Origin of the sequence: Brevundimonas sp. 357 (assembly GCF_003938605.1) — a bacterium.
GTDB lineage: Bacteria > Pseudomonadota > Alphaproteobacteria > Caulobacterales > Caulobacteraceae > Brevundimonas.
The window spans coordinates 1-54,438 of sequence record NZ_RHWX01000008.1; the positions used below are offsets into that span (position 1 = coordinate 1).

Sequence of the window (54,438 nt, forward strand, 5' to 3'; positions counted from 1 at the left end):
GCTTTTTTTTTTTTTTTATCTTTCCGTGGTGGTGTTGTGGTGTGGGGTTTCATATTGCTTTTTGCCCCCCCCCCCCCCCCCGGGGGGGGGGGGGGGGCCCCCCCCCCCGCCGCTCCTTCATCCGAAAATCCCTCTCGAGGAGGCCGCCATGACGCGCCCCGCCGATCCCGCACGCCCGGACATCCATAGCCGGATCACCCAACAGATCATCGCCCAGCTCGAAGCCGGCGTTCGCCCCTGGACCCAGCCGTGGAAAGCCAAGAGCTCCGTCAGCCGCCCGCTGCGCCATGACGGCACGCCATACAACGGCATCAATGTCGTCCTGCTCTGGGGCGAGGCCGCGAGCCGTGGCTTCAGCCGATCGACCTGGATGACCTTCCGCCAGGCGCTGGCCCTCGGCGCCCACGTCCGCAAGGGCGAACGCGGCGCGACGGTCGTCTACGCCAACCAGATCGTCCGGGAGGACACAGACGACACCGGAGCCGACGTCCAGCAGCGCATCCCGTTCCTGAAGGCCTACACCGTCTTCAACGTCGATCAGATCGAGGGCCTGCCAGATCGCTACGGCGAGCCGGAGACGATCGAGATCAATCCGGACGAGCGGATCGCGCGCATCGACGCCTTCTTCAGGCACTGCGGCGCGGACATTCGTCACGGCGGTGGAAGCGCCTATTACGCCCCGGGTCCGGATCATGTGCAGATGCCGCCGTTCGAATGTTTCGAGACGGCGGATGCCTATTACAGCACGCTCTGCCACGAGATGACCCACTGGACGCGTCATCCCAGCCGCCTGGACCGGGACTTCGGCCGGCAGCGTTTCGGCGATCCGGGCTACGCTCGCGAGGAACTTGTCGCCGAACTGGGGGCCGCCTTCCTCTGCGCGGACCTCGGGCTCGCCCTGGAACCGCGCGAGGACCATGCCGCCTATATCGCCAACTCGCTGCAGGTCCTGAAGGACGATGTACGGTTTGTCGTCTCGGCCGCCTCTCATGCGCAGAAGGCCGTGGATCACCTAAAGGCGCTTCAGCCTCCGCCCTGAGGCTGATTAACCGCCCGATTGCGGACCCAGAAGTTGCCAGAACCGCAATGGACTACGCCGCGGACCCACCGGGTTGGGCCGCGATGGCCTCAGTCAGCGCCGATACCGCGATCACGACGTTTTCCAGAAGAGTACGCCCCTGGATCACTGCCGGGGCCTTCGGATCGACGCGAAGTCGGTCGAGCGCCGAAGCGACGTCCGATCCGAGATGAGCATCGGCCAGACGCAGATCATAGAGGCCGAACAGCGGCGCCATGAGCGCCTTCGCCGCCATCTCGCCGACACCGGTGGACGCGAGGGCTTCAAGCGCCTTGAGCGCCTTGACGCCCCCAATGACATGGCCACGCGCAACGGCGGCGTTGCGAACGGCGTCGACATCTACTCGCTCGATGAACAAGCGCGTGACGTCTTTCGCGAGGGATAGCAAACCGTCGGGTTCCGCTGCACGAAACCGGTGCGATCGCTTCAGCAGATCATTGACTGACTGATGTGGGCGCAGAATCTCGCTTCCGAACACGTCTCGGAATGTCGCCTCGAACGCACCCAGCACTTCTGGCAATACATGCTCCGGGGCAGTTGTATCCGCCGGGTTCACCATCATCTGAACCTGGAAGAGCTCGGCGGAAACGCCGCCGTCTTCAGCCACGCTGTGAGCAGCCCAGATGCGCTGTTCCCACGCCTGAAGGCGACCGACATCCTTGGCGAATACATTGATGAGGCCTCGCTCATTCAAACCGAAATGCAGCGGCGCCTCAGCTGCCCCGACGGCGCCGGTTTCTGCGCTGGCCCACTGCAGCCGGCTGCCGCGGTGTCGCAAAAGATGCCCGACCAGAGTTGGTTCGAAGAAAAGCCAGTCGATGCCTCTCTGCAACGCATCGGCGGTGACACGCTCACCGCGAGGTCCTGACGCAAATGCAATCGGGTTGGGATCGCGATCGCCGCGGACGCGCGGACTGAAATCGCCTGGCTCGAACCACTCCGTTCGCCATAAGACGCCGGCGATCCGGAACCCGTCGCCGCCCAATCCCAACTTCCGTCTGGGGGCGATCCGGCCCTCATGCGTGTCGCGATTGTTCTCGAGGCTGTACCCCTCTTCGGGCCAAGAGAAGCTGGGCGCCTCATCCGCCTCGACAACTCGCTCGTGGTAGCTGGACAGGTAGAGTTTCATCGAACGAGCAGCGAGATAGTCGGCAAGAAACTCGGCGCGGATCTCCAATCGAACCGGGCGATCTTCATCGCGGATGAGGCGTACGACCTCCGCCCAGCCTTCGTCAGGCCGAAACCAGGTGTCGCCATCGCGGCTCAGACGGAGGGCCAGGACCAGATCAGGGTGAAGGTGCCAGACGCCGTCCGCCGCGCCTTCGAGGTCCTGATCTATGACGAGGTTGATCCCCAGCGGCCCGTCGAAGCGATTGTCCAAGTAGACGTCGGCGGGATGGTACTCTCCGTTCCAGACGAAGGCGCGATGAGGCTGGAGGCTCAGGTCGCCCCAGTTCAGACGTGCCGCGCTTTCCTCTTTCCCGGCGTAAACCGCCAGTGTGGCGACACCCGCAAAGCGCTTCGCCGATCTCAGGTCCTCGGGCGCCTCCAGATCAACATCGTGGTTGGCTCTAAGGGGGATCCAAGATTGGCCCGCGACGGCTGGAACGTCGCCCATTTCGAAGTAGGCCTGGTTCAACATCAGACGGCTTTCGCTTCTGGAGCGTTCTTTGCCTCGAACTTGGTGATGGCTTCCACCTGCTCCCCGACCAGCGCTTGGAAGGCGTCGAAGGCGACGTAGCATTGGTCGCACTCGAGCTGCAGCAAATCTGCGACCTTGTTCAAATCGAGAGGAGGCGTTCCGCCGACTCCGTAGCTCACGACGCCCGTCGCCCCATCGACGTAGCGGGTCACCGTATTGCTCAGCCCCAGAAGGAGCCGGGGTGAGAAGCGGTGGTTGTAGGCGTTCCGGAAGTCGTGGGTTTGGGCTTTGAAGCCGCTGCCGGCGATGGGTTCGACCTTGAGCTTGAAGCGAAGAAACTTCCCCCAGGTGCGACCAAAGGGCTCGACGTCGTTCAAGTAGAGGTTCTTGTCGGGAAACTCGTCTCTCCAGTTCTCGAGGTCTTTAGCCATGTTCGCCTGGTGGGACAGGTGGGCCGCCGCGACCGCGAAGCGCGATTTGATCGCGTACGGCGCGCTGAGCGCGGCGACGCCGAGGATGCCGATAAACTCGTGCGCGACTTCCATCTTCGCGTCATCATCCATCGGCTCGACGATGATCGCCCACGCTCGCAGACGCGCGACGTGGTGAGTGAGGTCGTTGATCACATTGGCGAGGTCGGTGGCGTAGTCCTCAAGCATGCTGCTGTACACAAGCCAGAGGCCGCTGATGGGGTTCGGGAGGGTCCACCAGCGATACGGCATGAAGCGTTTCGCGACCCCCGACGCATCGAGCGCGGCTCTGTAGTCGGCATAGGCCGCGTTGAGACGGGCTGACCGTTTCAGGCTGAAATCGTCGGGCATATAGTCTCGCCACTCCGTCGATACGACGCCGGATCCTGCAAACCTGCGCGTGCAGAACAACGCGCGTCACAAGCCTAGGCGCGATCCCCTGTTCTCCACAAACGCGACGTCTCCCGGCGTCGCGCCGCCTCGGTTGGGGCGCCCTTCAGGGCGGCGGGCGAGCGGCCGTGAAGCGGACGCCGAGGGGAGGGCGGGCAGCACCGGAGGCCTACGGGGCGAGGGTGGTGACGGTCTAGGGCAGGATAGGCTTTGCGCCGGCAATGTCTGACAGACCAACCTCCCGATGAACCGCCTCACCCTTCGCGTCTCGCCCGATCTGATCCGCCGGTTCGACGCCGCGGCGGCGGGTCAGGGCGGGCGCTCCCGCTTGCTTCGTCGGCTCATGGAGGGGGCTGCGCAGGCACCCGTCCCGACGTCGCTGGAGGCGGTCTGCGCGCCCAGATCCGGCAAGCTGACACTGCGCCTCAGCGAGGCTGACCTGCGTCTCCTGGAGGCCGAGGCCGCCGCTGTCGGGCTATCGCGAACCCAATGGAGTGTCTCGCTCATCCGGCGGCGGTTGCGGGATCGTCCGCAGTTCAGCCGTCCCGAGGCCCTGGCGCTGATCGAGGTGCGGCGCGAGCTGCGGCGCATCGGCGTGAACATCAACCAGATCGCCCGCGCCCTGAACACGGCGGTGATGGAGGGGCAGGTGCTCGATCTTGAGCTGGCCCAGCTCGGCGCCTTCCAGGCCGAGATCGCGGCCTGGGTGGAAGCGCTCGGCGAGGCCTTCGACGGCAACCTGTCCTATTGGGCCGCGCGGCCGTGAGCGATTTCCGCTCGCCGCGTGGGTTCGAGGAGGCGTTGCGGCCGCCGGTCGATCCTCGCCGCGCGCGGATCACGCCCACGGTGCTTCGGCCGTCCCGAAACAGGGATCAGGATCCGGTCGCTCGTTTCGTCCGCGTCGCGCGCCGGGCGCCGGAGGTGATGGTCAAGGTGACCGGCCGAACCCGGGACGGCGACCACCTGAAGGCGCATCTCGACTACATCAGCCGCAACGGCGCCGTGGCTCTGGAAGGGCCGGACGGGGAGCGGTTGGACGGCCGCGCCGAGGTGCGTGCGCTCGCCCGCGATTGGGCCGAGGAATTCGCGATGGAGCCGGGACGCAGGCGCGACGCCTCGATCTCCCTGTCGATCGTGCTCAGCATGCCGGCGGGGGCTGATGCGGTGCGTCTGCATGACGCCGCCCGGGCGTTCGCGGCCGAGACCTTCGGCGAGCGCTTCGCCTATGTCTTCGCCCTGCATGACGAGGGACGGCACCCGCACGTGCATCTGACGGTGCGCCGGCTGGGACGCGACGGCGAACGGCTCAATCCGCGAAAGGCCGACCTGCAGATCTGGCGCGAGGGGTTCGCCCGGGCGCTGCGCAACCGGTCCATCGAGGCGGAGGCCACCCCGCGGCGCGCGCGTGGCGTGACCCGCAAGGCCGAACGGATGCCGATCCGCAAGATGCGAGAGCGGTTCTTGGCCGGGAAGGGGGAGTTGCCCGACGCGCTCGCCGCCGCCTATCGCGATGCGCTTCGGGAGGGCGGCGGTCGAGGTCCGTGGTTGGACGCGATCGAGGCGCGCGAGCTGGCGATGCGGCGCGCCCTGGTCGCTGAAGCGGTTCGCTTGGGTCGGTCCGATCGGCCGGCGGATCGCGCCCTGGCCCTGGTGGTGGAGCGGTTCGTGCGGGAGCGGCCCGGGCCGAAAACCCGCGACCAGGCCTTGAGGGACGCGGCCGTCGATCGCTCGACCGGGCGGGAGCGAAGCCGATGAAGCAGTGCGTTTCCATGGGCTCGGTTGCGGAGTGTCAGAAACAGAACTATATTTCTGACAAGGAGACGATCATGCAGGTGCTCGCTGAACAGATCATGGAGCGCGCCCAGGCCTTGCCGGAGGGCGCGCCGGTCGCCGCCAAGGGGCTGCTCCATCTGGGCAGCCGCGCGGCGGTGGATCAGGCCCTGTCGCGCCTCGTGCGACGGGGGCGGCTCGTGCGCGCCGGGCGCGGCGTCTACATGCGTCCGCTGGAAAGCCGCTTCGGATCGCGGACGCCTTCGGTGGAAACGGTCGTGCGCGCGGTGAGCGAGCAGCGTGGCGAGGTCGTCGCCTCCAATGGGGCGGCGGCCGCCAACGCCCTGGGCCTGACCACCCAGGTGCCGATCCGCATGGTCTATCTGACCAACGGCAAGAGCCGGCTCCTAAACGTCGGCAAGCAGACGGTGGAGTTTCAGCACGCGCCCGCATGGCAGCTGCTCCTGGCCGATCGTCCAGCCGGCGAAGCGGTTCGCGCCCTGGCCTGGCTGGGGCCGGAGAAGGCCGCTACGGCGCTGGAGGCCCTGAAACGAAAACTGGGGCCTGCCGCCTTCGGCGAACTGGTGTCCGTCGGACCGCGTCTGCCGACCTGGCTGGCGCGGTCGGTCAGCCAGGCGGCCCATGTCTGAGACCTTCCTGCAGCTTTCAGCCGAGGACCGGGCCGAAGCCCTCGCGGCGGCGGCGTCGGAGTCCGGCCGGCCCGCTCATCTCCTTGAGAAGGATGTCTGGGTTGTCTGGGCCCTGAGCGCGTTGTTCGAGGCGCCCGTGGGTGAAGGCCTGGTTTTCAAGGGCGGGACGTCCCTGTCCAAGGCTTATGACGTCATCCAGCGGTTCTCGGAAGACATCGATCTGACCTGGGACATCCGTCGCCTGCTTCCCGATCTGGCCAATGCGCCCGAAGACCCGGTGCCGGAGACTCGCGCCGAGGAGCGGCGCTGGTCCCGGGATGTCCAGCGGCTGTTGCCGCTCTGGGTCGATGGCGAGGTGCGGCCGCTTCTGGAAGCCCGGATCGCCGCCGAGGGCGTCGGCGCCACGGTGCGGATCGAGGGCGCCAAAGCCTTTGTCGACTATGCGCCGACCAGCACCGGCACCGGCTACGTCTCGCCCAGCGTGATGCTCGAGTTCGGCGCGCGGGCGACCGGCGAGCCCAGCGCGCCGCGACCGGTGGTCTGCGATGCGGCGGCTCATCTGCAAGGAATCGTCTTCCCGACCGCCACGCCGCGGGTGATGGCGGCCGAACGGACGTTCTGGGAGAAGGCCACCGCCGCCCATGTCTATTGCGCGCAGGGACGACTGCGGGGCGATCGCTTCTCTCGCCACTGGCACGATCTGTCGCGGCTGGACGCGGCCGGCTTCGCCGACACCGCGATCGCGGATCGGGCGGTCGCCGAGGCGGTCGCGCGACACAAGGCGATGTTCTTCCGCGAGACCGCCGACGGCGCGGAGATCGACTATGGACAGGCGGTCACGGGCGGGCTGCGTCTGAAGCCTGAAGGCGCCTCGCTTGAGGCCCTCAGGGACGACTACCGCCGGATGGTCGAGGACGGCCTGCTGGAGGCGGACGCCGAGCCCTTCGAGACGCTGATGGACACCTGTGAGGCGCTCGCGGACCGCGCCAACGCCCCGACGGCCCGGTGATCCTGCGCTACGCGCCGATCGAGCAGGAAGCGATCCTGCTGAAGGCGGTCTGGGACATGATCGACGACATGGTCAATCTGGAGATCTTCGACTACCCGATGACCTCCCGCCCGACCAATCTGGTGTTCAAGTCGGGAACCCATAAACGAGTCTTCGCCATCCTGCTGGCGGATTTCCTGGCCCAGCCCCGGCCGTCTGCGCTGCCCTTCGCCTTCGCCCCTTCGACGGCAGACGCGCGCGAGACCGATCGAACCTATCTGTTCTATCTGGACGCCATCGGCCGTCAGCCGACCCTGGGCGCCGACGCCTCCGGTCTGGCGGCTTCCGCCTCGGCCTTCGCGGACTGGCTGAACGCGGAGTGCTTCTGTCCCAAGGTCTGGCTTCCCGAACTCGACCTGTCGGTGGACCTGCGCGTCTCCCGCATCTGGCTGCTCAAGATCGTGGGCGACGCCAACAAGCACAACTTCTCCCGGCTCGATGCACGGGTGAAGCAGATCAGGGCGATGCTCGCGCGGCACGGCCATGAGATCGATGAGGGGATGGTCTATCGGTCCCTGCCGGACTTCCAGCAGTGGTTCTACACCGACGTCTTCTCCTATCATGCCAGCACCATCGGCGAGTTCCTGGACCAGATCCGCCGGGCCCTGTTCGCCTACCTCTCGCCGGAGTTCGCCCGGGCCTAGCGACGTGGCGCCCGGTTCGAGGGCGATTACAGCTTCGATGTTCCGGCGGACATCCGCGATCCGCTGGCGCTGGGCATGTATTGGGACCTGATCAACCGGATGAGGGACGGCGTCGGATTCCCGGCCTTCACCGTGTCGCCGTATCTGAAGAACAATTTCTAGGCGCGACCGCTAGCGCCGCCGCTCGCGGTCGCGCGTCGTGTCCCGTTCCGTCGGACGCGCGCGGCCGGCGCGTGCCCAGGCGGCCTCCAGCAGCCTGGTCTGGATGGCGGGATCGGGGATGAGACGGGCCACCACCACGGCCGCGCGGGCGAGCCGCTCGGCGAGCGGATCCTGGAGGGGCTTCTGGGAGGAGGCCCGGTCGATCCCGGCCGCCTGGCGATCGCGGTCCCTGGGCCGATGGCCGTGGACCTCCAGACCCAGGCTCTGGGCCTGGATCCAGACCTCGCGCCGGAAGGCGGGGTCGCCCGAGACCTGTATCCGCTCCCAGCCGCGGTGCCGTGCGATCTTGAGCATGTCGATGACGGCGTCGGGATAGGCCTGGGTCGAGGTGAGCGATCCACCCCGGTCGCGGAACATCGGCGCGGGGGCACGATGATCCCGGAAGAACCGCTCCGCCCGGCCCCTGAGATCGCGCTCGACCAGATAGCGGTCGAGCACCGCGTCGGGCACGTCGCCCTTGGCGGTCGAGCGGGCGGCTGCGCCGGGCGCGGGCCGCAGGCGGTTGGCCGCCGGCGCGGACACTGGCGGGGTCATGGCTCGCGCTCCGGCGGGGTGGCGTCGACGACGCGGTCGAGCCAGGCCGCGACATCGGTTTCATCCGCGTCGGGCGGGGGCGGAGGAAGGCCTTCGGCGGCGAAGGCGCGGGCGATGACGTCGAAATCCATGGGGTCCTCCTCGAGAGCGGACGGGACGACCGGCGCATCGACCGTCGGCGCGGGCGTGGGAGGGGGACGCAGACGGCGCCGGAAGATCCGCTCCCGCCAGTAGGCGATCTTGATGCCGCGAACGGGCGGCAGGCCGGCCTTGAGAACGATCAGGGCGGTCTGCGGAAGCTGCATGAGCTCCTGGGGCAGCATCAGCGCCCGGCGCTGATCGGACACGGTCGTACTGCGTCGGCCGCGCGCGAGGCCGGTCGGCCGGCTGCGGCTTCGCCCGTCCGTCGTATAATAGCCCAGCCGTTCGCTGAGCTCCCGGGCGATCCTCAGTTCCTTGGGCGCGAAGACGATCTCGATGCCGCAATTGGTCATCACGTCCTCGGCCAGATCGGGTCCGTAGAGCGCCCGGAGCTGGGAGGGACTCTGAAGCACGGCCAGCAGACGCAGCCCGTAGCCCGCCACCCAGGCGAAGGCGTGGGCCAGCACCGGCGCCGGGCCGAGGCGAGCGAATTCGTCGAGCATGACGAGGGTGGGACGGTCGGCGGGGGCCGGAAGGCTGCGGCTGTTGAGATCGACCAGCTGCTGGAAGAGCAGGGCGTAGAGTGGCTGTATCCTCAGCATGTTGTCCGGCGTGGCCCCCAGATAGAGGGAGAGCCGCCCGCGGCGCAGATCGCGCAGGTCGAAATCCGAGACCGAGGTGGCGGCGTCGATCCGGGGGTTGAGCCACAGGCCCATCCGGGTGGTGATCGACTGACGCACGGAGGCGAAGGTGTTCTCGCTGGAGCTGGTGAAGTCCGTCAGGGCGGCGACGACGGGCCCCGGAAGAGGGCGTCCCTCCCGCGCGCGCGCCGCAACGATGCGGGGCAGACGGGCGCGGGCGTCGCCGGCGGTGAGCTGGCGGAAGATCTCGCCGAGGGTGAAGGGGCGATCGGGCGTGGCGGCGACATAGCCGCCGACGCCGATGAAGCCGGTGCGCGACGCCTCCGCCCAGAAGGGATCGGCCCTGTCATGGGCTGGAAACAGCATCGCCGCCATGCGCTGGAGTTCGTCCAGCACCTGGATCGGGTCCGAACGGTCGATGTGATCCAGCGGGTTGAAGCGGGCGGTGCGGCCGTCCGGCGCCAGCGGATCGAATAGATGGACCGTCTGGCCGGCCTCGGCCCGATAGCCGGCGGTGGCGAGATAGTTCTCACGTTTGATGTCCAGCACCACGATCGAGTCCGGCCAGGCGAGCAGGTTCGGAATGACCACGCCGACGCCCTTGCCGGTGCGCGTCGGGGCGTAGAGCATCACATGCTCCGGGCCGTCGGCGATCAGGAACCTCCCGTCCGCCCGGCCCAGGACCACGCCGCAGCGCGATCTGAGACCGGCGCGGCTCTGTTCGGCCGCCGACGCCCATCGGGCGGCGCCGTGCAGAGGGCGTCTCTGGCGGAGCAGGACAGCGACGATGAGGATCCCGCCGACCAGACCCGCGCATGACAGGCCCACGGTCAGCCAGCGTCGCACCTCGGGATCGTGACGGTAGTACCAGAGCCAGCCGGGGACGCGCGTCGGGTCGATGTCGCCGGAGAACCGACCCAGGCCGATGAGGGCGATGGTCACGGTGAGGACGCCCAGGACCACGGCGGCGCCGAGAGCCGCGGTGGCGATCAGCGCCGCCCTAGTCGCCGGGCTGGCGCTTGCGAACCGGGTCATGCCAGACCTCCGTCACACGGAACCGGCCGTCGACCTTCTTCATCTGGACGACGACATCGACGAGCAGGTGCAACAGGGCGCGGATATCCTCGCGCGGCAGATCGCGCCCGCCTTCGGACTCCCGCACTAGCAAGGTCAGTTGCTCGAAGGCGAGGGCGGCCGAATCCGCGTGCACGGTGGTGATCGAACCGGGATGCCCCGAGTTGACGTTGCGCAGGTAGAAGAACGCCGTGCCGTCGCGAAGCTCCTGAAGCAGGATGCGGTCCGGCCGCATGCGCAGGGCGCTTTCCAGAAGCTGTTTGGGGCCGATCCGGGCCAGACCCTGGCCGTCCTTGGAATAGACCAGATGGACGACGTTGCGGTGGGGCGTCACGAACTCGCGGGTGTCCTCGATCGTCAGCAGACGCTCATGATCGGGGATGAGGGCGATCAGACCCTTGGCCAGGGTGGTCTTGCCCGAGCCGGTAGCGCCCGAGATCAGGATGTTGCGGCGAGCGGTGACGGCCAGGGTGAGGAAGCCCGGCCAATCTCCGACCTCGCGCAGGCGCGTCAGCTCGGCATCGACGGGATCGGCGGTCTCGGCGCGGGCGTCGGCGACCTGGTCGAACAGGCCGGCCGCCGCGAACTCGGCCAGGCCCAGGCGTCGCCGCGACGGCTTTCTCAGGGTCAGGGACAGGCCGCCGTCGGCGACCGCGGGCGGCAACACGATCTGGCAACGGATGTCGCCGGGCAGGGTGGTCGAGCAGATTGGCTGTTCGGGGCTGACGTCCTGTCGGGTGTAGGCGGCGGCCGCGATCGCGAGCGTGCGCAGCCAGGCTTCGGTCAGCTCCGGCGTCTCGGCCCAGCGCCAGACGCCGTCGGCTTCGACCCCGACCTCGCCGGGACGGTTGACGACGACCTCCGTCACCGTCTCCGGCTCCAGAAAGGGGCGCAGCGGCGCGAGGTAGTGATCGAGGACGGAGGTGTCGTCCATCACCGGGATCGCAGCCGATAGACGCCGGCGAAGTCCAGATCCTGGGCGACGAAGATCGATACCTCCGCGCCCTGGCCCTTTCGCAGCGTCGGCGGGATATCGACCGAGCCCTGCAGGGCGACCCCGGCCGCGTCGGACGGGAGGCGGGCGGTCGCGCCGCCGTCGTCGCGGCCCACGGCGGCGTAGACGCCGTCGTCGACGATCGACAGCAGCAGCGCGCCCCCGAACCGATCCCAGAAGCGGGTGTCGACCACGCCGTCGAAGCCGGATCGGCCGAGCGCATCGGCGGCCGGCGAGGCGAGGGCGACGGCGACTCCCGTGGGCGTCACCGCCCGGGTCCAGAGGACGAACAGACGGCGCCGGCCTTGCTGGAGGCCGCCGCGATACTCGCCGAGGACCCGGGTGCCCCGCTCCATCAGCACCACGGCGCCGTTGTCGGACCAGGCATCGCGGGACAGGACACAGGTCACATAGCCCGGAGTGGTGCTGTCCATGGCCGTCTGCAGCACGCAGGGGACGCTGGTCCCGGCGGTGATCAGCAGATTGCGGTCGGGCAGGCGGTGCGCGCGGGCCTGACCGACCGGGGTGACCTGCCTGAGCTGGTCCAGAGAGGTCTGCGGTCCCGCAGGCGCGCCGGGCGCCGGTGCCTGCGGAGGAATAGCGGAGCCGCCGCCCGCCCGGCTGTAGGCCAGCAGCGGCGCCCGCCGCGCGCTTTCAGCCAGAGCGCGTCGTTCCTCCGCTGGCGACGGACCGGAGCGGGGCGCGCCTTGAGGTCCGGCCTCGATCGGCGGAACGGAAGGCCCGTCGTCGAGCACGGGGGCCTGGGGATCGACGATCGGGTCGCTGAGCAAGGGCGCCGGGTCGCGACGCGCGGGCTCGAACGGCGCGGTCTGGCGCGGCGGGTCATCACGCGTCGTCGGGCCTTCGGCGTCGCGGTCGCCCCGATCCCAGCTCGCGATCAGGAAGACGCCGCAACCGGCGGCGAGCGCGGCGAGGGTGATCATCTTGCCGCGCGGTCCGCCAAACCGTCCGGCGATCGGCGAGACGCCGCGGTCCGCCGCCGTCGAGGCCGGGGACGGACTCTCGTCCGGAGGCGGCGCCGCGACCCCGGTCATGACGGATCTCCGAGGGGAGCCCGATCGACGACAGGCGAGGCCGTGCCCGTGCCCAGGCCCCTGCCGCGCGGATCGAAGGCGTCGTTGAACAGGCAGAGGACCGATGATCCGCGTCTCAGCCGCAGGCCGCGCGCGACTCCGTGGACGACCACCAACTCACCGCGCACGTCGTAGGGGATAAGCCGCTCCGAGCCGTCCTCGGCGACCTCGAACAGGGCCGGCAAGGCCTGAACCCCCGGAAAGCGCAGGATAGTGAAGCGGCCGTTGTCGCTGACCTCGCTCGGCTGCAGGGCCGCGTCGCCCTGTGCGGACCAGGCCAGATTGCGCGGACCCTCGAGCACGCCGCGGTCCAGTTCGAGGCCGATCAGGCGCTGTTCGACCGCCTCGGCCTGAACGGCAAGGGCGCGGGCGGTCTGGGCCTGATCGTCGGCCGGGTAGCGGAAGCGCACCTGATAGGCGAGGGCGGCGCGGTCGCCAGGGTCGCGCGCGACCAGTTCGAAGGCGTAGTGGCGGATGACGCCGGCCCGCTCGGTGACCACCAGCAGATTGGTCGCCTGATGGCGCTCGCGCGGCTTCAGGAACAGCACCGACCCTTCGGCGGCCACCTCCCAGGCGACGCTGTCGCCGATCGCGGCGTGGCGGATGATCTCCTCGGGGGAGAAGACGATCTGGGTCGCCGTCCGGAAGGCGCCGGCGATGCGGTAGACCGCCGTCGGGTCGTAGACGGCCTCCCGGATCCGGGGATCGGGGGGTGTTTGCGCCATCGCCGGGGCGGCGAGAACAAGCCCGGCGATCAGGGCCAGGGCCGGCAGGGGACGTGTCATCGGATGACCTCCGGATCGGCGCGGTAGGAGGTCACCTGGAAGCCGAGAGGGTTCCTCAGCCGGTCAGGCTCCGACATCGGCGCGCGCGTGTAGGTGAAGGCAATGGTGGCGATCCAGTCGCTCTCGACGGTCTGCTGGTCCTGTCGGACCGTGCGTCGGAAGCGGACATTGGCGACGCCGTCGTTGATGAAGCCTATGGCGCGGATCGCCACGATGGCCTCGCCGTCCGGACCGTAGAGATTCTGCGGACTGGCCGGGTTGGAACCCCGGAATAGATCGGCCCAACGGCGTTGCTCGCCGGGCGCGGACAGGATGGACACCAGCCGGAAGGCGTCCTCCGCCGCCGGATCGAGATAGCCCTCCCGCTGGCGGACATATTGTCCGAGGAAATATTTGCTGACCGCTTCCTCGTAACGGACCGGCCCGTCCTCGGCGGAGAGGCCGCGCATGACGTCGACCGCGCCGGTGGCCTGATCGACCCGGATCACGAAGGGCTCGGTCGATTTGAGCGGCGTCAGCAGGGCGACGGCTCCGGTCGAGACCACGGCCAGACCCGTGGCGAGCGCTGCGGCGGACCAGGCCAGGCGGCGTGAGCGGAGCGCCGAAGCCAGGCGGTCTTGGTCCCAGCGCCGCGCCTCGACGAAATAGCGCTGCAGCTCTGAGGAGTGGACGCCGCTCATGCGCAGCCTCCCGTGTCCGGTGAGGCGACGGATTCGGCGGGAGGCTCGGACGCGGGCGTCAGCACCGATCCGTAGGGGTTGGCCGGTCGCCGGGCGGAGCCGTCGCAGGTCGGCAGCGAGGGATCGCCGCGGTGGGCGCAGGCTCCCAGCAGCAACAGGCTAGCGAGCAGAAGTGAGCGGTAGGTCATGTCAGGCGCCTCTCGGTCGGATGGAGCCGCCGCTCCTCGGGGGTTGGCGGCTGGATTCCTGCGGACCCTGGGCGCGGCCCGAGCCGCTTCCGCCCAGGGCGGCGGCGTTGGCGAAGTCGGCCAGGCCGGCGCTAGCGCCGCCGGCGATCCCGGCGGCGATGGCGGGGGTTTGCAGGAAGAAGATCGCGCCCAGCAGGCACAGGGCGATGAAGATCAGGCCGCCAATCATCGGATCGGCGCCCTGGATCGCGCCCCATTGATCGCGCACCAGCGACAACACGAGCTGGAAGATGACGATGATCAGGGCGAACAGGACGAGATAGTTCACCGCCTGGCTGAGCCAGCCGAAGAAGAAGCGCCGGGTCGCGTCGAAGAGGGCGCAGGCGATGAAGATCGGGCCGAGCGTGACGAGCAGGGCGAGCGCCAGCTTGGCCACCAGCACCACGCCGAAGCCGAGGGCCGCGGCCAGGGCGCCGACGAGGAAGACCGCCGCCGACACCACATAGGGGCCGGGATTGAAGGCCGAGGCGTCGCGCGAGATGTCCTCGCCCAGCCAGGCGGCGTAGGCGAAGAACTGGTCGAAGGCCGCGCCGACGCTGGGCGTATCCGCACCGCTGACCGCCCGGGTCAGGGCGTTGGGCAGTCCGGTGAACAACGGCTCGGTGACGAAGGTGGAATAGGCCGCCGTCGTCGCCAGCAGATAGAGGAAGGCCAGCTTCAGCGAGCGAACGGCGAAATCCATCACCGGCTCGCTGATCGCGCCGCGCAGGATGGCGACGCCGTAGAGCACGACATAGAGGACCAGGGCGATGCGCAGCGGTCCTTCGACCTCGGCGATGACCGAGGACAGCCGGTCGCCGAGAAAGACGTTCAACCGCTCGTCGATGAAGTCGTAGCTGGGCTCGAAGACGCGGAAGCTCATGGCCGGTCCTCAGAAAGCCTGCTCATAGGCGCCCATCCGGGCGTCGCGCCGGGCCTCGGCCAGGCCGCGACGCGCCGCGTCGCACTCCGTTTCCGTCCGGCCGGCGTCGCAGGCGGCCACGACCCGGGCCGCCGCGTCCGGGTCGGCCGCGAATTTCTCGGCGGTTCGGTCCGGCGCACTGCAGCCGGCGAGCGCGACGGCGACGAACAGGGCGATCCGCGTCACTGGAAGGCCCTCTCGTAGACGCTCATGCGCGCCGTACGGGCGGCTTCGGCGCGTTCCCGGGCGCGTTGCTCCTCCAGCCGGGCCTCCGCCGCCTGGGTCAGGGCCAGGCCTTGCAGCCGCACCTGTTCGTTCTGGATCAGGGCCTGTTCCGCCGCGAGCCGCGCCTCCAGATCCATCACCGCCCGGGCGTTGGGCGCGGTGTCGAGCGCCGAGCGCAGCGTCTCCAGACCTTCAAGCCGCCGGTCGGCGGCTCCGGCCACCGCCTCGCCCACGGCGAGATCGCGCGCCGTGCGGGCGCCCGCTCGCTCGAGACTGTCCCGGTAATAGGCGCCGGCCGGGCTCAGATCGCCCGTCGGCGGCGTATACAGTCGGGTGTCGCGACGGATGGCGTCGGCGCGGTCGGCCAGGTCACCGAGCGCGCCGAGGTCGCCGTTCGCCGCCGCTCGCAGCGACCGCATATCGGGCAGGGGATTGCGCACGGTCGGCAGGCCGAGCTCGCCGGCCAGGGCGTTGACGTCGGACAGGTCGTTGAGACTGTCGAACAGCCGCTGGCCCTGTTCGACCTGGGTCTGCAGCGCTTTCAACTGATCCAGGGTGGTGCGCGCCTCCTCGATCATCTGGGCGAGGGCCCTCGGGTCGTGGACGATCTGCTGGGCCCGGGCGGCCGGAGCGCCAGCGACAACGAGGGCGACGACGGCCGCGGCGGACAGGATTCGGGCTCTCACAGGAACCTCCTCTGGTCATGGAAGGGGGCGCGCCATTGCGCGTAGTCGTCGCCCGCCTCGGCGCGCAGACGGTCGAGCAAGGCGACGGTCTCGGTCCGGCCGGACAGGATGGCCAAGGCGTCGTCCATGCCGCGCAGGTCGAGCTCGACCACCACGCTGTCGTGTCCCTGTTTGACCAGGAAGCGGTGCGACTCCGGGGTCAGCACCTCGCGGACGAGCCGGAACTCCTCCTGGGTCAGGCCAAAGCCGTCGATGTAGTCCCGGGCCTGGGCGTGGGCGTTGGGCAGGAAGATCTTGGTCGCGCACTGCTCGAGGATGGCATGGGCGATGGGCGAGCGGAGCGCGTCGGCCGGCGACTGGGTGCCGAACACCATCAGGGCGTTCTGCTTGCGCCAGGTCTTGAGACCATCCCGGGCGAGCTCGGTGAAGGCCGGATCGTCCAGCACCTTCCAGAACTCATCGATGTCGAGCACGAGGCGTCGGCCATCGACGCGTTCGGCGATGCGATGAAACAGATACAACATCGCGGGCGTGCGAACCTCGTCGTGGTCCAGCATCTGGGTGATGTCGAAGCCGGCGAACCGCGCCTCCAGGCTCAGGGCGTCCTCCTCATTGTCGAGCACCCAGCCCAGCGGACCGCTGCGCTGCCAACGCTCCAGCCGCGCGCCCACGCCCCCGACGTCGCCCTGGCCGAGCAGGCTGCGCAGGGCGGCGATGGATCGGCGCTCGCGAGGCAGGGCCTCCAGCGCCGCGACGCCCTGATCGATGGCGCGCGCCTCCGGAACCGTCAGGGTTTCGTGGGGACGATCGACCAGGGCGCGGACGAGGCGAACCAGGAAGGCGCGGTTCGCCGGCGTCGGGTCGAGCGCCTTGAACGGGGCGAAGCCCGTCGGCTCGCCGTTGCGCAGGGCGAGATAGGTGCCGCCGCAGGCGCGCACGAAGATCTCGGCTCCCCGGTCCTTGTCGATGAACAGCTGCTGGGCGTCGAAGCGTTCGAGCTGGGCCAGCATGAAGTTCTGGACGACCGTCTTGCCCGATCCGGACGGCCCGCAGATGAAGGTGTGTCCAAGATCGCCGACGTGGAAGTTGAACCAGAACGGCGATCCAGCCGTGGTGCGCAGCACCGCCACGGCCTCGCCCCAGTGGGCGCCGCGCGCCTTGCCGACTGGATGGGCGTGGAACGGCGCCAGGGCCGCGAAATTCCGCGAGGTGATGGCGGCGGGCCGGGTGCGGCGGGCGAAGGCGCCGGGGAACTGGGACCAGAAGGCCGCCTCCAGTCCGAGATCCTCCCGGGCCACGACCAGGCCGGAATCGGCGAGGATGGCGCGCGCCTTTGACAGGTGGTCCGCCAGGGCCGCCGGCGTATCGCCGTGCACGAGGATGGAGGCCTGGTGCTCGCCCATCACGAAGCGGTTGCTGACCAGGTCGTCGAGCGCGTCCGACAGGCCGATGATCTGGGAGGCGGCGCGATCGCGCGCGGAGACCATCTGGTTCTGCTTGCGCTCCATCACCGTCCGCGCGGCGGCCTTGGACAGGAAGGCGAAGGACTGGCTCGCCACGAAGCCGAAGCTGACGCTCAGCAGATCGTCCCACAGCCCCGGCCGGGTCGTCGCCGGATATTCCTTCACCGCCAGGACGCCGGCGTAGCGGGCGTCGGCGACGTCCCTCAGCTCCAGGGTTTCGCGGCCGAAGATGGCGCGCACCGTATGAACGGCCGCGCCGAGGTGGCCGAAGACGATCGGAACCGCCGAACGACGACCGGTCAGAACCAGCCGCATCACCTCCATCGGCTCGGAGAACCAGAGACCGTCGCGTTCATACAGGCCCAGCCGGCGCGGCGCGTAGCGGTCGAGATACTGGATCAGGTCCCGGCCCGCTTCCTCGATCCGCTGGAGGTGGGCGGTCTCGACCTCGGCTTCCGCCCGCCGCGCCGCCTTCAGACGACGCGCCAGGGCTGCGGCGCGATCGCCGGTCTCGCGGCCCGGGTGGAGGACGAGGGTGACGAAGAGCTCGTTGACCCAGAGCTGACGCTCCGCGACCCGGTCGTCGTAGAGCGCGCCCAGTTCGCCGGCGAAGTCCGAGCGGAAGCCGGAGGACCGCTCGAGTTTGGCCGGGCGGCGCACCACATGGTGCCAGACCGCCAGGCGATCGTCGGCCAGATTGCGCCAGGCCTGGTTCAGCTTGACGTGCCAGTCGTTCAGATCGCGCGCGTCCGCGGTCTCGAAACTGGCCCCGTCGATCTGGAAAACCATCATCAGGGCGCCGTTGTCGAGCGCCACCACGGCGTCGGAGACGTGGCGCGCGTAGGGCAGATGAGGCCGGGCGTCGGCCTCGCGCCGCAGACGCATCGCGCTGACGCCGCCCTCAGCCACGGGCCAGCTCCGCCGGACGATAGCGCCGGATCAGCGGAAGCGGCGTCGCCGAACTGCCGCCCCAGAGCGCGGCGTTGCGCGACCGGCCCTTGGTGTCGACATAGACGAACAGCAGCCGAAAGGCGTTGTGGTCCGCCCGGCAGATCGCCCGGAACACCAGGTGCAAGGCCGGCGCGACGAGCAGATAGAGCAGGCTGCCGCCGACCAGGAAGACGACGCCCGATAGGATGACGTTGACGCCCATGGCTTCCATGGGGACACCAAGGATCATGGCCGGTCGGGTGCAGGCCAGGAACAAGGGGTCTTCGGTCAGTCGCTCTTCAGCCATGCGGGCCTCCGGCGGACAGGCGCGACAGGGCCAGGCCGATGGCGACGCCGGAGGCGAGCCCGGCGAAGATCTGGGCGAAGCGCTTGGGCGAGATCAGCTTCAGGCCGAGCATCAGGACAAGGGCCAGGAGCGCTGACGCCGATCCAATCACGACCCAGGGGAGGGCGTCGTCCATCAGGCGCCGCCCGTGATCAGATTGACGATCTCGGCCGCGCCGAAGACGACCACGATGCCGAGCACCACGATCGCCGCGCGCCGCAGGTCGAACAGGCCGAACATCCAGAGAATGCCGACGACCACGACCGCCAGGACGGCGAGCAGCCGCGCGGTGTTGCCGGTCAGCATGTCGACGACGTTCTGAAGCAGGCCTTCGACGTTGGCGGAGGCGAAGGCCGGCTGGACCAGGATCAGGCTGGTCGCCAGGGCGATGGCGCCGACGGCGCCGAACCGGCGAGAGGAGACGGAGGCGGTCATTCAGAACTCCCGGTCTGGGTGGCGGTGAAGGTCAGGACCAGGCTGGTCCGGGCGCGCGCGAAGACGTCCCAGTCCGCCGCTGGCGCGGTCTGGACCGGGTCGGGCAGCGGCGCGGTCGCAAGGGGCTGGACGGGGCGCAAGGCCTGAACGCCGAGGCGGACGGCGGCCGCCTCGACCCGGGCGACATAGCCGTTGCGGAAGCCGCGCTCGGGATGACCGGTGTTGTAGCGGGAGAGGGCGATCCTCAACGTCGTCTGCGGATCGACGCCCTCGGCCGGCCGATAGCCCGCGCGAAGCACCTGACCGGCGGCGGCGAGGTTTCGGCAGGGATCGAAGGCCGCCTCGACCGACAGGCCGAGCCAGTCGAGGTTGTCGCTGTTGATCTGGGCCACGCCGAGATCGAGGTTCGCGCCTCGGGCCAGAAGGTCGCGCGCCACGCGCGCCGCCTCGGCGGCGTCGCGTGGCGTCCGCGCCGGCCGGGGGCCGCGGTTGACCCCGATGGCGTTCGGATTGAAGCGGCTTTCCGCATAGGCGACGGCCGCCAGGGTTTCGGGGGCCACCTGCGGGGCGCAGGCTTGGGACAGGCTGAGGATGAGGGCGAGGTCCAGCAAGGGAGGCTCCATCGTGAGCCCCGAGCAAAGCCGATGAGTGCCGGCCGCCGCGACCCGCGACCCTCCCGCCGGGCGTTTACGGTAGGAAGGGCCGGGGTTCCGGCGGTCGCTGAACCGCAGCGAGGCGGGCGACGGCCTGGACGCGGGTGCGGACGCCTAGGACGCGACAGGCGGCCATGAGATGCTCGTCGACCGTTCGGGGCGACAGGCCGAGCCGATCGCCGATCCTGGCGGAGGTCAGACCCAGAGCCGCCAGATCCAGACATTCCCGTTGGCGATCCGAAAGACGGTCGCAAGGTGAGGCGGAGACGGCGACGGGATAGGGCGTGAGGACTTTCATCCCCGAATCCAACCGCGCAATGGGTCCCGCGCGCCATTCCGCGAGTGTCGGACCGCAAGTCTACGACCGTGGAGAGGGTCCGCTACGCGCCGTCGCCGGTCCCATCCTCACGGGCAGGGGCCATCAACCGTCCCCGACGCTGTTCAAGCCAGGCCTCGGCTTCGGCGTCGCGCCTGACGGACTGATCGGCGAGGTCCTTCAGAGTTTTGGTGAAGGCGTTAATGATGGTGCGGGCGTCCAGATCGGCGATGGCGTCTCCGGCCTCTTCGTCGAACTCCTGCAGCGCCACGGCGAGGATGGTCGCTAATTTGTTGTCGGCGCACCGCAAGGCGAAAGCGGGCGACCCGAGGGCGAGGGCGGCGAGAATCCCATGCGGATCGCTGTCGGTGACCTCGGCGAAACGATGAATGCGCTCGAGGTTGATCCGACCGGCCCCGGACTCGAAATGCTCATAGGACCGCAACGCCATGTTCATGCCCTGGGCGATGTCCACGGCCCGCATCCGCCGATGAGACCGGATCAGCCGCAGGCTAGAGGAGAGCACCGCGTTCGCCGTCTGGGTGTGTCTGGCGTCCATGTCTCCAGTTACTCCCTCGCCTCCGGCGCCCGACGACCACGAAGCGAGTGCACCCCTACTGGTTGAAAAATGCCTCAGCGACGCGTCAAATGAAAGCCTAGAAAGATCAACAGCATAAAAGCTGCGGGTACCATGCAAGTTTCTTGCGGACATCAGTATAGGAAGCGCGTGTCTCGATCGCCCCGAAGCTTGCCGGTCGTCGATCTGCGTCACGGAGCGATATGGAGGCGGCCGTGAGACAGCGCGATCCTTTTGGCATGGCGCTGGCCAGTCTGCGCGCCGCGCTCGAGGAGGGTCTGGCCCCCGGCCAGCATCTGTCCGTGGTCGATATCGCCGCCTCGCTCGGCCTGAGCACGAGCCCGGTGCGCGAGGCCCTGTCCCGTCTGTGCGGCGAAGGCCTCATCGAGGAGCGCCGCGGTCTGGGCTATTTCACCCGCGCCGCGCCTCTCGAGGATGTTTTGGGCCTGCTTGATCTCGAGGCCGCCCATGTCCGTCTCGCGGCCCTTTGCGCGCCGGTCGCCCAGCCCCGGGACGGTTCGGACGCGGCGGTCGAGGCGTGGATCGACGACTTGATCGACGCGTGTGAGAACCAGCCCTTGATCGAAAGCCTCGTTCGCGTGCGCCGTCGCCTGTCGCCGCTCAGACGCCTCAACGGCCCGACCCACGCGGCCGCGGGTCCCGCGCCGGCCAGCGAGATCGAGGCCTACTACGCGCGCTGGCGGATCGCAGCGATGGGGCTTGCCTCGCGCGTCCGACGGATCGACCCAGATCAGTCGAAGTATACGCGAAATATAGTTTGAATCGATTTGCTTTCCGGCGCTGATGGTTCGTCGTCGACGTTTTGTCGACCTTCAAAACAGGAGACGACCATGACCAAGAGCACCTCGCGCCTCGTGCGCCTCGGGTCCGCCCGCACCATGACCCGTGCGGTCTCGCGCGGCGAATTCGACGAGCTGAATCCGGTGCTGAAGTACACCATTCCGCCCAGCGAATGACCGGACGGGCCGCTTCGGCGGCCCGGACGTCCGGGCCCGGCCTCGCCCCGGACGCCGCGACCAGAGGCCATCCTGACACAGGAGAGGGATCCATGAAGATCCAGAACGAGACGCGCGTCCTGCGTCTGGGGGCCGCCCGTCGGCTGACCCGGGCGATCCTGATGGGACCGTTCACCGAACTGAACCCGGCCCGTCACTGGACGATGCCGCCGGAATGAACCCAAGGGGGCCGCCCGGTTCCGGACGGCCCCGCCGGGTCCCGCCGGCGGGCGTACCAGCCAGGTTCAGCTGTAACAGGGAGAAGTCAGGAATGGCCGAAGCGCTTCGCTCCGAGGACGGTCACTGCGGCTGGCTCGCAGAGGGCATACACGCAGTTCGCGTCGGCGACGATCTGGTGCTGCTTGATCTCGCCGCAGACGACTATCTGTGCCTGACGGAGTGCGGCGATCTCCGGATCGAGGGACGGCGGGCTCTGGGATCGATGAACGATCTTCTTCGCCTGGCCGCCGAGGAATTGCTGCATCCCACGTCAGCGCTGGACGATCGCACCCCGCCGCCGGCCCTGCCGTCGGCGCGCCTTCCGCCCGCGCCACCGATCCGGCCGACGCTTCGAGATCTCATTACCTTCGGCGTCATCTGGGTCGATGCGGTGCGGCGTCGGCCGACGCTTCTGGACCTCAGCCGGCGATACGCCCGGCGTCGTGGTCGCCGGTCTGATCCCGAGGCGCTCGCCGCGCGGGTCGAGGTGTTCCGCCAGTTGCTGCCGCTGGTGCCCTGGACCGGCGCCTGCCTGCTCCAGGCGGAACTGCTGCTGCGCTTCGTCAACGCCGCGGATTTGGACGCGGACTGGGTCTTCGGGGTTCGCACCTTCCCCTTTCTCGCCCATTGCTGGCTCCAGAGCGGCGACCGGTGCGTCAGCGAGGCCCCGGAAACCCTGACCGTCTATCGGCCGATCCTGGTGATCTGAGGTGGGGGCGGATTGTGCGATTATTCTCGTCGGCGACAACCCGGCCGCGCTCGACGGCCTGGTCGCGCCCGTTCGACAGCGTCTGAGCCGGGCCGGCTGGTCGCGCAAATCACATGACCCCTTCATTCAGGTGTTCGCCCCGACCGGCGGACGGCTCGAGGTCGCCCGCGGGCTCGACGGGCACGGCGTGATGATCGGCGAGATCTACGACCGCGAGGGCCAGGTGCTGTCGCCGCGGGCGCGGGGCGCCCTGGGATGCCGGCGGCTGGACGCGGCGCAGGCTCGCGCGGTCTGTTCGGACCACTGGGGGCGATACCTTCTGGTCCGGCGGGTCGAGGGCGACGTCGCCGTGCTCCGTGACCCGTCGGGCGCTCTGGACTGCGTCGCCTGGCGCAAGGCCGGCGTGACCCTGATCTCGACGAGCGCGGCGGCGGTCATCGATCCCTGGCTGCCCGATGGGATCGCGCTGGACTGGGACGCGGTCGCCGCCCTTGTGGGCCGGCCCGGCGAGCACAGACATCGACTGGCCCTGACCGGATTGCAAGCCGTCGCCGGCGGCGAGCTGCGGGTGATCGGGGAGGGCGTCAACCGGGCGCAGCAGATCTGGCGGCCCGCCGAGGTGTATCGGGGCCGGGCCTCGCGTCCGGCACCCGATCTACGAGAGGCGGTGGAACGGTCGGTACGGGCGCTGGCGGGCGACAGGCGCTGGATCGCCGAGGTCAGCGGCGGATTGGATTCCGCCATCGTGGCGGGCGTCCTGACCGTCGATCAGCGCCGAAGGGTCGCCGCCTGGGTCAACCACTACGTCGACCAGCCGGAGGGCGACGAGCGGGATTACGCCCGGGCGGTCGCGGGACGGCACGGCTTTACGCTGACGGAAGTCCGTCGCGACGGCATCAGGCTCGACGCCGTCCGTCTGGCCGCGTGCGCCGAGACCTTCCGGCCGGCGGCAAACGACATCGATCCCGACTACAACGACGACATCGCGGACCGGATCGAGGCGACGGGCGGCTGGGGCTCGTTCACGGGGCAGGGCGGCGACGCGGTCTTCTTCCAGATGCCCAGCCTGCTCATCGGGCTGGACGAGATCTGGGAGCGGCGAGGTCGCGCGCGGTTGACGGTCCTGCATCGGCTCTCGCGCTGGCTGCGGCGCCCCCTGTGGCCGACGGCGCTGGCCCGGGACTGGCGCGAGGAGGTCCGCCAGCGCGCCGGCTGGGACCACCCTTGGCTCTACGATCTGAAGGGCGTCCCGCCGGCCAAGGCCTTGCAGATGTCCGCCCTGGCCTTCTGCCAGACCTTTCAGGGACCGGCGGTGCGCAGCCGCCTCGGTCCCTGCGTCAATCCACTGCTCAGCCAGCCGGTGGTGGAGGCGGGGCTGGCCCTGTCGGCGGTCGATCTGACCTGGGGCGGACGCGACCGCGCCGCCGCGCGCGCCGCCTTCGCGGACGTCCTGCCGCCGTCGATCCTGGATCGCCGCTCCAAGGGCGAACTGGGCGCCTATTATGGCGGCGCGGTCGCCGCGCATCTGGACTTCTTGCGCGACTATCTGCTCGGCGGCGCGCTGGCGGAGGCGGGGTTGATCGATCCCACCCTAGAGGATCGCCTCACCCGGGACGCCCTGCTCTGGCGCGGCGGGCATTCCCAACTGCTCAGTCTGGCGCTGACGGAGGCCTGGGTGCGTCGCTGGCGGGAACGGCTGGACCGCCGGATCCCCTGAGATGCCGGTCGAACCAGTCGCGCACTTGATCGTAGTAGAGCCGGATATTCCCCGGGCTTTGAACGCCGTGGTCCTCGCCGATCAGGAGGGTGATGGCGACGGGGCGGTTTAGACGGTGCAGGGCGCCGTAGAGCTGTTCCGACTGGCCGAGCATCAGGTCGTACTCTCCCACCACCAGAAGGGTCGGCGCGGTGATGCGGTCCGCCTGTTCGAACGGACTGTTGCGCCGATACCGGTCGGGGGCGCGCCAGTAGGCGTCGCGCATCTCGGCCTGGCCGGATTCCAGCCAGCGGGCCCCGGCCGTCGCGGCGAGCGCATGCCCGCCCTCCAGCCGCAGGGTCGAACCAACGTCCCCGATGACCGTCGAAAAATTCATCGGCCCGTTCAGCGCCACCACGGCGTCGAAGCGGGGCGACTGGGCTGCGCTCATCACGGCGGACCATGCGCCGAAGCTCCAGCCCCACAGGCCGATGCGGTCCGCATCGACCAGCCCTTCCGCCGCCGCGGCGTCGACGACCGACAGGATGCGCTGGGCGAGGCCGTCAGCCGGTTCCGGGGTCGCGGGAAGGTCCGGGATGAGGATGGCGTAGCCCGCGGCGACCATCAGCTGCGGCGCCAGCGACAGGCTGGTGGACTCCCGCCGCATCCACCACGGTGGGGCGGGGTAGGCCTCGCCCTGGTAGGGCACCACAATCACGGGCGGCGCCGCTGTCGGGTTCGACGGCGGATAGAGCCAACCGCCGGCGCCGCCGACGCCGGTGATCCGTCTGGGCGCCGCGACCGAGATCTCGTCGAGTTCGGGGTTCAGCCGCCAGACCACCTCCCGGCGAGGACCGCGCTGCAGGCGCAGCATATCGGGTTCCGCCTCAGAGACGCTCCGGTCGAGGCTGATCTCCCGGCTCCAGCTGATCGCACCCCCGGGGGTAGCCGCGACGCATCGAGACTCGGGCTCGGGATCGGCCCAGACCTGGCACAGTCGCCCATCGGGACGCGCGGCCACGGCGAAGGCCGCCTTCATTGGACCGCTCTGCGCCCGCAGTCCGAACGGACCTCGTGGGTTCACCGCCGACATGGCGGCCCCGAGATCGGCGCGCTCGCCGTCTGCACCCAGGCGGATGATGCGACCGCCGCTGGTGAACAGAACCGAGGACCGACCCTCGGCGACGAGCCGGGCGTCCGGAGACAGACTAACGAGCGGCGGGGCGTCGGCTCTGGCGACGAACCAGCCCTCGCGGGCTCCGGAGCGGCCCTTGAAGATCGGGGTCTCGCCCAGCCAGCCGCCCTCGGCCGTCGCCATGCCTTGGAAGTCGATCGGCGTGGTCGGGTGCGCCCCGGCCGGGGTGACGTCCCGCGCCGCGCCATCCGGAGCGACGGTCAGGATCCGGGCCGGTGCTTCGCCAATGGCCGCCACGAGAAGCGCGTGGGAGGCTGGCGACCAGGCGAGCAGGCTCGTCGAGATGTTGCCGGCCTCGGGCGGCCGGACGGCGGCCCCGGTGATCAGATCGACGATCCCCAGCCCCCGGGCGCGGCGCACCTCGCTCGCGGTGTCGGCGGAGGGCGGCGGCAGGAGGGGACCATCCAGGAGCAGCGCGGCGTATCGTCCGTCCGGGGAGGCCTCGAGGTCGAGGAAGGGGCCGTCGGCGATCGCGGCGGCCTCTCCAGTGACGGCGTCGATCCGCCAGAGGCGTCGCGCTGGCAAGGCTTCCGGTGGGCCGTCCCCTCCCACCGTGATCGCGGCCGGCGACCCGGCCGTCGCCGCCGCCCTCAGCGCCAGCAGGCGCGCTTGCTCGGCGCGGGGCCCGGCGAGTCTTGGAGGAAGGGCCCCGTCCGGCATGCCCAGCACGACGAGGGCGTCGTCGGAGAGCCATTCCAGGGACCGGCCCCAAAGGCCGAGCTCCGGCGCCACCTCGGTCCAGACCACATGTCCGGTCGCCATCTCGACGATCCCGAGCCGCCATTCGTCGTTCCGAAGCCGGGACACGGCCAGACGCCGACCGCTGGGTGAGAAGGCGCCGACAGAATAGCCGGCGCTTTCTTCCATCACCAGGAGCGGGCGCGGACGGTCGGGGGCGTCGAGGTCGATGCGGTAGAGCCGGGCGTACCGGTTGGCGCCTTCGGCCTCCAGATCATGGCGGGGGAGGTCGCCTCGGGCGCGCCGTTCCTCGAAGACGGCGACCGCGCCGGACGGATCGATCGCGACCCGTCCGAAGCTCTCCAGCCCTAGAATGACATCCACCGTGAGCGGCTCTTGCCGGGCCAACGCCGGGCACGCCGTCGCGAGCAGGCCCGCGAGGACGAGAACGACCATGCGCATGGTCGATCACCAGCGCTTGACGAGCTGAAGTGAGACCTGCCGGCCCAGCACATTGGTGTTGGCGGCGTCGTAGCCGATTCCCGCCGGTGCATCGTAGAAGGGCGGCTCCTCATTGGTCAGGTTGAGCACATTGAGAGTGAGCGAAAGACCTTCGCCCCATCCGCCCTGAAGGTCGTAGCGGACCTGGCCGTCCAGAGTGATCCACTCGTCGATCCCGCGTCCGTTGACCCGATCGCGTCCTCCGCTGACGTGGTTGAGGGCGCCGCCAAGGGTGAGCGGACCCCGCAGCCACTGGGCCCCGAAGCGCCCCCGCCACCGCGCCGGAAAGTTCGGGGCGCCGAGCAGGTCCTCGGTCGGGGACGCAGCGGTGACCGCCCGATCGTTGGTCAGCAGATGGGTCACGCTCGCGTCGAGCGAGATGTCGTCCGACCCCAGGGCGAAGTGATAGCGGGTCGAAAGATCGAGCCCCTCGACCTCCACGGCCGAGGCGTTGACGTAGCGGTTGTCGATGACGGCGCCGTAGGCGGTCGCCGGGAAGACGTTCGGATTGAAATTGCCCGGGTGGCTGAGCAGGGACTGGACATAGGCCCGGTCGTCCGCGTTGGAGCCGGGGCTCACATAACGGATGAACGGCGCCAGGGTCGGGTCGTTGAGGGCGTTGATCAGGTTCTCCGCGACCGGGGTCGCTATCCGGTCCTCGAAAGTCGTCCGGAACCAGCCGGCCTCGATCCGCAGCCCTTCGACGGCGGCGGGCGTCCAGACGAAGCCCGCGGTCCACGACTCCGCGGTTTCCGGGATGAGATCCGGGTTGCCTCCGTATTGGACGATGCTGATGACATTGGCGCCGGCGCGGTCCAGGAACACCGGGCCGATCCGGTAGGCGCTGTTCAACTCCCTCAGCGACGGGGCGCGGAACGAGGTGCCGTAGCTGGCGCGCAGGAGCAGATCGGGCTTCGGGTTGTAGAGGATGCCGACCTTGGGATTGCTGGTCTGGCCGATCCCCTCATGGTCTTCGATACGACCGGCGAGTGACAGCTCCAGCCGTTCGAGACCGGGCCGGGCGTTGTCGGGACCCACGAGCGGGGCGCGCAGTTCGACGAAGGCGGCCGAGACGTCGCGGTCGAACGCCGTCGGGGGGGCGACGCGCGGCGCCGCGCCGGAGATGAAATTCTCGCCGGAGGTTTCGAAGCGCTCCTGGCGATAATCGACACCGACGGCCATGCGCAGGTCGCCGCCCGGCAGGGCGAAGAGGACTCCGTCGGCCTTGAGATTGAAGGAGCCGACCGTGCTGATGTTCTCGGACCGGAGGTAGCCGGACCCGATAAAGGTCAACAGGGCCGGGCTATGGGCGGCGGGATCGCCATAGGGATTGAAATAGCCGTCGACCGCCGGGTTGAAGGGTGTCGACGGATTGTTCGGCGTGGCGCCGAGCGCCTCGTCGAGCCGGGTCGTCTGCACTCGGTTCGAGGCCGTGAGCCCGGTGGTCTCGCGACCGCCGCTCAGATAGGCCGCGAGGTTCCATCCGGCGAGTTCGCCCGTGATCCCGACGGCGCCGCCGACGCTGCGTGAGAAGCCTTCGTCACGGCCTGGCCCCAGGTCGTTGGTGAAGGAATAGGCGATCTCCTGGTAAGGCTCGCCCGCCACCGGCACGAAGAAGGGATTGTCCGGCGTCACGAACAGGATTCCAATGTCGGCCACCGAGTCCTGGCTGTAAGACCGGTCGGTGTAGCGAAGGTCGCCGTCCAGACTGAAGCCGCCCGGAAGGTCCTGCCGACCCGCCACGAACAGGCTGTGCCGGCGCTGGTGCGGCAGGCTCCAAAGACCCTCCATCTGATTGGTCAGGTTGACTTCGCCAGGGCGAAAGTCTCCGGGCGTTAGGCCCACGCCGTTCTGGTTGCGAGGGACGGCGTAGACCGGTTCATAGGATCCGCTGACCGGATCGAACGCCATCAGGTTGCCCGGGGCCGCATAGGTGAAGCGCCAGTCCGAGCCGCCCAGCGGGCGCAGGTCCGCATTCGCGGTTGCGCGACGGTCGGCGGCGCGCAACTCGCCGCGGTCGTGGAATTCGTAAGCGGCGATGAGGCCGCCGCTGGACCAGTTGAAACCGCCGCTATGGGACAGGAGCGTCTCCTCGGCCCCGCCGTCGCTGGTGCCGCCGACGCGCAGCCGGGTTTCCGCGCCGTCGAAGCGGGACTTCAGGATGATGTTGACGACGCCGCCGACCGCGTCAGCCCCATAGAGGGCGGACGCGCCGTCGAGCAGCACGTCCGCCCGGGCGATGGCGCTGCTGGGAAGATTGGAGATGTCCGAGAAGTCGCCGGCGCTGCCCGTGCCCGCGATCCGCCGACCGTTGACCAGCACCAGCGTTGCATCCGCCCCGAGACCCCGCAGGTTCACCCCGGTCGCATAGGCCGAGTTGCGGCTCGTGCGATCCGCACCCGTCCCGGCCGACCCCTCATAGGCCGCCCCGGTGAAGTTCTGCGGCAGGGCGGCGAGAGTTTCCGCGACTGTTGCGCGGCCTTGCCGGGCGATGTCGTCCTGGGTGATCACGGTGACCGGCGACGGACTGTCCGCGCCCCGAAGATAGGTCCCCGTGACCACGACTTCCTCAAGCTGGGTGGCCTGCGGTTCGGCTTCGGCGCGGGCCGAGGGATCAACGAGCACAAAGACCGTCGGACGGCTCTGGCGATAGGTCAGGCCCGTCCCGCGCAGGAGCTCCGCGAGCGCGGCCTCAGGGGTGTATTCGCCGGTGAGGGCGCGGGCCTGTCGGCCGGCCACCAGCGCGCTGGGATAGAGGATCTGAAGTCCGCTCTGCTGGGCGAACACAGGCAGGCTGCGCTCGAGCGGACCGGCGCCGATGCTGAAAGTCCGGACGGCCTCGGTCGATTGCGCGATGACCGGCGTCGCGACACCCAGCATGAGCGCGGCGAGCGCGGTTGAAGTGAACCTGTAACCCATGATTTCCCCCTCGTTTCTACCCCCGGCTTTGCGGGGCGTGGAGGAGACGTTGGGTCGCGGGGCGTCCCCTAAGTCCGGGCGCAGATTATTTTCATGCCGGCCCGGAGAGGACCAGATGGCCGTCGGCCGCCGTGGCGGCTTCCAGATGATAGAGGTCGCGCAGGGCGGCGACGAAGCCGTCGACGTCCCCGGCGTTGAAAACGCCGCTGACCCGGATCGACGAGATGCGTTCGTCGCGAAGCTCGATCGGTTTGGCGGTGTAGCGGTTCACCTCCGTCACCGCCGCGGCGATCGGCGTGTTCTCGAAGGTGAGCCGGCCGACGGTCCAACTGGTTTCGGCCGGGACATTGACCGCGATGACCCGGGGCGTCGGACCCGAGGTCGTGACCTGCTGGCCGGGAGCCAGGGTCCATTGGGCCGTCGGCGAAGACGGCTTGTGAACGTCGACGCGCCCTTCGACCAGGACGACACGCGCCCCGGAGCCGGATCGCCGAACGTCAAACCGCGTGCCGACGGCGGTGACCTCCGTGTCGCCCGCCTGGACAAGGAAAGGCCGCTCGGTGTCGCCCTCGACCTCGAACATGGCGCGTCCTGCAGCGAGCGTGACCACGCGACGGTCGTCGGTGAAGCGAACGGTGACCCGGGAGTCCGTGTCGAGGACGATGCGGGAGCCGTCTTCCAGCCGCACGGTGCGTTGCTCGCCGATGGCCGTAGCATAGGCGTCTGGCCGCTGCAGGGACCACCAGGTCAGGCTTCCGGCTCCAATCACAAGCGCCAGGGCGCCCGCGACGCCGAGCGGGATCAGACGGCCGGCGTCGCGCATCCGACGCCGCGGGCGCGCCCTTTCAATCCGACCCAGGGCCTCGTCGGCGAGCCCCGCGATCGCCGGGCTTTGCGCCAGCGTTCCTGCCGCGTCCCACATGGCTTCGAGACGGCTGAAAGCGCGGGCGTTCTCCGGGTCTCGCCGCCATTCGCTGAAAGCCCTGATGTCGGCGGTCGTGACCTTGCGCTGGTTCAACTTGCTGAACCAGTCGGCGGTTTCCTTACGCCTGATGTCGGCTTCAGCCTCGATCATCATCCGTTGCCTACAGGTCCAGCCGAGACGCGCAGTACTCGAGCGCCCTCGACATTCGCCATTCCACCGTTTTCACGCTGATCTCGAGCGACACGGCAATCTCGGGATAAGTCATACCGCCAAAGCGGTTCAAGACGAAGACGTCGCGGTAGAGTTGCGGCATGGACCTGATAACCTGCTCGAGAAGGACTTGGTCGAACTGCGGCGCGGCCTCGGCCTCGGCAGGTCTTTGGAGCGCTTGGCTCTGGCGGCGGCGGCCCTCTCGTCGGCTTTCATCGCGGACCAGGTTGAGGGCGATCCGAAGCAGGAACGCCTTTGGATGTCGGATGTCCGACAGGGCGTAAGGCGCCGCTCGGAGATAGGTCTCCTGAACGACATCCGCCGCAGCGTCGGCCCCGATGTGAGAGCGCAACCGGCGATCTAGCCAGACGGCGTAGCGCCGGTAGAGACGGTTGATCCCGTCCTGCGCCTCCGCCACTAGCGGCTTCGTATCGGTCACCACGGATCTCCGACCCCTCGACGAGAGGGACGGGAATCCCGGCGTGGCCGCGCGATTCTGGGCAGGCGCGCGGACGCGCGCCCTCAGAAGGCGGCAACCGGCTCACGCGCAGAGCGGAAGCCGTCGATGATTGATATCGCACAGGGGATTCCAGGCCCCTGCCGACGCGAAGGTCGGCTTGGTCAGCATGAATCAAACGGAATCCCGAAGCAAGCGGGAGGGGTCGGGCGTTGGAATCCTCTGCGATCGAGGCCCGTTAATTCAGCGGACAGCGCCGCCTCCGTCAGCGACGAACCCCGGCTCCTGCTGCGCGCCTATTTCGCGGCGCCCGACGCCTCCGTCGTAGGCCCAGCCTGTCTGCGGTTCAACCGGCGGGAGGGCCGCCAGACCGCAAGAAACCTGCGGGCGACCCGCAATTCATCGACGTTGCCCGCGTCCGAACTAGCCGTGTACGGAAGAAGTCGGACAACCGGTGGTGTAGTAATGGAAGCTGTCTCCGAAGATCCGGACCGTGGATCGCCCGCTGTCACCCTGAGCCCGCGCGAACAGGAATGCCTGCAATGGGTCTGTCGCGGAAAGAGCTCGTCCGACATCGGGGTCATTCTGTCCCTGTCGCCCCGCACCGTGGACAGTTATCTCGAGAAGGTCTGTTCGAAACTCCGGGTCCGCACCCGGATCGAGGCGGTCGCGTCAGGGGTGCGGCGCGGTCTGATCGACCCCGGATGAGGGAGGGGGCGGGCCAGGAACTTCTGTGATGAAGCCCGGCGTTTCACCGTCGATCGCCGCCGACACTCTCGCGTCCCCTGGCTCTCGATCGGCGGCTATCGATCCCGGAACCCGCCGCGCTTGATCCTATACCGCTTCCACGCACTTCGCGAGCAGCCTTGACCGGATGACCTTGAGGGGAAAAACACCCAGATGCCCAAGTACGCGCCCCTCGCCACATTCCTTCGCCGGCAAAAGCAGACGACTGTGACGCTGACGTTTCGGGACATCGAACGGATCGTCGGCGCCCTTCTCCGAAAGCCGCAACCGCCGACGGCTGGTGGCGCGAGGGTCCGTCGGGGCCGTCGGCGCCTCAGCACATTGCCTTGGCAGAGGCAGGGTTCGTCGCTGAGCCGCAGGTACGCGGCGAAGTCGTGCGTTTCGTGGGGTCGCCTCAAAGTCGCGTCGTGCTGACGGATGTCGAGCCGAATCCGAAAGTGCTCGGTGATCGTACGGCTCCGGGTGACTCAGGAGACGACCGGCGCCGCTTGCGTCAATGAGGGTCGGCGGGGCCCTGAAGCGCCGGCGCGTCTGACGGAGCTGCCGTCGGCGCCGGCTGGACCGGTTCCGCCGGAGCTTGATCGGACTTCATCTTGTCGCAACAACTCATGGCGGCATTGGCCGCCATCTCCGTGCAGCACTCATCAGCTTGAGCGGCCAGGGCCGCTCCCGCGCTCAGAGCCAGGATCGCGCCGGCTGCGGCCAGCAGGTTGGAAACTCTCATTCGTTCCTTCCTAATCAACCATAAACCTGACCGAGCCAGTAGTCGTATGACCATTCAGACGCTCTGCGGCCCAAACCGCGGTATAGGTTCCTGAGGCGAGGCGCGGAAGCGCGGTGCTGGCTGTGGCTGCGGGCGGAACCAAACGACCGTTGACGACCACCGGGCCTGGCCTTGAGCGGTGAGGGTCACCGTCTTCAGCATCATGGGATGGACCATCGGGGCGTCGTTCACCCGGGTGACTTCCACCCGCTCGTAGGTCCGAAGCGGATCGGCTCGAAACTGTATCTGAGCGGCACTAAACACTCGGACGTCTCGGACAGGAGGTGTCTCAGGTCGGGATGAAGCAGCTGCGGCTTTGTGTGATCTTGAATAATCGAGGGGAAGATTTCCAAGGCGCGTAAGTGACAGTAGGGGCGTCCCTTCCAAGGAGTTTGAGTTGACCCGTTTCAAGATCGCATCACTCGCCGCGACCGTCGCGGCGCTTTCCCTGGTCGCCGGTCAGGCGGACGCGCACGCGCGTCTCGTGAGCGCCACGCCGGCCGCCGGCGCCGCGGTCGCGGCGCCGCGCACCATCAGTCTGACCTTCAGCGAGCGCGTGGCTCCGGCCTTCTCGGGGTTCGACCTCGTCAACGCCGCGGGCGCGACCATTCGTGTCCAGACGCGGGTGTCCGAGGACGGCAAGACGATCTCGGGCGCTCCGGCGAGGCCGTTGGCGACCGGGGCCTATGTGGTCAACTGGCGGGTGGCGTCTCCGGACGGGCACCGGATGACGGGGTCCACCAACTTCTCGGTCCGCTGATCAGATGGAGACAACGGTCGTCCTGCTGAGGCTGGGGCAGTACATCGGCGCCGTCCTGCTGTTTGGCGTCCCCCTGTTCTTCGCGTTCAGGATGCCCATGTCGGACGCGGCCGCCGAGAGGTGGCCGCGAACGACGCTACTGGTCGCCGCCGTGGCGACCGTCTTGGCTGCTCTCGCCAACCTAGTGGTCCAGACCGCCGTGATGGCGGGATCGCTGACCGATGCGCTGAAGCCGGAGTCGCTGTCCTACGTGGCCTTCGGCACGGGCTTGGGCGTCGGCTTCCTGGTTCGCGCGGCGATGGCTCTTCTGGCCGCCGTGCTGCTGCTCAGCCCGAAACCGGGACGCGGCGGCTGGATCGCGCTGACTGTCGTCGGCGCCGTGTTGAGCGCCAGCCTGGCCTGGACCGGTCACGGCGCGGCGACGGAAGGGGCGGGCCGCTGGCCGCATCTGATCGCCGATGTCGTTCACGCGCTCGCCGCCGGACTCTGGCTCGGCAGTCTGGTCGCGCTGTTCCTGATGCTGCGTACCCGCCACGGGCACGCGGCGGGCGCGTCGGTGACGCACGCCGCCCTGGAGGGGTTCTCCGGTCTGGGAACGCTCGCCGTCGTCCTGCTGACGATCACGGGTCTGGTGAACAGCGCCTATCTCATCGGACTCAGCCGGCTCGGGAGCCTGTTGACGACGCCCTACGGCGTTCTTCTGGTCCTGAAACTCGTCCTGTTCGCCGGCATGCTGGCCCTCGCGGCGTCGAACCGCTTCGTCCTGACCCCGCATCTCGGATCGGCGCTTGAGGATGAGCAGGCCCGTCCGCTCGCCTTGCGCCGCCTGCGGCGCAGCCTGGCTTTAGAGACCGTGCTGGCCGCCATGTTGCTTCTGATCGTGGCGATCATGGGCACCCAGGCGCCCCCCGCCGCCATGATGTGAACCTCGCCGAGGTTGTGCGAAGGACCGGCCTATAGCGCGGGAACGGGCGACTTGGCCGCGGCGGAGGTCGATCGCGTCTCCGAGTTCGGACGATTGAACCAGACCTGCGTCGGCCGGTCGAAGCCGTAGCGGAAGACGGCGGCGCCGCCGAAAGCCGCGGCCAGGCCGACCGCCCAGGCGGTCCATTGCACTAACGGACTCCAACTCCGCCAATCGACGGCCTCGAGCCCGCCGAACCACACGATCCGGGCCACTTCGTTGGTCAGGAAGATCGCGAACGCCATCAGGGCGAGGTGCTCGACCAGCCTGGACGGGCGCCGGACCGGCAAGGCCCCGGTGGCGAAGATGATGACGGTCAGGAGGCCGAGGGTCGCCAGATTATTGGGTCCCAGAGCCTGCAGACCCGCCACAGCCACCAGGGCGAAACCACCTAGACCGGCCGCCAGTCGGGGCGGACAGTAGACGTGCCGCGCAAACAGAGCCACGGCGACGCCGAGGGCGAACAGCGGAAAGGCCCGCAGGAAGCCGAGCCGCAATGGCATCTCGTAGATCGGCAAACCGAAGGCGGCGTGGGCGGCCAGGTTGGCGGCGAGCAGCCCGCCGACCCCGAAAGCGAGGATCAGCCATGGGGACAGGCCGCGCGCCGCGCGAGCGAGGAAGGGCAGGCTGACGTAACAGCCCAGAAGCGCCGAGAGCGTCCAGGTCGGCGCGTTCCATCCCTCTCCGCCGGGCACCCCATAGGCCTGCACCAGGAAGAGCTGGGCGGGAAACCGGGACCAGTCGAACCATTCCGGGTGGCTGGGTGTCTGGCCCAGGATCGCCGCCGCCAGTACCAGCCCCGCCAGGGCGAGGCTGACGGTCATGTGGGCCGGAACCACCCTGAGAAAGCGCTGACGGTAGAAGACGGAAAGCGGAATTCGCCTGTCCGCGAGCCGCTCGCCGTAGACGCGGGCGAGAACGTAGCCGGAGTCGATGATGAAGAAGTCGGTCAGCAGATATCCGCGGTCGAAGACCGGATGGAACAGCGGCAAGGGGACCGGAGCGGCCTCGCGGAAGTGATAGAGGACGATCATCGCCCCTACGACGAAACGCAGAAGATCGAGCCAGCCGCCGCGCGCGATCGGCGGCGGGCATCGGCGCTCAGGGTGTGCTGGATCTTCCGTCATCCAGCCATCATCCCCTACAGGCGCCAAGGAAGGCTTGCCCGACACGGTGAACGAGGCCTTGCCGCCGGTGGTCCCGCATAGGGGTTCGCGCGGGGCCGTGTGAGTGCATCAGGCCTGGAGTGGCGACCGGCGGAGGGTAGGGCCGTGGATCAGGCAGACCCTTCCGCTCCCTCGCGCGCTTGTCCTCGGCGGGTCGGTTTCGACCGAGGCGAGCGCCGTCGGGGTTTTCCCAGGAATGCCCAGGCGCCGACCAGCCCCAACGCCGCCATGGCGACGCCGCTGAGCGCCGTCACCGCGTCATAGAGCCAGCCGCCGACCGAACTGGCGTGCAGGGGGTAGAAGGCATTGTAGGCCCGCACGCCGCTCGGCAGGGCGTTGGCGTCGGAGGTCGCCACCGCCCGGCTGGTGGCCGGATCGATGGTCACGGTCGTGCGGCCGTTGGGGTGCCACTCGCCGGGCTGCTTCAGACGGATCGTGGCGGGCCTGCCCGGCGCGGCGGGGCGGACGGCCATGCGCGGGGTCGCTTCAGGGAAGCGGGCCTGGGCTTCCGTCAGCGCGCGAGCCCAGTCGACGTCTCCCGTCCCGACCACCGGCGCCGGCGGCGCCGGGACGGCCCCCAGCAGGGCTTGGGTCGTGCCGTGAAAGACGATGGCCCCTCCGGTGAGGCTGAAGACGACCAGCGGGATGGCGAAGATCAGGCCGAGATTACGATGGCTGCCGATCAGTTCGCGCCGGGCCCCCGAGCGGGGCCAGACCCGCCAGCCGGTGGCGCGCCAGGCGGGAATCCAGACGATCAGGCCGGTCAGGATCATCAGCGCGAGGGCCAGGCCGGCGCCGCCGGCGACCAGCTTGCCGGTGTGACCGGCCAGCAGCTCGTGGTGCAGGTCGAAGATCCAGGTCTCGGCTCGCGCCGCGCCGCGCCAGCTGTCCACCACCTTGCCGTCGGCGTCGGCGTAGCCGAAATCGTCGTCGGCCAGGTAGAGCCGGTGAACGCCGACCGCCCCGCCCGGCAGGACCACCGAGGTGAGGCGGGGCTCGGCCGCCTCGAGCCGGTTGAGCGCCGCACCCAGACGGGCGGCATCGAGATCGATCTCGGCGCGCGCGGCGGGGACGGTGGCGCGGATCCAGTCGTCCTCGAACACCAGCAACGATCCCGTAAGGCCGAACAACACGGCCAGGATCGAGAGGGCGGTCCCGGCCCAGGCGTGGAACGTGCGGATCGCGCCCATCACCGGCTCAGAAACTCTGGGTCAGGGTCAGGGTGGCCGTGCGCCCGCGACCGGCGAAATAGCGAAGGTTGTCGGTCGGGCCCTGAGTGTCGGAGAAATAGGAAATGTACTGCTCGTCTAGCAGATTCTGAACCCCCAGCGACACCGCGCCGAAACCGGTCTCGTAGAGGGCCACGGCGTCGAACACGGCATAACCCTCGAAGCCGTTCGCCGCGGGCTCGCCGTCGAAGTCGCGCGCGAGGAAGGTCTGGGCCTGAAGGCGCAGGGCGATCGGGCCTGTCTCGTACTCGCCCCACAGCAGCAGGCGGTCCGGCGAGATGTTGGCCCCGTTCAGGTCGCGGTCCAGGTCGCCGTCGCCGTCGCTGTCGCTCTGGCCGTCGAGCGCGGCGTAGCTGCCGCCAAGGGTCAGGGCGTCCGTGGCGCGCCATAGACCCTTCAGCTCCAGTCCATCAATCCGCGTGGGCTGCCGCTGCACCTCGAAGATGCCCGAGGGCAGGCGGTTCAGCAGCGAGCCGCGTTCGGCCTCGGACCGGAACACGGCGGCGGACAGCTCGACGCGCGCACCGCGGTATTCCACCCCGACCTCGGTGTTGTCCGACACGACCGGTTCGACGTTGAGGAAGGTGTCGACGTCCTGGTTTGGACGGTTGATGCCGCGCAGCACCCGACCGACGTCCGGCATGGTGAAACCCTGGGCGAAGGAGCCGTGGACGAGGAGAGCCGGCGTAACCTCGAAGGCGGCGCCGACGTTGAACAGGGTCTCCTCGAAGCCCGGCTCGCCGCCCGCCACCGTCTGAGGGCCGTAGGCGTACAGGGTCTGGGAGTCGTCGACCTTAAGCTTCGCCGATTCGTGCCGCACGCCCGCCGACAGGCTGAGGCGGTCGGCCAGGACCGACTGATTCAGCTGCAGGAAGGGCGACAGGCTCTCGTAGGCCGTCTCGGGCACCCAGTTGCGCCCGGTCAGGATCAGTTCCTGATAGGTCCGGTCGCGCAGGCCGTCGAGGCCGACCAGTGCCTTCAGGCCCGTCAGGCCGGGAACCTGGCCCTGCCAGTCGATCTTGAAGCCCAGTTTTTCCGAATTGTTGGCCGACTGGTCGAACAGGGTCCCGACCGGGGCGATGCGGGGATCCTGGAAGTCGGGGAAGCTGCCGCCGCCGAATACGCCCTGGTAATCGTGGGCGAAGACCTGGGCCCGCAGGACGCCGCCGAACAGGTCGCGGTCGGTGTAGCTCAGAGCCGCCGATGTCACGGCATTTGACGGCTGCCTACCCGGTGCCGCGCCGCGCACGGCCGTGGTCGGGACGCCCGTCGCCCGGTCGCCCGCCACGGTCACATAGTCGCCGTCGCCTTCCAGATCGAACCGGTTGACCCAACCCTCCAGCCGGCGATCGCCGTCTAGATCCCAGCCGCCGCGCGCGAACAGCGAGAGGACCTGCGAGTCCTGCACCTCGCCCTGGGCGCCGTCGAAGCCGATGCGGCGGCCGTCGGCGTCGTAATAGGCCCCGCGGGTTTCGAAGACGGCGCCCAGGGTCAGGTCCAAGGCGCCGAAGTCACGTCCGCCGATGGCGGCGATCTTGGCGCCGACGCCGTCGCCCTGCAGCTCATCGTCGGTTGTGATCTGGGCCATCATCCGGCCCGTCAGGCCTTCGCCCTCGGCCGGCGTGCGGGCGGTGACGTAGTTGACCACGCCGCCGGTGGCCCCGACGCCCTGGATGGCGTTGGAGCCGAAGATGACCTCGACCCGGTCGATGAAGAAGGGATCGATGGTGTAGCCGTCGCGGCTGTCGTCGCGCAGCGGCGTCGACTGCGGCACGCCGTCGACCAGATAGAGCGGCGAACGCCCGCGCAGCGTCTCGCCGAAGCCCGACAGCTTCTGCCGCGTCGGCGAGAAGGAGGGCACCAGGGCCGCCACCGTGTCGACGGCCGAGGCGGCCAGCGCCGTCTGCTGGGCGATGGCCTCGGCGTCGATGAGCTCGACCGTGGCGGCGATCGCGGAACGGGGGGCTTCGATCCGGGAGGCGGTGACTACCACCTGATCCAGAAGCGTCGTGTCCGGGGTGGGGTCCTCCTGAGCCGCCGCGGGAAGCGCGGCCAGCAGCAGCGGCAGAAGGGCGCCGGTGGCGAGGAGACGAGGGGACATGGAGCACTTCAGTGGGAACGACATAGAGGGCGTCTGACCACAGGCCTTCTTGCGAGTCAATCGCACTCGCATCTAGCCAGCCTGGCGTTGGCTTCTTCGTGGCTATCACAGGGGCCGAGCAGCGCTTGACCTGCGGGGCGGCGAGAGGAAAAGAGGTTGATGGCCAAATACGCGCCTCTCGCAACCTATCTGCGGCGTCAAAGGCGGACCGAAGTGGTGCTGACGTTCCGCGATATCGAACGCATCATCAGCGGCCTTTTTCCGAAGGCTGCGGCGACGGAGGGCTGGTGGAAACCTGAGCGCGGCGCGCCCGCGACGCCACAGCATCTCGCCCTGGCGGACGCCGGCTTCGTGGCCGAGCCGCATCTCCGAACGGAGACGGTGCGGTTTATCCGCGACGGAGGTCCTCGCGACGGGTCGATCGGAGGTCGGGATCGGCCGGTTCTCGACGACGGCGGTGTCATCGCCAACGAGCGGACGGCCGTCGCGAAGAGCGAAGAGACCGGTCGGCTCAGCGGTCGCCAGGCTCACGGAGCGCCGGCGGGCTGAGCGCGGCCGGGGCGAGCTCGTCGCGACGCCTGTCGAACCGGCGCCTTATCCAGGTTCGGCCGGGCTTTTCGACGAGCAGATGCAGCGCCGCCGCGATCAGGGCCGTGGCGATGAACAATCCGATCAGTTCGACCGGCGTGATGCGGAAGGTGCTGTCGACGCCGCGCAGTTCGGCCACGACGCCCTTCCAGGCCACGATCACCGGCATGTGCACCAGATAGAGGGCGAAGGACGCTTCTCCGGCGAAGACAAGGCCCGGGGCGGCGAGGGGGCCCTCGCAATCCGCCCGCGCGAGCAGGGACCAAGTCAGAATCACGGGGGCGGCGAGGGCGACGATGATGCGATCGTCCAGTGATAGCTGCATCGCGCCCAGCAGCAGGACGGTCGTGGACAGGGCGGCCGCGGCGGCCACGGGCGGGCTCCAGCGCCAGCGATGGCCCAGCCCGTAAAGCGCCATGCCGACCAGGAATTCCGGGGCGATCCGGAGAATGCCGAGCGAGTCCTCGGCTCGCGGAAGAACCTTGCCGAACGCCTGGACGTAGAAGGCGTCGAGGACGACGAACGCCGCGGCCCCGATCCCCAGCAGCACCCAGGGCCGCGTCCGCAGACGCAGGGCCAGCCAGGCGTAGGCGGGGAACAGCAGATAGGCGAACCATTCCGCCGACAGCGACCAGCTCGGCCCGCTCCAATTCAATTCCGCATCGGTCGGAAACCAGGCCTGGATGAGAAACAGCGTCTGGAAGAAGGCCAGCAGCCCATAGCCCTCGCCGTCGAAGCGAACGCCCGCGGCGGTCGCGCCCAGCACCATGATCAAGGCGCCCGTCAGAACCGCGACGTGCAAGGGGTAAAGCCGCGCCAGCCGGGCGACGATGAAACGCCGGTAGCTGAAACCGCCGCTTGCGAAGGCCGGGCCGTAGACGTGGGCCAGGATGAAGCCCGACAGCATGAAGAAGGCGTCCACCGCCAGCCGGCTGCGCTCGATAATCGGGCTGAAGCCCAAGGCCGGATCCCATTGGAGCTGATAGTGAAACAGCACCACCCCCACGGCGAGGAAGGCGCGCAGACTGGTCAGAGCCCTGAGATCGGCGGGGTAGCCGTCTCGGGTCGGCGGTACGGATGTCATTCGCGATGGCCCCCCAAGGGCGGCGGATCAGCACCGCCGCCATATTGAGATACGCATCGGGCGGAAACATCCCTCATGCGCGACGCCAGACGGGGCCGGCCGGTCATACGGGACGTCCAAGTCTGGCTCGGGGCTCGGAATGCCCTCGGCCGGTTTGCCAGCCTGGACCGCTGCGCTCTAGGTGAGGCCGCCCCCCAAGACATGTCATGTCCCTCAGCCGGACGAGAGGATGTCCAGGCCGACCGCCTGGCCTGGCGACCGAACGCCGGAAGTCCGTCCCTGACTAGCGGGAAGCGCGGCCGAGAAGTTCGATCAGTTCGGTCGCCTTGGCCTTGCGGTCGGCGACATCGTCACCCGCGATCGCGCCCATGACGCAGTGATCCATGTGGTCCTTCAAGACCTCGCTCTCGACGCGCGCCAGCGCCGCCCGCACGGCCTGGAGCTGGGTCAGGATGTCGATGCAGTAGCGGTCCTCCTCGACCATTCTGGAAAGGCCACGCACCTGCCCCTCGATCCGGTTCAGGCGGTTCAACACCTTCGGCTTGACCTCGATCTGCATCCTATTCCTCGTTCCGATCGTTCGATCCTAGCTCACCGCCACGCCTTGCGCGATACCCATGCGGGGTATATCTTTAGCGGTGAAGTCGTCCGAGGAGCCGCCATGGCCATGTCTTCCCCCTCCCAGCCGGCCGGCCGCGGCTGCTGTTCGAACATGGCGCCTCAGGCCGAAGGGCGGGCAGTCGATCCGGTGTGCGGCATGACCGTCGATCCGGCGACCGCGGCGCATCGGACCGCCCACGAGGGGCAGGCGTATTTCTTCTGTTCGGCGGGCTGCCGGACCAAATTCATGGCCGACCCGGCTCGTTACCTCGGCGAGCGGCCTGAACCGGCTCCCGTCACGCCCGGTGCGATCTACACCTGTCCGATGCATCCGGAGGTGCGCCAGGAGGGACCCGGCTCCTGTCCGATCTGCGGCATGGCGCTGGAGCCGGAGACGGTCACCGCGGAGGCGCCGGTCAATCACGAACTGATCGACTTCACCCGCCGCCTTTGGATCGGCGCGGTTCTGACGCTGCCGGTCTTCGCGCTCGAAATGGGCGGCCATCTGACCGGGCTGGCGATGCGGATTCCGGGCCAGACCTCCAACTGGATCCAGTTCGCCCTGGCGACGCCGGTCGTCCTGTGGGCCGGCTGGCCGTTCTTTCAGCGGGGCTGGGCGTCCCTCCGCAAACGCAGCCTCAACATGTTCACCCTGATCGCCATCGGCGTCGGCGCGGCCTGGATCTACAGCGTGGTCGCGGTGCTGGCGCCGCATCTGTTCCCGGCGGCGGTCCGGCGGATGGACGGCAGCGCGCCGGTCTATTTCGAGGCGGCGGCCATCATCACCGTCCTGGTGCTGGTCGGCCAGATCCTGGAGCTTCGGGCGCGCGAGCAGACGTCAGGGGCCATCCGCGCGCTGCTCGACCTCGCCCCTAAGACCGCCCGGCGGGTTCGCGACGACGGCGGGGACGAGGACGTCACCCTCGACCTGGTCGCGGTCGGAGACCGGCTGCGCGTCCGTCCCGGCGAGAAGGTGGCGGTCGACGGCGAGATTCTGGATGGGCGGGTGACCCTCGACGAGTCCCTCGTGACGGGGGAGTCGATGCCGGTGACCCGGGACATCGGCGACAGGGTCGTCGCCGGATCGCTCAACAAGACGGGATCGTTCGTGATGCGGGCCGACAAGGTCGGCGCCGACACCCTGCTGGCCCAGATCGTCCAGATGGTCGCCCAGGCCCAGCGCAGCCGCGCCCCGATCCAGCGGTTAGCCGACAAAGTCTCGGGCTGGTTCGTCCCTACGGTGATCGGCATCGCGGTTCTGGCCGCGGTCGTGTGGGGGCTCGCCGGCCCCGAACCGCGGCTTTCCTACGCGCTCGTCGCGGCGGTTTCGGTCCTGATCATCGCCTGTCCCTGCGCCCTGGGGCTCGCCACGCCCATCTCCATCATGGTCGGGGTGGGGCGCGGAGCCCACGCCGGAGTGCTGATCAAGAACGCCGAGGCGCTGGAGCGCTTCGAAAAGGTCGACACCCTAGTGCTCGACAAGACCGGCACCCTGACGGAGGGGCGCCCCTCGGTGACGGCCGTCCGGCCAGCCGATGGGTTCGACGAGGCCGAGCTTCTGAGACTTTCCGCCAGTCTTGAGCGGAGCAGCGAGCATCCGCTGGCGGACGCCGTCGTTCGGGCGGCGAGCGACCAAAATCTGGTTCTGTCCGAGGCGTCGGACTTCGACAGCCCCGTCGGGCGCGGCGTCACCGGGGTCGTCGACGGCCGCCGCGTGGCGCTCGGCAACAGCCGTTATCTGGCCGAGATCGGCGTCGACGTGGGGACGCTGGAGGTCGAGGCCGAAGCGCTTCGCCAGGAGGGCGCCACCGCCATCTTCGTGGCCGTGGACGGGGCTGCGGCCGGCGTGCTGGGCATCGCCGATCCGGTCAAGGCGACCACCGCCGAGGCCATCCGCGATCTGAAGGCGTCGGGGCTGCGTCTGGTGATGATGACCGGCGACAACCGCACGACGGCCGAGGCGGTGGCGCGCCGGCTCGGCATAGACGACGTCCAGGCCGAGGTCCTGCCTCAGGACAAGGCGGCGGTCGTCGAGCGGCTGAGAGCGGAGGGTCGGATCGTCGCCATGGCCGGCGACGGTGTGAACGACGCCCCGGCCCTGGCCGCCGCCGACGTGGGGGTGGCCATGGGGGCCGGGTCGGACGTGGCGATCGAAAGCGCCGGCGTCACCCTGCTGGGAGGCGATCTCCAGGGCCTCGTCCGGGCGCGCAAACTGTCCCGGGCGGTGATGAGCAACATCCGTCAGAACCTGGTCTTCGCCTTCGGTTACAACACCCTCGGCATTCCGATCGCGGCGGGACTGCTCTACCCGGTCTTCGGCCTTCTGTTGTCGCCGGCCCTGGCGGCGTTGGCGATGGCCCTGTCCTCCGTCAGTGTTATCGCCAACGCGCTGCGGCTCCGGGCCGTCCGACTCTGATGGATGTCCCCTGGCCAGAAAGCCGTCGCAGACGAGAGCCGCGGGGGGGTGCCAATACGCATTCCGGCGACCGATCCCTCGCCTGATCCAACGGCGTTCGGGAATATTTAATCACGGCGGAACCGTGGCGCCGGGGCTGGATTACGCTGGACGATGTCCGGCGTGGGCAGTCGGGGCAAGGGACCAAACTCGCACCCGCCGCAGCGTTGTCGGACGCATCGTTCGTCTGGCCGTCCGGCGATCCGCCGGCGACCCCCTCAAGCGGAGACGCCCTATGCTCATCCCGACTTTCACCCGCACGTCTCTCCTGGTCGCCGGCTGTTCCGCTCTCGTTCTGGCGGCCTGCAGCCCGTCGGCGGAACCGCCGGCGAACACGGAGGCCGAAGCCTCGGCTCAGACGCAGGAGCCGATGGCCATGGCGCAGACTCCGTTCTCCGACGCCGAGGCCAAGATGCACGAGGCCATGATGTCCGCCATGGGCGCGGATGCGGGCGAGACATGGGCCCGCAAGATGATCCCTCACCACCAGGGCGCGCTGGACATGTCCGAGATCGTGCTGAGGGACACACAGGACGCGGATATCCGTCGCATGGCCCAGAAGACCATCGAGATGCAGCCCGGCGACATCGCCGAGCTGCGGCGCTGGCTTGAAACGAACGTGGGCGCCGCCGCCGGCGCGGCGGCTCCAGGCGGAAGCGCGGAAAATCCATACGCGACGGCCGAGGCCGAGATGAAGGACGCCATGATGGCCGCGACCGGGGCCGACACGGACCAGACCTGGGCTCGCAAGATGATCGCGCATCACCAGGGCGCCCTCGACATGGCCCAGGTGGTGTTGCGCGAAAGTCAGGACGCCGACATCCGGCGCATGGCGCAGAAAACGATCGAGATGCAGACCGCCGACATCGCCGAGTTGCGCGCCTGGCTGGACTCCCATCCGGCCGGCGCTGCCTGATTGGCGATCGGAATGTGATTGAAGAGCGTTGTCGCGAAAGGACCGATCCATGGAAAAGATGAAGACGATGGACTCAAAGATGAAGACGATGGACTCGATGAAGGGGAGCTACCGTTCCTTCGGCGTCGAGCTCATCGTGGATTTCATCATCATGTACCTGGTGATGTACACGATGATCGCGTCCCTCAATCACTTCTATTTCAACCTCAACAACGTCTACATGACGCTGATGATGGTGTCGCCGATGGCCATCCTCATGCTGATCTTTATGCGATCGATGTATCCGTCGAAACGGACCAACCTTCTGATCGGCGGAGCCGCCGCCCTGGTGTTCGCGGTGAGCTTTTACGGCATGCGGACCCAGGCGGCGGTGGGCGACACCGAGTTCTTGAAATCGATGATCCCGCACCATTCCGGCGCCATCCTGATGTGTCAGCAGGCCTCGCTGACGGATCCGGAAGTGCTGGGTCTGTGCGAGGAGATCGTCAGCTCCCAGGAGAGGGAGATCGCCCAGATGAAAGCCATCCTGGCGAGGCGCTGATCCAGCGCTAGGCGACGGGAGTTTCCGGCCCGGTCGGCTCTGCGGCAGCGTGTCGCGAGGGCCGACCGGGTCGCCTGCGTAAAACCATATAGATCGTCGCTTCGCCGAGGCGCGGTTCTGACTTTGAGGAGTATCTTATGAAGCTGGATCGTCGACTGCTGCTGCGCGGCGTCGTCGCGGGCGGCGGTCTCGCCGCCTTGCAGGGCCTGATGCCCGCCTGGGCGCAGACGGGCTCGCCGGGGCTGCGGTCGGACCTGCCTACCCTGACTGGGCCGAATATCGATCTGACCATCGGTCAGACGCCCTTCACCGTGAACGGGCGCACCGCGACGGCCACGACCATCAACGGCGTGCTGCCGGCGCCGGTGTTGCGGCTGCGCGAAGGCCAGAACGTCCGTCTGGCGGTGACGAACACCCTGGACGAAGACACCTCGATCCACTGGCATGGGATTCTTCTACCCTTCCAGATGGACGGGGTGCCCGGGATCAGCTTCCCAGGCATCAAGCCGCGCGAGACCTTCGTCTACGAGTTTCCGATCAGGCAGTCCGGCACCTTCTGGTATCACAGCCACTCCGGCCTGCAGGAGGCGCTCGGCCACTACGGGCCGATCGTCATCGATCCGGCCGGCGCCGATCCGGTCGCCTACGACCGCGAGCATGTGCTGGTCCTGTCGGACTGGAGTTTCATGCATCCGCACGAAATCCTCGACAAGCTGAAGAAGAGCCCCGGCTACTTCAACCGGCAGCGCACGACCCTGGCGGGCCTCTTCTCCGGCGAGGACCGCATGAGCCTGGAGGAACGGCGCATGTGGGGCCAGATGCGGATGGACCCGCGCGACATCCTCGACGTCAGCGGATCGACCTACACCTATCTGATCAACGGCCATGGGCCGCAGGAGAACTGGACCGGCCTGTTCCGGCCCGGCGAGCGGGTGCGGCTGCGCATCATCAACGCCTCGGCCATGTCCATCTTCAACGTTCGCATCCCGGGCTTGCCGATGACCGTGGTGCAGGCCGACGGCGAGAACGTGCGCCCGGTCGAGACGGACGAGTTCCAGATTTCAGTCGCCGAGACCTACGACGTCATCGTCCAGCCGACCGAGGACCGGGCCTACACCATCGTGTCGGAAGCCATTGACCGTTCCGGCATGGGGCGGGCGACCCTTGCTCCGCGCCTGGGCATGACCGCCGAGGTCCCTCCCCTGCGCGAGGTCCCGAACCTCACCATGCGCGACATGGGCATGGGCGGAATGGATCACGGTTCGATGGACGGCATGTCCGGAATGGATCATGGCGCGATGACCGGCATGGATCATGGAGCCTCGACGCAAGGCGGGGCTCCGATGGGAGACATGGGCGGCATGTCCATGAGCGGAATGAACATGCGCGACCCTGAAAACGCTCCGCCAGACATGGCGGTTGGCGTCGGCGTAGACGCCATCGCCATGGATCCGGCCAATCGCCTGGGTGAACGGCCGATGGGGCTGGAAGACGTCCCGCACCGGGTGCTGGTCTATACCGACTTGGTGTCGCTAGTCCCCAACAGGGACCAGCGCCCCCCGTCGCGCACGATGGAAATCCACCTGACCGGTAATATGGAGCGGTTCATGTGGGGCTTCGACGGCCGCAAGTTCAGTGAGTTGGTCGAGCCCATCCGTTTCGAGCGCAATGAGCGAGTGCGGGTGACCCTCGTCAACGACACCATGATGGCTCACCCAATCCACCTGCATGGCCACTTCTTTGAGTTGGTCACGGGCGGACCGGCCGGGCATCAGCCGCTCAAGCATACCGTCAACGTCGCCCCCGGCGGCAAGGTGACCTTCGATCTAACCGCCGACGCACCGGGCGACTGGGCCTTCCACTGCCACATGCTGATGCACATGCACGCGGGCATGTTCAACGTCGTCACCGTCCGCCCGATGTCAGGAGCCTCGTCATGATCCGTCGGTCCGTGGGTCTCGTCCCTCTGCTCCTCGCGGCCTCGGCCGGCCCGGTGTTCGCCCAGAGCCACGCCGGGCACGGCGCGGCGGCTAACGCCGTCCAGACCGCCGTCCAGCTGCCCGCCGGTTGCGTCCGGCGCGGCGCGCCGACGGCGGATCCGTCCCGCGTCGGAACGCCCGGGGCGCCGGTCTGCCCGACCGGCGCCGTGCCCGAGCGCGCGCCGGCGTCGGCGGATCCCCACGCCGGGCACGACATGTCGACGATGGGCCAGACCGCGCCCGCGCCGGCCATGCCGGCGGGACATGACATGTCGACCATGCAGAGCGGCCAACAGCCGGCCGCCGCCGGTCAGCCGGATCCCCACGCCGGGCACGACATGTCGACGATGCGGCAGACCGCGCCCGCGCCGGCCACGCCGGCGGGCCACGACATGTCGACCATGCAGAGCGGCCAGCGGCCGGCCGCCGCCGGTCAGCCGGATCCCCACGCCGGACATGACATGTCGACGATGGGCCAGACCGCGCCGGCGCCGGCCATGCCGGCGGGACATGACATGTCGACCATGCAGAGCGGCCAACAGCCGGCCACCGCCGCTCAGCCGGATCCCCACGCCGGGCACGACATGTCGACGATGCGGCAGACCGCGCCCGCGTCGGCCATGCCGGCGGGACATGACATGTCGACCATGGGGCAGATGCCCCCGGGTCATGACATGTCGGCCATGGCGATGCCGCCCGACGTGCCGACCAGCGCGGACAACCCGGGACGCCCTCCGGAAATGCCCCTTCCGCCCGGGGCGACCAGCGGCCCCGCTCACGCCGCCGATACCCTGTTCGATCCCGCGGAGATGGCGGCGGCCCGCGAACAGCTTCGCGTCGAGAATGGCGACGTGCGGACCACCGCGGTGATCATTGACCAGCTCGAAGCGAGTTTCGGAGACGGCGAAGAAGGCTACGCGCTGGACGCGCAGGGCTGGACCGGCGGCGACATCAACCGCTTCTGGTGGAAGTCGGAAGTCGAGGGCGACTTCGACGGCGAGGTCGAGGAAGCCGAGATCCAGGCCCTTTACAGCCGGGCGTTCCGGCCCTTCTTCGACTTCCAGACGGGTCTGCGACAGACCTACCGTCCGGAGGGCGATCGAACCGATCTGGTCGTGGGCGTTCAGGGCCTCGCGCCCTACTGGTTCGAGGTCGATGCGGCGGCCTTCCTCTCCAACAAGGGTGAACTCACGGCGAGGGCGGAGGCCGAATACGATCAGCGGATCACCAACCGCTGGATCGTGCAGCCTCGCGCTGAAGTCGTGCTGTCGGCCGAGGACATCCCCGAGCTCCGGATTGGATCCGGCCTGACGTCGCTCCAGATCGGGGCTCGGCTGCGGTACGAATTCCACAAGGAGTTCGCCCCCTATGTCGGCCTGGAATGGACCAAGAGCTTCGGGAATACGGCGGACTTCCTCGAAGCCGATGGGCGAAGCTCGGAAGACACGCGCCTCGTCGTCGGCATCCGGACGTGGTTCTAGCGAAGGTCGGCGGCGGCGGGCCTCGTCTGATCCTTGGCCCCGATAGGCGGTCGCGGATCGTCGCCGAGGCGCGGCGTCCCCGGTCTCGGCGGCTGGAAAGGACGGGGAGGTCTCGGTGAGGCCGCGGCCCCTCTCGGCCGTGGTCATCGACCTCGACGACACCCTACTCTCGGCCTACCGCCGGCCGGATCTGGCCTGGCGGAGCGTCTGCTTGACGATGCAAGCCGAGTTGGGCGGCCTCGCCCCGGATGTCGCGGCGCAGGCGCTGACGCGGGCCGGGCAGGCGTTCTGGCGCGACCCGCGGTGTCATGAGTTGGGTCGCGCCGACCCACAACACGCGCGGCGCCTCATCGCGACAGTGGCCTTCGAGACCCTGCTTCGGGAAGGCCATCCCGCACCGGCTTGCGAAACGGTCTCGAGCCTCGCCGACGCCTTCAGCCGGCGGCGGGACGAAGAGATGCGGCTCGAGGCGGGGGCTGAGGCCCTGCTGCTCGACTTGCGCGACGCGGGCTATCGCCTCGCGCTTCTCACCAACGGCGCCGGACCGTTGCAGCGCGCCAAGATCGAACGGTTCGGTCTCGAACCGTATTTCGATCACATTCAGATCGAGGGCGAAGTCGGCGTGGGAAAGCCCTTTCCCGACGCGTTCAGGCGTGCGTTCGCCGCCCTGGCCGTCGAGGCTCCCGAGGTCTGCGTGATCGGCGACAGCCTCGAATGGGACATCCGTCCGGCCAAGGCTCTGGGCTGTCGGACCGTGCTGTATGATCCGGAACGGGCCCTTGAGGCCGAACCCCGTCGCAGCGACGCCGACGTGGTGGTCAGGACCTTGACGGGCCTGGCGCGTTGTCTGCCTGCGCTTCACACTCAGCGTGAATGAAGGGTTCGGCGTGCGGGATACCGCCGCGTCGCTTTTAAGCCGCCCGCGATCGAGGTGCGCCAGATCGACGATCCGATCGCGCAAGAAAAGCGCCGCGCGGCGAGCCGCGCGGCGTTCCCCACTTCGGTTTCGGCCCCTCAGGAGGCGGGAGGCCGCCTCCTCAGTGAACCATGAAACGGACGACGCCGTTCATCTGATGGCCGTCGGCGCCCTTCGCGGTCCAGGCGGCGGCGTAGGTGCCGGGCGCGAGGGCCGGAAGCGGGGCGCTGACGGTGACCGCGGGTGCAGCCTCCGCTGACAGGGCCACATCGACCGCCTGGTTCGACGGTCCGCCGGTCAGGCGAAGGGACGTCAGGACCATGGCGTGCGGGAAAGTCGCCGAGAAGGTGGTCGGGGCGGAGGACAGCATGGCGTTGTCCGCCGGAGTGGTCGCCACGCCATTGGCCGGCGCCTGCATGGCGGCGTGGTCCTGCGCCGACATGCCGGCATGCGACTGGCTCTGGGCCTGGGCGGCCGACAGAGGAGCGAAGGCCGCGAGGGCGGCGAGAGTGGCGAGTATTGAACGGTTCATCGAAAACTCCTGGACTTCAAGCGAACTACTGTTTGGGCGGCATGGTCATGCCGTCCATCTTCGACATGTCATGGCCGGCCATCGGATCGGCAGGCGGCGGTGTCGGCTCTGGCGCGGGCGCGGGCCGGGGGGCCGGGCGGGGCGCCGATGCCTTGGGAGGCGCGGCCGGGGTTGATGCGGCAGGGGCGGGCGTGGCGGCCTGCGGCGGCGTCGCCTCGGGGGTTGCGGCCGGCACGGCTTCCATCGGAGCCATCGCTGAAGCGTCCGGCGTCGGCTCGGCGTCCACCGGTTGAGGCTCGGCGGCGGGCTGGCAGGCGCCCAGGGTGACCGCCGCGGCCGCGGCGAGGATCGGCAATCTCATGTGGCAAGCTCCTGATAAGAGGGCGACGGTCAGGTATTTCCATCGACGCCTTCATACTGGTTTACGCGGGCGAGCGCCGCAGCCCTCGCCGTCCGGCCTTCATCCGCGTCATTTCGGAGCCGGCGGGACGTCGCCCGCGCCGCCCAGGACATCGAACAGCTTGCGACGGGCGCGCGCCACGCGCGTCTCCACCGTCTTGACGGTCACGCCCAGAATTTCGGCCGCTTCCGCCTGGCTGCGCCCCTCGATCGCGGTGAGCAGCAGCGGGGCCTTGAGATGCGGCGGCAAAAGGCTGATCGCCTCGTTCAGACGGGCGAGTCGGTCGCCGGCCTCCATCCGTTCATCCGCCGGCTCGTCGCCGTTCGCCACGGCCAAGGCTTCCGGCGATGCCAGATCGACGTCGCCCCGGATCAGGCGTCGGACGAACCGGCGGCGGCTCCAGTCCCGGCATTTGTTGAGCGCTATGGTCCGGATCCAGGCTTCGAAGGGCCGGGTCGGGTCATAGCGGCGGATGTTGATCCACGCCGCCGCATAGGTCTCCTGCAACAGATCCCACGCATCCTGTTCGTCGCCGACATAGCGCCGGACGAAGCGGAACAGGGCCGTCTTGGTCTGCTGCATCAGCGCGCCGAAGGCCGCCCGATCGCCGCCGGCGGCGCGCGCTGACAGGTTCGCTGGACTCTCCACCCGGAACGCTAGCCTTCGTCGGGCGCGAGAGCCGCCACGATGCGGTCGTCGAAGACCTCGGCCTGGGCAGGGGTCAGCACCGACCGCATCTCGAAGACGTGGGCTATCGTCTCCTTCTGAAGGGCGCCCATGGCGACGTGGAAATGGTCGACCGCGGCCTGAACCGGGGGACCGTCGCCGTCGCTCTGTTCGATCGCGCGCGCCAGCTCGAGGTTGGCCGCGCGGACATCGGCTTCGAGCGCGGGCCGACGCGCTGCGAACCGGGCCTCGACCGCCTCGATGCGCGTCAACTGGTCAGGCGACAGCTTGAGATCGTGGTGCACGATGTCGTGCAGGGACGGCGGCTCGCGCCGGCTCAGCACCCAGCTGGCGCTGATCCAGGTGCCCGCGCCGCTGGCGACGGCCGCCAGCACGGCCGTCAGGACGATCGCGCGCCAGCCGCGCATCACCGCCCGGTTTCCAGTCTCACCAGAGGCGACAGGCCCGCATCGACCGTGAAGATGGCCATCTCTCCCGGCGGGCTCGGCGCGGCGGCCGCGCCGACGCCGCCCGCCGTCAGACCGGTGGCGAGGGCCACGGCGACCGCGCCGAGACGGACCTGCGTGGCCAGTCTTTCGCCGCGAAGCGTCTCGACCCGGCTCCAGACCAGCGGTTCGAGCCCGTCGAGCGACCGGCCGATGGGCGTCATCGCGGACTCGGCCAGAATGTCATCCAGTTTAAGCGACATCGAACACTCTCCTTGCGCCCCTACATCCTACTACGGCCAAGACCGTGACATCCCTCGGGCGAGGGGGCGGACCTCGCGCTGCGTAGATAGCAGAAGGGACAGGAGTGGAGAGGGTTTATGACATCACGCGGATTTTTCCCGGCATTGGGACTCGCGCTCGCCTTGTCGGTGAGCGCGCCCGCGATCGCGCACGAGGATCATGACGCCCCGGCGGTTCGCGGCCAGAGCGCCGCATCGACCGCCGAGGGGCCGCAATCGGACATGACGGCCATGCCCGGCATGGCGGCCGACATGGACCACGGGGCCATGATGGCGGACGAGGGTCCGAAACCCATGCCGCAGCGCCTGTACCGCTGGCTCGGCGCCATGCACCCGGCCGCGGTGCATTTTCCGATCGCCCTGTTCCTCGTCGCCGCCCTCCTCGAGATCGCCGCCCTGACCCTCCGGCGTCCGGTCCTGACCCAGGGCACGCGCGTCATCATCGCCTTGGCGGCCATCTCCGCGGTCGGCGCAGTGGCATTGGGCTGGTTCGCCATGGGGATGCCGGGACGGGACGACGCGACCCACGCCTCTCACAGATGGCTCGGCACTTCGATCGCCGCGCTGGGCCTCCTCAGCTGGTGGGCGAAGGAGCACTGGGTCCGCCGGCCGGGGCCCGGGCGCGAGAGAGTCTACATCGGCCTGTTGACGCTCACCGCCGTCGCCGTCGTGATCAACGGCCTCTTGGGCGGCATGCTGACCCACGGCGTGAGACATCTGATGTTCTGAAGGCCGCGCCGTCGTTCAACCTTCTCGTTTTTTCACCCACGCCCGTCCGACACACCTTTCGCGGCCGGCAAACAGGAGCCTCGCCCACGATGTTTCGTTCAACCTTCGCCGGACTGGCGGTCGCCGCTCTCCTCGCCACCGCCTCGCAGGCCCAGACCGCGGACGAACAACAGGTCCGCGCCGTGGTCACCGCATACAAGACCGCCATCGAGCGGATGGATGTGTCGCAGACGCCGGCCCTGTTCTGGTCCGACTCCGAAATCTTCGAGAACGGCGGCGTGGAGGGATCGTTCGCCTACTATCTGGAGCACCATCTGGGTCCTGAGTTCGCCGATCTCGCTGGGTTCGACTTCCGCGACCACGACATGAAGATCGAGGTCGATGGCGATACGGCCTTCGTAAGCGAGACCTACACCTACCACATCACCTTCAAGGACGGCGCGCGAGCTCCCATAGAACGCCGCGGCGCCGCGACCAGCGTCCTGCGCAAGCGAGGTGACGAGTGGAGGTTCGACATCTATCATTCCTCGGCGCGGCCTTTCCGTCCGGCGGCCTGAGCGCGACCGCGACGGTCAGCGCCGTTTGCACATCGTTTTCTTGAGGTCTCATGGGGTCCCAGTCCATTCCACTCTCACGCCGCAGTCTCATCGCCATGGGAACGGGCGCCCTGGCGGTCGCGGCCTGCGCCCCGGTCGGTCGCGCGTCGAACGAGCTCGCCGTCTACAAGACGCCGACCTGCGCCTGTTGCACGGCCTGGGTGGATCACATGCGCGCCGCGGGCTTCGAGGCGCGGATCAGCGAGCTTCCCAGTCTCCGCTCGATCCGCAGCACCCAAGGCGTGCCCGAAGCCCTCGCGTCCTGTCACACCGCCCTGATCGGGGGCTATGTTCTGGAGGGCCATGTGCCGGCCGAGGACGTGAGACGGCTTCTGGCCGAGCGTCCCAAGGCCGTGGGCCTGGCGGTTCCGGCGATGCCCCTGGGGTCGCCGGGCATGGAGACGCCGGACGGCCAGCGCGAGCCCTATGAGACCCTGCTGATCCTCGAGGGCGGCGGCACACGCGTCTTCGCGCGTCACGGCTAGTCGGGTTCGTTCCATGAAGGTTCTCAGGCTGTCGACCCAGCTTCACAAATGGGTCGCCCTCGTGGTGGGGCTGCAGGTTCTGTTCTGGGTCGGCGGCGGTCTGGTCATGACCGTCATTCCGATCGAGACGGTGCGTAGCGAACATCGCGCGGCCGAACTCAAGCCGGCTCTGCTTGAGGTTGGAGCTCTTCCGACCCTCGCCGTCGTGGCCCGTCGCGCGGGCGTGGCCCCTGTCGAGGCGGAGCTGCGCACGACGCCGCGCGGACCCGCCTGGACTTTGAAACCGGCGGACGGAGAGCCCGTCGTCGTGTCCGCCGTCACGGGCCTTCCGTTCGGGCCGATGTCCGCTGGCGAGGCCTCGGCGTTCGCCCGGACGGGCTACAAGGGCGAGGCGAAGGTGTCCGACGCCGTGCTGCTGGCCATGGCGCCTCAGGAAACCGGCCGGACAGGACCGCTCTGGAGGGTCGATTTCGCCGACCGCGAACGGACGACCTTCTATCTGTCGCCGGCCACCGGAGAGGTCGTGACGCGCCGCTCGGGCGTCTGGCGGTTCTATGACTTCTTCTGGCGGCTCCACATCATGGACTGGAAGACCGGCGAGAACTTCAACCATCCGCTGATCATCATCACGACCTTCCTCACCCTGAGCATCGTGATCACCGGGATCATCCTGCTATGGATCCGCCTGGCGCGTGATCTGAAGGCTTTCCGGGCGTCTCGGCGGACGGGCGGTTCGAGTTGATGCGGGTTGCGCCCGGGCGCGGGCGGGTGGTCAGGTCAGGCGGTGAGAGATTTCGGTCAGGCCTCGCAGGTCGGAGCCGAAGCGCGCG

The 54,438-nt window shown here is 68.8% G+C and carries 60 protein-coding genes (1 of these 60 only partly in view); 25 read left to right on the forward strand and 35 right to left on the reverse strand.

The window, feature by feature from the left end:
- Window positions 1-148 precede the first annotated feature (148 nt).
- Window positions 149-1,039 (forward strand): ArdC family protein, encoded by an 891-nt coding sequence (locus tag EGK63_RS08400; protein ID WP_125900823.1) that lies wholly within the window; start codon window positions 149-151, stop codon window positions 1,037-1,039.
- Between the two features lie 52 nt (window positions 1,040-1,091).
- Here EGK63_RS08400 and EGK63_RS08405 read toward each other — a convergent pair whose 3' ends face one another.
- Window positions 1,092-2,720 carry a hypothetical protein gene (locus EGK63_RS08405; RefSeq protein ID WP_054765294.1) on the reverse strand — a complete coding sequence of 543 codons (1,629 nt, stop codon included), beginning with the start codon at window positions 2,718-2,720 and terminating at the stop codon, window positions 1,092-1,094.
- Window positions 2,720-3,541: a hypothetical protein gene (locus EGK63_RS08410; protein ID WP_054765295.1), complete on the reverse strand. Its 822-nt coding sequence runs from the start codon at window positions 3,539-3,541 to the stop codon at window positions 2,720-2,722. Before EGK63_RS08410 ends, EGK63_RS08405 begins: the two co-directional genes overlap by 1 nt.
- Window positions 3,542-3,824: 283 nt before the next feature.
- On the opposite strand from EGK63_RS08410, the gene mobC reads away from it, so the two are divergent.
- The 5 genes from mobC to EGK63_RS08435 all read left to right on the forward strand — a co-directional run bounded on the left by mobC (window position 3,825) and on the right by EGK63_RS08435 (window position 7,692).
- Window positions 3,825-4,346: a plasmid mobilization relaxosome protein MobC gene (gene mobC, locus EGK63_RS08415; RefSeq protein ID WP_054765296.1), complete on the forward strand. Its 522-nt coding sequence runs from the start codon at window positions 3,825-3,827 to the stop codon at window positions 4,344-4,346.
- Entirely contained in the window at window positions 4,343-5,335 is a 993-nt protein-coding gene (locus EGK63_RS08420) for a relaxase/mobilization nuclease domain-containing protein (RefSeq protein WP_054766882.1), read from the forward strand. The genes mobC and EGK63_RS08420 overlap by 4 nt, the downstream gene beginning before the upstream one ends.
- A 71-nt stretch (window positions 5,336-5,406) precedes the next feature.
- Window positions 5,407-6,000 (forward strand): DUF6088 family protein, encoded by a 594-nt coding sequence (locus tag EGK63_RS08425; protein WP_054766883.1) that lies wholly within the window; start codon window positions 5,407-5,409, stop codon window positions 5,998-6,000.
- Window positions 5,993-7,009 (forward strand): nucleotidyl transferase AbiEii/AbiGii toxin family protein, encoded by a 1,017-nt coding sequence (locus EGK63_RS08430; protein WP_054765297.1) that lies wholly within the window; start codon window positions 5,993-5,995, stop codon window positions 7,007-7,009. Before EGK63_RS08425 ends, EGK63_RS08430 begins: the two co-directional genes overlap by 8 nt.
- A complete protein-coding gene (locus EGK63_RS08435; RefSeq protein WP_054765298.1) occupies window positions 7,006-7,692 on the forward strand; it encodes a hypothetical protein in 687 nt (228 codons plus the stop codon). Before EGK63_RS08430 ends, EGK63_RS08435 begins: the two co-directional genes overlap by 4 nt.
- A gap of 171 nt (window positions 7,693-7,863) precedes the next feature.
- On the opposite strand, the gene EGK63_RS08440 is transcribed toward EGK63_RS08435, so the two are convergent.
- The 16 genes from EGK63_RS08440 to EGK63_RS08515 all read right to left on the reverse strand — a co-directional run bounded on the left by EGK63_RS08440 (window position 7,864) and on the right by EGK63_RS08515 (window position 20,619).
- Complete coding sequence (locus EGK63_RS08440) at window positions 7,864-8,448, reverse strand: LPD7 domain-containing protein (protein ID WP_054765299.1); 585 nt, start codon at window positions 8,446-8,448, stop codon at window positions 7,864-7,866.
- Window positions 8,445-10,265: a type IV secretory system conjugative DNA transfer family protein gene (locus EGK63_RS08445; RefSeq protein ID WP_054765300.1), complete on the reverse strand. Its 1,821-nt coding sequence runs from the start codon at window positions 10,263-10,265 to the stop codon at window positions 8,445-8,447. The genes EGK63_RS08440 and EGK63_RS08445 overlap by 4 nt, the downstream gene beginning before the upstream one ends.
- The gene (gene virB11 / locus EGK63_RS08450) at window positions 10,231-11,238 is read right to left on the reverse strand and encodes a P-type DNA transfer ATPase VirB11 (RefSeq protein ID WP_054765301.1); all 1,008 of its coding nucleotides are present in this window, start codon (window positions 11,236-11,238) and stop codon (window positions 10,231-10,233) included. The genes EGK63_RS08445 and virB11 overlap by 35 nt, the downstream gene beginning before the upstream one ends.
- Window positions 11,238-12,353: a type IV secretion system protein VirB10 gene (gene virB10 / locus EGK63_RS08455; protein WP_197273290.1), complete on the reverse strand. Its 1,116-nt coding sequence runs from the start codon at window positions 12,351-12,353 to the stop codon at window positions 11,238-11,240. The genes virB11 and virB10 overlap by 1 nt, the downstream gene beginning before the upstream one ends.
- Window positions 12,350-13,177 carry a TrbG/VirB9 family P-type conjugative transfer protein gene (locus EGK63_RS08460; RefSeq protein WP_054765302.1) on the reverse strand — a complete coding sequence of 276 codons (828 nt, stop codon included), beginning with the start codon at window positions 13,175-13,177 and terminating at the stop codon, window positions 12,350-12,352. Before EGK63_RS08460 ends, virB10 begins: the two co-directional genes overlap by 4 nt.
- The gene (locus EGK63_RS08465; protein WP_054765303.1) at window positions 13,174-13,857 is read right to left on the reverse strand and encodes a virB8 family protein; all 684 of its coding nucleotides are present in this window, start codon (window positions 13,855-13,857) and stop codon (window positions 13,174-13,176) included. Before EGK63_RS08465 ends, EGK63_RS08460 begins: the two co-directional genes overlap by 4 nt.
- Before the next feature lie 189 nt (window positions 13,858-14,046).
- The gene (locus EGK63_RS08470; RefSeq protein WP_054765304.1) at window positions 14,047-14,967 is read right to left on the reverse strand and encodes a type IV secretion system protein; all 921 of its coding nucleotides are present in this window, start codon (window positions 14,965-14,967) and stop codon (window positions 14,047-14,049) included.
- 9 nt (window positions 14,968-14,976) lie between these two features.
- Complete coding sequence (locus EGK63_RS08475) at window positions 14,977-15,192, reverse strand: EexN family lipoprotein (RefSeq protein WP_054765305.1); 216 nt, start codon at window positions 15,190-15,192, stop codon at window positions 14,977-14,979.
- Complete coding sequence (locus EGK63_RS08480) at window positions 15,189-15,917, reverse strand: type IV secretion system protein (RefSeq protein ID WP_054765306.1); 729 nt, start codon at window positions 15,915-15,917, stop codon at window positions 15,189-15,191. The genes EGK63_RS08475 and EGK63_RS08480 overlap by 4 nt, the downstream gene beginning before the upstream one ends.
- The gene (locus tag EGK63_RS08485; RefSeq protein WP_224761366.1) at window positions 15,914-18,289 is read right to left on the reverse strand and encodes a VirB4 family type IV secretion/conjugal transfer ATPase; all 2,376 of its coding nucleotides are present in this window, start codon (window positions 18,287-18,289) and stop codon (window positions 15,914-15,916) included. The genes EGK63_RS08480 and EGK63_RS08485 overlap by 4 nt, the downstream gene beginning before the upstream one ends.
- The gene (locus EGK63_RS08490) at window positions 18,282-18,617 is read right to left on the reverse strand and encodes a type IV secretion system protein VirB3 (RefSeq protein ID WP_054765307.1); all 336 of its coding nucleotides are present in this window, start codon (window positions 18,615-18,617) and stop codon (window positions 18,282-18,284) included. The genes EGK63_RS08485 and EGK63_RS08490 overlap by 8 nt, the downstream gene beginning before the upstream one ends.
- Window positions 18,610-18,792 carry a hypothetical protein gene (locus EGK63_RS08495; protein ID WP_054765308.1) on the reverse strand — a complete coding sequence of 61 codons (183 nt, stop codon included), beginning with the start codon at window positions 18,790-18,792 and terminating at the stop codon, window positions 18,610-18,612. Before EGK63_RS08495 ends, EGK63_RS08490 begins: the two co-directional genes overlap by 8 nt.
- A complete protein-coding gene (locus EGK63_RS08500) occupies window positions 18,792-19,091 on the reverse strand; it encodes a TrbC/VirB2 family protein (RefSeq protein ID WP_054765309.1) in 300 nt (99 codons plus the stop codon). The genes EGK63_RS08495 and EGK63_RS08500 overlap by 1 nt, the downstream gene beginning before the upstream one ends.
- Window positions 19,088-19,702 carry a lytic transglycosylase domain-containing protein gene (locus tag EGK63_RS08505; RefSeq protein ID WP_054765310.1) on the reverse strand — a complete coding sequence of 205 codons (615 nt, stop codon included), beginning with the start codon at window positions 19,700-19,702 and terminating at the stop codon, window positions 19,088-19,090. Before EGK63_RS08505 ends, EGK63_RS08500 begins: the two co-directional genes overlap by 4 nt.
- 76 nt (window positions 19,703-19,778) lie before the next feature.
- Window positions 19,779-20,042: a helix-turn-helix transcriptional regulator gene (locus EGK63_RS08510; RefSeq protein ID WP_054765311.1), complete on the reverse strand. Its 264-nt coding sequence runs from the start codon at window positions 20,040-20,042 to the stop codon at window positions 19,779-19,781.
- Window positions 20,043-20,124: 82 nt separating this feature from the next.
- Complete coding sequence (locus EGK63_RS08515) at window positions 20,125-20,619, reverse strand: XRE family transcriptional regulator (protein WP_207896357.1); 495 nt, start codon at window positions 20,617-20,619, stop codon at window positions 20,125-20,127.
- A 233-nt stretch (window positions 20,620-20,852) separates the two neighbouring features.
- Between EGK63_RS08515 and EGK63_RS08520 the strand changes: the two genes are divergently transcribed.
- The 5 genes from EGK63_RS08520 to EGK63_RS08530 all read left to right on the forward strand — a co-directional run bounded on the left by EGK63_RS08520 (window position 20,853) and on the right by EGK63_RS08530 (window position 24,298).
- Entirely contained in the window at window positions 20,853-21,419 is a 567-nt protein-coding gene (locus EGK63_RS08520; protein ID WP_207896358.1) for a GntR family transcriptional regulator, read from the forward strand.
- 69 nt (window positions 21,420-21,488) lie between these two features.
- A complete protein-coding gene (locus EGK63_RS16905; RefSeq protein WP_256375774.1) occupies window positions 21,489-21,614 on the forward strand; it encodes a hypothetical protein in 126 nt (41 codons plus the stop codon).
- 92 nt (window positions 21,615-21,706) lie between these two features.
- Complete coding sequence (locus EGK63_RS16910; RefSeq protein WP_256371839.1) at window positions 21,707-21,832, forward strand: hypothetical protein; 126 nt, start codon at window positions 21,707-21,709, stop codon at window positions 21,830-21,832.
- 92 nt (window positions 21,833-21,924) lie between these two features.
- Window positions 21,925-22,581, forward strand: a complete 657-nt coding sequence (locus EGK63_RS08525; protein ID WP_054765313.1) for a lasso peptide biosynthesis B2 protein — start codon at window positions 21,925-21,927, stop codon at window positions 22,579-22,581.
- Between the two features lies 1 nt (window position 22,582).
- The gene (locus EGK63_RS08530) at window positions 22,583-24,298 is read left to right on the forward strand and encodes an asparagine synthase-related protein (RefSeq protein WP_125900824.1); all 1,716 of its coding nucleotides are present in this window, start codon (window positions 22,583-22,585) and stop codon (window positions 24,296-24,298) included.
- Here the strand turns inward: EGK63_RS08530 and EGK63_RS08535 are convergent.
- From EGK63_RS08535 to EGK63_RS08550, 4 genes are all read right to left on the reverse strand, one after another.
- On the reverse strand, window positions 24,231-26,612 hold the full coding sequence (locus EGK63_RS08535) for a prolyl oligopeptidase family serine peptidase (protein WP_054765315.1): 2,382 nt from the start codon (window positions 26,610-26,612) through the stop codon (window positions 24,231-24,233). The two genes, EGK63_RS08530 and EGK63_RS08535, sit on opposite strands and share 68 nt — an antisense overlap.
- Window positions 26,613-26,618: 6 nt before the next feature.
- The gene (locus EGK63_RS08540; RefSeq protein ID WP_082382648.1) at window positions 26,619-29,570 is read right to left on the reverse strand and encodes a TonB-dependent receptor; all 2,952 of its coding nucleotides are present in this window, start codon (window positions 29,568-29,570) and stop codon (window positions 26,619-26,621) included.
- A gap of 91 nt (window positions 29,571-29,661) precedes the next feature.
- The gene (locus tag EGK63_RS08545; RefSeq protein ID WP_224761368.1) at window positions 29,662-30,645 is read right to left on the reverse strand and encodes a FecR domain-containing protein; all 984 of its coding nucleotides are present in this window, start codon (window positions 30,643-30,645) and stop codon (window positions 29,662-29,664) included.
- 10 nt (window positions 30,646-30,655) lie between these two features.
- A complete protein-coding gene (locus EGK63_RS08550) occupies window positions 30,656-31,144 on the reverse strand; it encodes an RNA polymerase sigma factor (protein ID WP_054765318.1) in 489 nt (162 codons plus the stop codon).
- Between the two features lie 483 nt (window positions 31,145-31,627).
- On the opposite strand from EGK63_RS08550, the gene EGK63_RS08555 reads away from it, so the two are divergent.
- Entirely contained in the window at window positions 31,628-31,870 is a 243-nt protein-coding gene (locus EGK63_RS08555; protein WP_082382649.1) for a helix-turn-helix transcriptional regulator, read from the forward strand.
- A 532-nt stretch (window positions 31,871-32,402) separates the two neighbouring features.
- Here EGK63_RS08555 and EGK63_RS08565 read toward each other — a convergent pair.
- Window positions 32,403-32,633, reverse strand: coding sequence for a hypothetical protein (locus EGK63_RS08565; protein ID WP_054765319.1), 231 nt, complete (start codon window positions 32,631-32,633; stop codon window positions 32,403-32,405).
- Window positions 32,634-32,643: 10 nt separating this feature from the next.
- Window positions 32,644-32,793: a copper resistance protein CopC gene (locus EGK63_RS16990; protein ID WP_224761371.1), complete on the reverse strand. Its 150-nt coding sequence runs from the start codon at window positions 32,791-32,793 to the stop codon at window positions 32,644-32,646.
- Window positions 32,794-33,069: 276 nt separating this feature from the next.
- Between EGK63_RS16990 and copC the strand changes: the two genes are divergently transcribed.
- A complete protein-coding gene (gene copC / locus EGK63_RS08575) occupies window positions 33,070-33,432 on the forward strand; it encodes a copper homeostasis periplasmic binding protein CopC (RefSeq protein ID WP_054765321.1) in 363 nt (120 codons plus the stop codon).
- 4 nt (window positions 33,433-33,436) lie between these two features.
- Window positions 33,437-34,357 (forward strand): copper homeostasis membrane protein CopD, encoded by a 921-nt coding sequence (gene copD / locus EGK63_RS08580; protein ID WP_054765322.1) that lies wholly within the window; start codon window positions 33,437-33,439, stop codon window positions 34,355-34,357.
- A gap of 29 nt (window positions 34,358-34,386) precedes the next feature.
- Here the strand turns inward: copD and EGK63_RS08585 are convergent, their stop codons facing one another.
- From EGK63_RS08585 to EGK63_RS08595, 3 genes are all read right to left on the reverse strand, one after another.
- A complete protein-coding gene (locus tag EGK63_RS08585) occupies window positions 34,387-35,523 on the reverse strand; it encodes an acyltransferase (protein WP_054765323.1) in 1,137 nt (378 codons plus the stop codon).
- A 149-nt stretch (window positions 35,524-35,672) separates the two neighbouring features.
- Window positions 35,673-36,752, reverse strand: a complete 1,080-nt coding sequence (locus EGK63_RS08590) for a PepSY domain-containing protein (RefSeq protein ID WP_054765324.1) — start codon at window positions 36,750-36,752, stop codon at window positions 35,673-35,675.
- 7 nt (window positions 36,753-36,759) lie between these two features.
- Window positions 36,760-38,892 carry a TonB-dependent receptor gene (locus EGK63_RS08595; protein ID WP_125900826.1) on the reverse strand — a complete coding sequence of 711 codons (2,133 nt, stop codon included), beginning with the start codon at window positions 38,890-38,892 and terminating at the stop codon, window positions 36,760-36,762.
- Window positions 38,893-39,051: 159 nt separating this feature from the next.
- Between EGK63_RS08595 and EGK63_RS16595 the strand changes: the two genes are divergently transcribed.
- On the forward strand, window positions 39,052-39,441 hold the full coding sequence (locus tag EGK63_RS16595) for a toxin-antitoxin system, antitoxin component (RefSeq protein ID WP_191555437.1): 390 nt from the start codon (window positions 39,052-39,054) through the stop codon (window positions 39,439-39,441).
- Here the strand turns inward: EGK63_RS16595 and EGK63_RS08605 are convergent.
- Window positions 39,404-40,564 (reverse strand): acyltransferase, encoded by a 1,161-nt coding sequence (locus tag EGK63_RS08605; protein WP_054765326.1) that lies wholly within the window; start codon window positions 40,562-40,564, stop codon window positions 39,404-39,406. The genes EGK63_RS16595 and EGK63_RS08605 overlap by 38 nt on opposite strands.
- 283 nt (window positions 40,565-40,847) lie before the next feature.
- Window positions 40,848-41,123 (reverse strand): metal-sensitive transcriptional regulator, encoded by a 276-nt coding sequence (locus EGK63_RS08610; RefSeq protein ID WP_054765327.1) that lies wholly within the window; start codon window positions 41,121-41,123, stop codon window positions 40,848-40,850.
- A gap of 108 nt (window positions 41,124-41,231) precedes the next feature.
- On the opposite strand from EGK63_RS08610, the gene EGK63_RS08615 reads away from it, so the two are divergent.
- From EGK63_RS08615 to EGK63_RS08640, 6 genes are all read left to right on the forward strand, one after another.
- A complete protein-coding gene (locus tag EGK63_RS08615; RefSeq protein WP_054766888.1) occupies window positions 41,232-43,580 on the forward strand; it encodes a heavy metal translocating P-type ATPase in 2,349 nt (782 codons plus the stop codon).
- Between the two features lie 274 nt (window positions 43,581-43,854).
- Window positions 43,855-44,535: a DUF305 domain-containing protein gene (locus EGK63_RS08620; protein ID WP_125900827.1), complete on the forward strand. Its 681-nt coding sequence runs from the start codon at window positions 43,855-43,857 to the stop codon at window positions 44,533-44,535.
- 49 nt (window positions 44,536-44,584) lie between these two features.
- On the forward strand, window positions 44,585-45,076 hold the full coding sequence (locus EGK63_RS08625) for a DUF305 domain-containing protein (protein ID WP_224761373.1): 492 nt from the start codon (window positions 44,585-44,587) through the stop codon (window positions 45,074-45,076).
- Between the two features lie 137 nt (window positions 45,077-45,213).
- Complete coding sequence (locus tag EGK63_RS08630) at window positions 45,214-47,016, forward strand: copper resistance system multicopper oxidase (RefSeq protein ID WP_125900828.1); 1,803 nt, start codon at window positions 45,214-45,216, stop codon at window positions 47,014-47,016.
- Window positions 47,013-48,536 carry a copper resistance protein B gene (locus EGK63_RS08635; protein ID WP_224761375.1) on the forward strand — a complete coding sequence of 508 codons (1,524 nt, stop codon included), beginning with the start codon at window positions 47,013-47,015 and terminating at the stop codon, window positions 48,534-48,536. The genes EGK63_RS08630 and EGK63_RS08635 overlap by 4 nt, the downstream gene beginning before the upstream one ends.
- A 139-nt stretch (window positions 48,537-48,675) precedes the next feature.
- A complete protein-coding gene (locus tag EGK63_RS08640) occupies window positions 48,676-49,413 on the forward strand; it encodes an HAD family hydrolase (RefSeq protein ID WP_165906565.1) in 738 nt (245 codons plus the stop codon).
- 160 nt (window positions 49,414-49,573) lie between these two features.
- Here the strand turns inward: EGK63_RS08640 and EGK63_RS08645 are convergent, their stop codons facing one another.
- The 5 genes from EGK63_RS08645 to EGK63_RS08665 form a co-directional block, all read right to left on the reverse strand.
- Window positions 49,574-49,984, reverse strand: a complete 411-nt coding sequence (locus EGK63_RS08645) for a copper resistance CopC family protein (protein ID WP_066551038.1) — start codon at window positions 49,982-49,984, stop codon at window positions 49,574-49,576.
- Window positions 49,985-50,009: 25 nt separating this feature from the next.
- The gene (locus EGK63_RS08650) at window positions 50,010-50,345 is read right to left on the reverse strand and encodes a hypothetical protein (protein WP_066551041.1); all 336 of its coding nucleotides are present in this window, start codon (window positions 50,343-50,345) and stop codon (window positions 50,010-50,012) included.
- Window positions 50,346-50,453: 108 nt separating this feature from the next.
- Window positions 50,454-51,032, reverse strand: a complete 579-nt coding sequence (locus tag EGK63_RS08655) for an RNA polymerase sigma factor (protein ID WP_054765333.1) — start codon at window positions 51,030-51,032, stop codon at window positions 50,454-50,456.
- 8 nt (window positions 51,033-51,040) lie between these two features.
- Entirely contained in the window at window positions 51,041-51,478 is a 438-nt protein-coding gene (locus EGK63_RS08660) for a Spy/CpxP family protein refolding chaperone (protein WP_054765334.1), read from the reverse strand.
- The gene (locus EGK63_RS08665) at window positions 51,478-51,759 is read right to left on the reverse strand and encodes a hypothetical protein (protein ID WP_066551049.1); all 282 of its coding nucleotides are present in this window, start codon (window positions 51,757-51,759) and stop codon (window positions 51,478-51,480) included. The genes EGK63_RS08660 and EGK63_RS08665 overlap by 1 nt, the downstream gene beginning before the upstream one ends.
- Before the next feature lie 117 nt (window positions 51,760-51,876).
- Here EGK63_RS08665 and EGK63_RS16485 point away from each other — a divergent pair, with 117 nt between their 5' ends.
- The 4 genes from EGK63_RS16485 to EGK63_RS08680 all read left to right on the forward strand — a co-directional run bounded on the left by EGK63_RS16485 (window position 51,877) and on the right by EGK63_RS08680 (window position 54,350).
- Window positions 51,877-52,527, forward strand: a complete 651-nt coding sequence (locus EGK63_RS16485) for a DUF2231 domain-containing protein (protein WP_054765335.1) — start codon at window positions 51,877-51,879, stop codon at window positions 52,525-52,527.
- A gap of 89 nt (window positions 52,528-52,616) precedes the next feature.
- Window positions 52,617-53,084: a nuclear transport factor 2 family protein gene (locus tag EGK63_RS16490; RefSeq protein WP_054765336.1), complete on the forward strand. Its 468-nt coding sequence runs from the start codon at window positions 52,617-52,619 to the stop codon at window positions 53,082-53,084.
- Between the two features lie 50 nt (window positions 53,085-53,134).
- Window positions 53,135-53,608 carry a DUF411 domain-containing protein gene (locus tag EGK63_RS08675; RefSeq protein WP_082382653.1) on the forward strand — a complete coding sequence of 158 codons (474 nt, stop codon included), beginning with the start codon at window positions 53,135-53,137 and terminating at the stop codon, window positions 53,606-53,608.
- A 13-nt stretch (window positions 53,609-53,621) separates the two neighbouring features.
- Complete coding sequence (locus EGK63_RS08680) at window positions 53,622-54,350, forward strand: PepSY domain-containing protein (protein ID WP_054765338.1); 729 nt, start codon at window positions 53,622-53,624, stop codon at window positions 54,348-54,350.
- Between the two features lie 30 nt (window positions 54,351-54,380).
- Here EGK63_RS08680 and EGK63_RS08685 read toward each other — a convergent pair whose 3' ends face one another.
- Window positions 54,381-54,438, reverse strand: partial view of a hypothetical protein gene (locus EGK63_RS08685; protein ID WP_054765339.1) — the final stretch only. Its footprint extends 1,214 nt past the window's final position; the window shows 58 of its 1,272 coding nt (coding positions 1,215-1,272); the start codon falls outside the window, past its right edge; the stop codon is at window positions 54,381-54,383.

Excerpts from the sequence above, each read along its gene's own strand:
- EGK63_RS08680 (WP_054765338.1), top strand. The coding sequence starts at position 53,622 with ATGAAGGTTCTCAGGCTGTCGACCCAGCTTCACAAATGGGTCGCCCTC.
- virB10 (WP_197273290.1), bottom strand. The coding sequence starts at position 12,353 with ATGACCGGGGTCGCGGCGCCGCCTCCGGACGAGAGTCCGTCCCCGGCC.
- EGK63_RS08490 (WP_054765307.1), bottom strand. The coding sequence starts at position 18,617 with ATGGCTGAAGAGCGACTGACCGAAGACCCCTTGTTCCTGGCCTGCACC.
- EGK63_RS08635 (WP_224761375.1), top strand. The coding sequence starts at position 47,013 with ATGATCCGTCGGTCCGTGGGTCTCGTCCCTCTGCTCCTCGCGGCCTCG.
- EGK63_RS08615 (WP_054766888.1), top strand. The coding sequence starts at position 41,232 with ATGTCTTCCCCCTCCCAGCCGGCCGGCCGCGGCTGCTGTTCGAACATG.
- EGK63_RS08675 (WP_082382653.1), top strand. The coding sequence starts at position 53,135 with ATGGGGTCCCAGTCCATTCCACTCTCACGCCGCAGTCTCATCGCCATG.
- EGK63_RS08405 (WP_054765294.1), bottom strand. The coding sequence starts at position 2,720 with ATGTTGAACCAGGCCTACTTCGAAATGGGCGACGTTCCAGCCGTCGCG.
- EGK63_RS08565 (WP_054765319.1), bottom strand. The coding sequence starts at position 32,633 with ATGAGAGTTTCCAACCTGCTGGCCGCAGCCGGCGCGATCCTGGCTCTG.
- EGK63_RS08510 (WP_054765311.1), bottom strand. The coding sequence starts at position 20,042 with ATGAAAGTCCTCACGCCCTATCCCGTCGCCGTCTCCGCCTCACCTTGC.
- EGK63_RS08430 (WP_054765297.1), top strand. The coding sequence starts at position 5,993 with ATGTCTGAGACCTTCCTGCAGCTTTCAGCCGAGGACCGGGCCGAAGCC.
- EGK63_RS08440 (WP_054765299.1), bottom strand. The coding sequence starts at position 8,448 with ATGACCCCGCCAGTGTCCGCGCCGGCGGCCAACCGCCTGCGGCCCGCG.
- EGK63_RS08495 (WP_054765308.1), bottom strand. The coding sequence starts at position 18,792 with ATGGACGACGCCCTCCCCTGGGTCGTGATTGGATCGGCGTCAGCGCTC.
- EGK63_RS08445 (WP_054765300.1), bottom strand. The coding sequence starts at position 10,265 with ATGACCCGGTTCGCAAGCGCCAGCCCGGCGACTAGGGCGGCGCTGATC.
- EGK63_RS08525 (WP_054765313.1), top strand. The coding sequence starts at position 21,925 with ATGGCCGAAGCGCTTCGCTCCGAGGACGGTCACTGCGGCTGGCTCGCA.
- EGK63_RS08610 (WP_054765327.1), bottom strand. The coding sequence starts at position 41,123 with ATGCAGATCGAGGTCAAGCCGAAGGTGTTGAACCGCCTGAACCGGATC.
- EGK63_RS08660 (WP_054765334.1), bottom strand. The coding sequence starts at position 51,478 with ATGCGCGGCTGGCGCGCGATCGTCCTGACGGCCGTGCTGGCGGCCGTC.
- EGK63_RS08650 (WP_066551041.1), bottom strand. The coding sequence starts at position 50,345 with ATGAGATTGCCGATCCTCGCCGCGGCCGCGGCGGTCACCCTGGGCGCC.
- EGK63_RS08540 (WP_082382648.1), bottom strand. The coding sequence starts at position 29,570 with ATGGGTTACAGGTTCACTTCAACCGCGCTCGCCGCGCTCATGCTGGGT.
- EGK63_RS16905 (WP_256375774.1), top strand. The coding sequence starts at position 21,489 with ATGACCAAGAGCACCTCGCGCCTCGTGCGCCTCGGGTCCGCCCGCACC.
- EGK63_RS08465 (WP_054765303.1), bottom strand. The coding sequence starts at position 13,857 with ATGAGCGGCGTCCACTCCTCAGAGCTGCAGCGCTATTTCGTCGAGGCG.
- EGK63_RS08625 (WP_224761373.1), top strand. The coding sequence starts at position 44,585 with ATGGAAAAGATGAAGACGATGGACTCAAAGATGAAGACGATGGACTCG.
- EGK63_RS08605 (WP_054765326.1), bottom strand. The coding sequence starts at position 40,564 with ATGACATCCGTACCGCCGACCCGAGACGGCTACCCCGCCGATCTCAGG.
- EGK63_RS08410 (WP_054765295.1), bottom strand. The coding sequence starts at position 3,541 with ATGCCCGACGATTTCAGCCTGAAACGGTCAGCCCGTCTCAACGCGGCC.
- EGK63_RS08500 (WP_054765309.1), bottom strand. The coding sequence starts at position 19,091 with ATGACCGCCTCCGTCTCCTCTCGCCGGTTCGGCGCCGTCGGCGCCATC.
- EGK63_RS08620 (WP_125900827.1), top strand. The coding sequence starts at position 43,855 with ATGCTCATCCCGACTTTCACCCGCACGTCTCTCCTGGTCGCCGGCTGT.
- EGK63_RS08515 (WP_207896357.1), bottom strand. The coding sequence starts at position 20,619 with ATGGACGCCAGACACACCCAGACGGCGAACGCGGTGCTCTCCTCTAGC.
- EGK63_RS08665 (WP_066551049.1), bottom strand. The coding sequence starts at position 51,759 with ATGTCGCTTAAACTGGATGACATTCTGGCCGAGTCCGCGATGACGCCC.
- EGK63_RS08595 (WP_125900826.1), bottom strand. The coding sequence starts at position 38,892 with ATGTCCCCTCGTCTCCTCGCCACCGGCGCCCTTCTGCCGCTGCTGCTG.
- EGK63_RS08400 (WP_125900823.1), top strand. The coding sequence starts at position 149 with ATGACGCGCCCCGCCGATCCCGCACGCCCGGACATCCATAGCCGGATC.
- EGK63_RS08630 (WP_125900828.1), top strand. The coding sequence starts at position 45,214 with ATGAAGCTGGATCGTCGACTGCTGCTGCGCGGCGTCGTCGCGGGCGGC.
- EGK63_RS08645 (WP_066551038.1), bottom strand. The coding sequence starts at position 49,984 with ATGAACCGTTCAATACTCGCCACTCTCGCCGCCCTCGCGGCCTTCGCT.
- mobC (WP_054765296.1), top strand. The coding sequence starts at position 3,825 with ATGAACCGCCTCACCCTTCGCGTCTCGCCCGATCTGATCCGCCGGTTC.
- EGK63_RS08535 (WP_054765315.1), bottom strand. The coding sequence starts at position 26,612 with ATGCGCATGGTCGTTCTCGTCCTCGCGGGCCTGCTCGCGACGGCGTGC.
- EGK63_RS16485 (WP_054765335.1), top strand. The coding sequence starts at position 51,877 with ATGACATCACGCGGATTTTTCCCGGCATTGGGACTCGCGCTCGCCTTG.
- EGK63_RS08585 (WP_054765323.1), bottom strand. The coding sequence starts at position 35,523 with ATGACGGAAGATCCAGCACACCCTGAGCGCCGATGCCCGCCGCCGATC.
- EGK63_RS08470 (WP_054765304.1), bottom strand. The coding sequence starts at position 14,967 with ATGAGCTTCCGCGTCTTCGAGCCCAGCTACGACTTCATCGACGAGCGG.
- EGK63_RS16490 (WP_054765336.1), top strand. The coding sequence starts at position 52,617 with ATGTTTCGTTCAACCTTCGCCGGACTGGCGGTCGCCGCTCTCCTCGCC.
- copD (WP_054765322.1), top strand. The coding sequence starts at position 33,437 with ATGGAGACAACGGTCGTCCTGCTGAGGCTGGGGCAGTACATCGGCGCC.
- EGK63_RS08425 (WP_054766883.1), top strand. The coding sequence starts at position 5,407 with ATGCAGGTGCTCGCTGAACAGATCATGGAGCGCGCCCAGGCCTTGCCG.
- virB11 (WP_054765301.1), bottom strand. The coding sequence starts at position 11,238 with ATGGACGACACCTCCGTCCTCGATCACTACCTCGCGCCGCTGCGCCCC.
- EGK63_RS08555 (WP_082382649.1), top strand. The coding sequence starts at position 31,628 with ATGGAAGCTGTCTCCGAAGATCCGGACCGTGGATCGCCCGCTGTCACC.
- EGK63_RS16595 (WP_191555437.1), top strand. The coding sequence starts at position 39,052 with ATGGCCAAATACGCGCCTCTCGCAACCTATCTGCGGCGTCAAAGGCGG.
- EGK63_RS16910 (WP_256371839.1), top strand. The coding sequence starts at position 21,707 with ATGAAGATCCAGAACGAGACGCGCGTCCTGCGTCTGGGGGCCGCCCGT.
- EGK63_RS08460 (WP_054765302.1), bottom strand. The coding sequence starts at position 13,177 with ATGACACGTCCCCTGCCGGCCCTGGCCCTGATCGCCGGGCTTGTTCTC.
- EGK63_RS08590 (WP_054765324.1), bottom strand. The coding sequence starts at position 36,752 with ATGGGCGCGATCCGCACGTTCCACGCCTGGGCCGGGACCGCCCTCTCG.
- EGK63_RS08545 (WP_224761368.1), bottom strand. The coding sequence starts at position 30,645 with ATGATCGAGGCTGAAGCCGACATCAGGCGTAAGGAAACCGCCGACTGG.